This window comes from Rhizobium sp. FG96, assembly GCF_057808655.1.
The window spans coordinates 1-55,708 of record NZ_JBMDIL010000004.1 but is presented as its reverse complement, the minus strand read 5'-3'; the positions used below and the strand labels follow the sequence as shown (position 1 = coordinate 55,708).

Annotated in this window: 54 protein-coding genes and 1 tRNA gene (1 of these 55 cut by a window edge); 29 read left to right on the top strand and 26 right to left on the bottom strand. The window is 61.2% G+C overall.

Annotated features, from left to right (window positions below; genetic code table 11):
• The 3 genes in view from ACODR6_RS08740 to ACODR6_RS08730 are tightly spaced (at most 23 nt apart) and all read right to left on the bottom strand, a layout consistent with a single transcriptional unit that may run on beyond the window.
• Nucleotides 1-203: the beginning of a cob(I)yrinic acid a,c-diamide adenosyltransferase gene (locus tag ACODR6_RS08740; protein ID WP_489022308.1), read on the bottom strand. It extends 376 nt beyond the left edge of the window; the window shows 203 of its 579 coding nt (coding positions 1-203); the start codon lies at nt 201-203; the stop codon falls past the left edge of the window.
• A 23-nt stretch (nt 204-226) separates the two neighbouring features.
• Nucleotides 227-430 (bottom strand): twin transmembrane helix small protein, encoded by a 204-nt coding sequence (locus ACODR6_RS08735; protein WP_112386119.1) that lies wholly within the window; start codon nt 428-430, stop codon nt 227-229.
• Nucleotides 431-448: 18 nt separating this feature from the next.
• Nucleotides 449-1,282, bottom strand: a complete 834-nt coding sequence (locus tag ACODR6_RS08730) for an SDR family oxidoreductase (RefSeq protein WP_489022306.1) — start codon at nt 1,280-1,282, stop codon at nt 449-451.
• Between the two features lie 76 nt (nt 1,283-1,358).
• Here ACODR6_RS08730 and ACODR6_RS08725 point away from each other — a divergent pair, with 76 nt between their 5' ends.
• Nucleotides 1,359-2,324 (top strand): YihY/virulence factor BrkB family protein, encoded by a 966-nt coding sequence (locus tag ACODR6_RS08725; RefSeq protein WP_130284218.1) that lies wholly within the window; start codon nt 1,359-1,361, stop codon nt 2,322-2,324.
• On the opposite strand, the gene gluQRS is transcribed toward ACODR6_RS08725, so the two are convergent.
• Nucleotides 2,289-3,170: a tRNA glutamyl-Q(34) synthetase GluQRS gene (gluQRS, locus tag ACODR6_RS08720; RefSeq protein WP_489022304.1), complete on the bottom strand. Its 882-nt coding sequence runs from the start codon at nt 3,168-3,170 to the stop codon at nt 2,289-2,291. The genes ACODR6_RS08725 and gluQRS overlap by 36 nt on opposite strands.
• On the opposite strand from gluQRS, the gene ACODR6_RS08715 reads away from it, so the two are divergent.
• Together ACODR6_RS08715 and ACODR6_RS08710 are read left to right on the top strand one after the other, a co-directional pair.
• On the top strand, nt 3,169-3,855 hold the full coding sequence (locus ACODR6_RS08715; RefSeq protein ID WP_489022302.1) for a DNA-3-methyladenine glycosylase family protein: 687 nt from the start codon (nt 3,169-3,171) through the stop codon (nt 3,853-3,855). The two genes, gluQRS and ACODR6_RS08715, sit on opposite strands and share 2 nt — an antisense overlap.
• A gap of 111 nt (nt 3,856-3,966) precedes the next feature.
• Entirely contained in the window at nt 3,967-4,524 is a 558-nt protein-coding gene (locus ACODR6_RS08710; protein WP_112720222.1) for an HNH endonuclease, read from the top strand.
• 15 nt (nt 4,525-4,539) lie between these two features.
• On the opposite strand, the gene ACODR6_RS08705 is transcribed toward ACODR6_RS08710, so the two are convergent.
• From ACODR6_RS08705 to ACODR6_RS08695, 3 genes are all read right to left on the bottom strand, one after another.
• Nucleotides 4,540-5,055, bottom strand: coding sequence for a disulfide bond formation protein B (locus ACODR6_RS08705; RefSeq protein WP_130284212.1), 516 nt, complete (start codon nt 5,053-5,055; stop codon nt 4,540-4,542).
• Nucleotides 5,056-5,077: 22 nt separating this feature from the next.
• Nucleotides 5,078-5,674 carry a YqaA family protein gene (locus ACODR6_RS08700; RefSeq protein ID WP_489022299.1) on the bottom strand — a complete coding sequence of 199 codons (597 nt, stop codon included), beginning with the start codon at nt 5,672-5,674 and terminating at the stop codon, nt 5,078-5,080.
• 115 nt (nt 5,675-5,789) lie between these two features.
• The gene (locus ACODR6_RS08695; RefSeq protein ID WP_489022297.1) at nt 5,790-7,553 is read right to left on the bottom strand and encodes a cation:proton antiporter domain-containing protein; all 1,764 of its coding nucleotides are present in this window, start codon (nt 7,551-7,553) and stop codon (nt 5,790-5,792) included.
• A gap of 187 nt (nt 7,554-7,740) precedes the next feature.
• Between ACODR6_RS08695 and ACODR6_RS08690 the strand changes: the two genes are divergently transcribed.
• The 3 genes from ACODR6_RS08690 (at nt 7,741) to ACODR6_RS08680 (ending at nt 9,254) form a co-directional block, all read left to right on the top strand.
• A complete protein-coding gene (locus ACODR6_RS08690) occupies nt 7,741-7,950 on the top strand; it encodes a hypothetical protein (RefSeq protein ID WP_112720226.1) in 210 nt (69 codons plus the stop codon).
• Between the two features lie 141 nt (nt 7,951-8,091).
• On the top strand, nt 8,092-8,379 hold the full coding sequence (locus tag ACODR6_RS08685; protein ID WP_112720227.1) for a hypothetical protein: 288 nt from the start codon (nt 8,092-8,094) through the stop codon (nt 8,377-8,379).
• A gap of 206 nt (nt 8,380-8,585) precedes the next feature.
• Nucleotides 8,586-9,254 (top strand): PDDEXK family nuclease, encoded by a 669-nt coding sequence (locus tag ACODR6_RS08680; RefSeq protein WP_489022294.1) that lies wholly within the window; start codon nt 8,586-8,588, stop codon nt 9,252-9,254.
• Here ACODR6_RS08680 and ACODR6_RS08675 read toward each other — a convergent pair.
• Both ACODR6_RS08675 and ACODR6_RS08670 read right to left on the bottom strand, forming a co-directional pair.
• A complete protein-coding gene (locus tag ACODR6_RS08675; protein ID WP_489022292.1) occupies nt 9,235-10,437 on the bottom strand; it encodes a DNA cytosine methyltransferase in 1,203 nt (400 codons plus the stop codon). The two genes, ACODR6_RS08680 and ACODR6_RS08675, sit on opposite strands and share 20 nt — an antisense overlap.
• Nucleotides 10,437-10,856, bottom strand: coding sequence for a very short patch repair endonuclease (locus ACODR6_RS08670; RefSeq protein ID WP_489022290.1), 420 nt, complete (start codon nt 10,854-10,856; stop codon nt 10,437-10,439). Before ACODR6_RS08670 ends, ACODR6_RS08675 begins: the two co-directional genes overlap by 1 nt.
• Nucleotides 10,857-11,189: 333 nt before the next feature.
• Here ACODR6_RS08670 and ACODR6_RS08665 point away from each other — a divergent pair, with 333 nt between their 5' ends.
• Nucleotides 11,190-11,843, top strand: coding sequence for an ATP-binding protein (locus ACODR6_RS08665; RefSeq protein ID WP_489022288.1), 654 nt, complete (start codon nt 11,190-11,192; stop codon nt 11,841-11,843).
• A gap of 38 nt (nt 11,844-11,881) precedes the next feature.
• On the opposite strand, the gene istB is transcribed toward ACODR6_RS08665, so the two are convergent.
• From istB to ACODR6_RS08640, 5 genes are all read right to left on the bottom strand, one after another.
• Nucleotides 11,882-12,694, bottom strand: coding sequence for an IS21-like element helper ATPase IstB (istB, locus tag ACODR6_RS08660; protein WP_112720536.1), 813 nt, complete (start codon nt 12,692-12,694; stop codon nt 11,882-11,884).
• Entirely contained in the window at nt 12,684-14,210 is a 1,527-nt protein-coding gene (gene istA / locus ACODR6_RS08655) for an IS21 family transposase (RefSeq protein WP_112720535.1), read from the bottom strand. Before istA ends, istB begins: the two co-directional genes overlap by 11 nt.
• Nucleotides 14,211-14,314: 104 nt before the next feature.
• Nucleotides 14,315-15,172, bottom strand: a complete 858-nt coding sequence (locus tag ACODR6_RS08650) for a DUF6538 domain-containing protein (protein WP_489022285.1) — start codon at nt 15,170-15,172, stop codon at nt 14,315-14,317.
• Nucleotides 15,173-15,257: 85 nt separating this feature from the next.
• Nucleotides 15,258-15,342, bottom strand: a tRNA-Leu gene (locus tag ACODR6_RS08645).
• A 118-nt stretch (nt 15,343-15,460) separates the two neighbouring features.
• Complete coding sequence (locus ACODR6_RS08640) at nt 15,461-16,756, bottom strand: MFS transporter (protein WP_413710384.1); 1,296 nt, start codon at nt 16,754-16,756, stop codon at nt 15,461-15,463.
• 126 nt (nt 16,757-16,882) lie between these two features.
• Between ACODR6_RS08640 and ACODR6_RS08635 the strand changes: the two genes are divergently transcribed.
• Nucleotides 16,883-17,470 carry a TetR/AcrR family transcriptional regulator gene (locus ACODR6_RS08635; RefSeq protein ID WP_489022282.1) on the top strand — a complete coding sequence of 196 codons (588 nt, stop codon included), beginning with the start codon at nt 16,883-16,885 and terminating at the stop codon, nt 17,468-17,470.
• Nucleotides 17,471-17,487: 17 nt separating this feature from the next.
• Here ACODR6_RS08635 and ACODR6_RS08630 read toward each other — a convergent pair whose 3' ends face one another.
• A complete protein-coding gene (locus ACODR6_RS08630) occupies nt 17,488-18,468 on the bottom strand; it encodes an aldo/keto reductase (RefSeq protein ID WP_489022280.1) in 981 nt (326 codons plus the stop codon).
• Nucleotides 18,469-18,652: 184 nt separating this feature from the next.
• On the opposite strand from ACODR6_RS08630, the gene ACODR6_RS08625 reads away from it, so the two are divergent.
• Complete coding sequence (locus ACODR6_RS08625) at nt 18,653-20,281, top strand: AMP-binding protein (RefSeq protein WP_489022278.1); 1,629 nt, start codon at nt 18,653-18,655, stop codon at nt 20,279-20,281.
• A gap of 10 nt (nt 20,282-20,291) precedes the next feature.
• Here the strand turns inward: ACODR6_RS08625 and ACODR6_RS08620 are convergent, their stop codons facing one another.
• From ACODR6_RS08620 to secA, 3 genes are all read right to left on the bottom strand, one after another.
• The gene (locus ACODR6_RS08620; protein WP_112720240.1) at nt 20,292-21,569 is read right to left on the bottom strand and encodes a GNAT family N-acetyltransferase; all 1,278 of its coding nucleotides are present in this window, start codon (nt 21,567-21,569) and stop codon (nt 20,292-20,294) included.
• Entirely contained in the window at nt 21,569-22,984 is a 1,416-nt protein-coding gene (locus tag ACODR6_RS08615; RefSeq protein WP_489022276.1) for a lipopolysaccharide biosynthesis protein, read from the bottom strand. The genes ACODR6_RS08620 and ACODR6_RS08615 overlap by 1 nt, the downstream gene beginning before the upstream one ends.
• A gap of 165 nt (nt 22,985-23,149) precedes the next feature.
• Nucleotides 23,150-25,864, bottom strand: a complete 2,715-nt coding sequence (secA, locus tag ACODR6_RS08610; protein WP_112720241.1) for a preprotein translocase subunit SecA — start codon at nt 25,862-25,864, stop codon at nt 23,150-23,152.
• 249 nt (nt 25,865-26,113) lie between these two features.
• Here secA and ACODR6_RS08605 point away from each other — a divergent pair, with 249 nt between their 5' ends.
• From ACODR6_RS08605 to ACODR6_RS08580, 6 genes are all read left to right on the top strand, one after another.
• Nucleotides 26,114-27,001 carry a peptidylprolyl isomerase gene (locus tag ACODR6_RS08605; protein ID WP_112720242.1) on the top strand — a complete coding sequence of 296 codons (888 nt, stop codon included), beginning with the start codon at nt 26,114-26,116 and terminating at the stop codon, nt 26,999-27,001.
• A 55-nt stretch (nt 27,002-27,056) separates the two neighbouring features.
• Entirely contained in the window at nt 27,057-28,298 is a 1,242-nt protein-coding gene (argJ, locus tag ACODR6_RS08600) for a bifunctional glutamate N-acetyltransferase/amino-acid acetyltransferase ArgJ (protein WP_489022273.1), read from the top strand.
• The gene (locus tag ACODR6_RS08595; protein WP_112720244.1) at nt 28,267-29,082 is read left to right on the top strand and encodes a GNAT family N-acetyltransferase; all 816 of its coding nucleotides are present in this window, start codon (nt 28,267-28,269) and stop codon (nt 29,080-29,082) included. The genes argJ and ACODR6_RS08595 overlap by 32 nt, the downstream gene beginning before the upstream one ends.
• A gap of 2 nt (nt 29,083-29,084) precedes the next feature.
• Nucleotides 29,085-29,498, top strand: a complete 414-nt coding sequence (mutT, locus tag ACODR6_RS08590; RefSeq protein WP_112720245.1) for an 8-oxo-dGTP diphosphatase MutT — start codon at nt 29,085-29,087, stop codon at nt 29,496-29,498.
• A gap of 124 nt (nt 29,499-29,622) precedes the next feature.
• Nucleotides 29,623-29,943: a hypothetical protein gene (locus ACODR6_RS08585; RefSeq protein WP_112720246.1), complete on the top strand. Its 321-nt coding sequence runs from the start codon at nt 29,623-29,625 to the stop codon at nt 29,941-29,943.
• Between the two features lie 47 nt (nt 29,944-29,990).
• A complete protein-coding gene (locus tag ACODR6_RS08580) occupies nt 29,991-30,167 on the top strand; it encodes a Flp family type IVb pilin (RefSeq protein ID WP_489022270.1) in 177 nt (58 codons plus the stop codon).
• Between the two features lie 9 nt (nt 30,168-30,176).
• On the opposite strand, the gene ACODR6_RS08575 is transcribed toward ACODR6_RS08580, so the two are convergent.
• A complete protein-coding gene (locus ACODR6_RS08575; protein ID WP_489022268.1) occupies nt 30,177-31,061 on the bottom strand; it encodes a methyltransferase domain-containing protein in 885 nt (294 codons plus the stop codon).
• Nucleotides 31,062-31,138: 77 nt separating this feature from the next.
• Here ACODR6_RS08575 and ACODR6_RS08570 point away from each other — a divergent pair, with 77 nt between their 5' ends.
• Genes ACODR6_RS08570 through ACODR6_RS08550 form a run of 5 tightly spaced genes read left to right on the top strand, consistent with a single transcriptional unit; the run spans nt 31,139 to nt 34,080 of the window.
• Complete coding sequence (locus ACODR6_RS08570; protein ID WP_489022266.1) at nt 31,139-31,915, top strand: ComF family protein; 777 nt, start codon at nt 31,139-31,141, stop codon at nt 31,913-31,915.
• A 34-nt stretch (nt 31,916-31,949) separates the two neighbouring features.
• On the top strand, nt 31,950-32,207 hold the full coding sequence (gene grxC / locus ACODR6_RS08565; RefSeq protein WP_112720248.1) for a glutaredoxin 3: 258 nt from the start codon (nt 31,950-31,952) through the stop codon (nt 32,205-32,207).
• 10 nt (nt 32,208-32,217) lie between these two features.
• The gene (locus tag ACODR6_RS08560) at nt 32,218-33,075 is read left to right on the top strand and encodes a carbon-nitrogen hydrolase family protein (RefSeq protein ID WP_489022263.1); all 858 of its coding nucleotides are present in this window, start codon (nt 32,218-32,220) and stop codon (nt 33,073-33,075) included.
• Complete coding sequence (locus tag ACODR6_RS08555; protein ID WP_489022261.1) at nt 33,072-33,500, top strand: DUF1178 family protein; 429 nt, start codon at nt 33,072-33,074, stop codon at nt 33,498-33,500. The genes ACODR6_RS08560 and ACODR6_RS08555 overlap by 4 nt, the downstream gene beginning before the upstream one ends.
• Before the next feature lies 1 nt (nt 33,501).
• Nucleotides 33,502-34,080: a DUF3291 domain-containing protein gene (locus ACODR6_RS08550; protein ID WP_489022259.1), complete on the top strand. Its 579-nt coding sequence runs from the start codon at nt 33,502-33,504 to the stop codon at nt 34,078-34,080.
• A gap of 4 nt (nt 34,081-34,084) precedes the next feature.
• On the opposite strand, the gene ubiG is transcribed toward ACODR6_RS08550, so the two are convergent.
• The gene (ubiG, locus tag ACODR6_RS08545; protein WP_413710374.1) at nt 34,085-34,831 is read right to left on the bottom strand and encodes a bifunctional 2-polyprenyl-6-hydroxyphenol methylase/3-demethylubiquinol 3-O-methyltransferase UbiG; all 747 of its coding nucleotides are present in this window, start codon (nt 34,829-34,831) and stop codon (nt 34,085-34,087) included.
• A gap of 53 nt (nt 34,832-34,884) precedes the next feature.
• Complete coding sequence (locus ACODR6_RS08540; RefSeq protein ID WP_489022257.1) at nt 34,885-36,315, bottom strand: amidase; 1,431 nt, start codon at nt 36,313-36,315, stop codon at nt 34,885-34,887.
• Nucleotides 36,316-36,409: 94 nt separating this feature from the next.
• On the opposite strand from ACODR6_RS08540, the gene ACODR6_RS08535 reads away from it, so the two are divergent.
• Complete coding sequence (locus ACODR6_RS08535) at nt 36,410-37,192, top strand: LuxR C-terminal-related transcriptional regulator (protein ID WP_130284179.1); 783 nt, start codon at nt 36,410-36,412, stop codon at nt 37,190-37,192.
• A 35-nt stretch (nt 37,193-37,227) separates the two neighbouring features.
• Here the strand turns inward: ACODR6_RS08535 and ACODR6_RS08530 are convergent, their stop codons facing one another.
• Nucleotides 37,228-38,559, bottom strand: a complete 1,332-nt coding sequence (locus ACODR6_RS08530) for an APC family permease (RefSeq protein ID WP_199627797.1) — start codon at nt 38,557-38,559, stop codon at nt 37,228-37,230.
• A 111-nt stretch (nt 38,560-38,670) separates the two neighbouring features.
• Here ACODR6_RS08530 and ACODR6_RS08525 point away from each other — a divergent pair, with 111 nt between their 5' ends.
• From ACODR6_RS08525 to ACODR6_RS08500, 6 genes are all read left to right on the top strand, one after another.
• A complete protein-coding gene (locus tag ACODR6_RS08525; RefSeq protein ID WP_489022254.1) occupies nt 38,671-38,841 on the top strand; it encodes a hypothetical protein in 171 nt (56 codons plus the stop codon).
• Nucleotides 38,842-39,039: 198 nt separating this feature from the next.
• Complete coding sequence (locus ACODR6_RS08520) at nt 39,040-40,314, top strand: aspartate kinase (protein WP_112386085.1); 1,275 nt, start codon at nt 39,040-39,042, stop codon at nt 40,312-40,314.
• 91 nt (nt 40,315-40,405) lie between these two features.
• Complete coding sequence (gene ptsP, locus ACODR6_RS08515) at nt 40,406-42,673, top strand: phosphoenolpyruvate--protein phosphotransferase (RefSeq protein WP_203427921.1); 2,268 nt, start codon at nt 40,406-40,408, stop codon at nt 42,671-42,673.
• A 28-nt stretch (nt 42,674-42,701) separates the two neighbouring features.
• A complete protein-coding gene (gene prfA, locus ACODR6_RS08510; RefSeq protein ID WP_489022251.1) occupies nt 42,702-43,781 on the top strand; it encodes a peptide chain release factor 1 in 1,080 nt (359 codons plus the stop codon).
• Entirely contained in the window at nt 43,778-44,650 is an 873-nt protein-coding gene (gene prmC / locus ACODR6_RS08505; protein ID WP_489022249.1) for a peptide chain release factor N(5)-glutamine methyltransferase, read from the top strand. The genes prfA and prmC overlap by 4 nt, the downstream gene beginning before the upstream one ends.
• Nucleotides 44,651-44,992: 342 nt before the next feature.
• Nucleotides 44,993-45,712 (top strand): DUF4167 domain-containing protein, encoded by a 720-nt coding sequence (locus ACODR6_RS08500; RefSeq protein ID WP_489022246.1) that lies wholly within the window; start codon nt 44,993-44,995, stop codon nt 45,710-45,712.
• A gap of 72 nt (nt 45,713-45,784) precedes the next feature.
• Here ACODR6_RS08500 and ACODR6_RS08495 read toward each other — a convergent pair whose 3' ends face one another.
• Nucleotides 45,785-47,941 carry a TonB-dependent receptor family protein gene (locus ACODR6_RS08495; RefSeq protein WP_489022244.1) on the bottom strand — a complete coding sequence of 719 codons (2,157 nt, stop codon included), beginning with the start codon at nt 47,939-47,941 and terminating at the stop codon, nt 45,785-45,787.
• A 194-nt stretch (nt 47,942-48,135) separates the two neighbouring features.
• A complete protein-coding gene (locus ACODR6_RS08490; protein WP_489022242.1) occupies nt 48,136-49,014 on the bottom strand; it encodes a MurR/RpiR family transcriptional regulator in 879 nt (292 codons plus the stop codon).
• 225 nt (nt 49,015-49,239) lie between these two features.
• Between ACODR6_RS08490 and ACODR6_RS08485 the strand changes: the two genes are divergently transcribed.
• Nucleotides 49,240-50,145 carry a S1C family serine protease gene (locus ACODR6_RS08485; protein ID WP_130284166.1) on the top strand — a complete coding sequence of 302 codons (906 nt, stop codon included), beginning with the start codon at nt 49,240-49,242 and terminating at the stop codon, nt 50,143-50,145.
• Between the two features lie 217 nt (nt 50,146-50,362).
• Nucleotides 50,363-52,963 (top strand): ATP-dependent chaperone ClpB, encoded by a 2,601-nt coding sequence (gene clpB / locus ACODR6_RS08480; protein ID WP_112720263.1) that lies wholly within the window; start codon nt 50,363-50,365, stop codon nt 52,961-52,963.
• A gap of 94 nt (nt 52,964-53,057) precedes the next feature.
• On the opposite strand, the gene ACODR6_RS08475 is transcribed toward clpB, so the two are convergent.
• On the bottom strand, nt 53,058-53,189 hold the full coding sequence (locus tag ACODR6_RS08475) for a hypothetical protein (protein WP_354541045.1): 132 nt from the start codon (nt 53,187-53,189) through the stop codon (nt 53,058-53,060).
• 221 nt (nt 53,190-53,410) lie between these two features.
• On the bottom strand, nt 53,411-55,348 hold the full coding sequence (locus tag ACODR6_RS08470; protein WP_112720264.1) for a M23 family metallopeptidase: 1,938 nt from the start codon (nt 55,346-55,348) through the stop codon (nt 53,411-53,413).
• Nucleotides 55,349-55,708: the final 360 nt, after the last annotated feature.

Below are 55,708 nucleotides of genomic sequence, written 5' to 3'. Positions count from 1 at the left end.
TCGTTCTGGATCAGCATCAGCATCCGGTCGAGCTCGGGCAGGTCAGCGGTATGCAGCCTGACGACGCCGATCGTCGAATTGGTCTCGTCGATCGTGCCATAGGCCTCGACACGCAGATCGTGCTTCTGCCGCCGGGGACCGGAAACCAGTGCCGTCGTGCCGTCGTCGCCTGTCTTGGTGTAGATCTTGTTGAGCTTGACCAATCAATCCCCCGGTTGTCAGTGCGTCAGGTCGGGCGGCCGCCGCCGGTCAGCCATAGCGTCAGCATGATCAGGATGACGGCGATCGCCTGCAAGAGCACGCGCAGCTGCATAAGCTTGTTCGACAGGTTGGAATCGCCACCCTTCATCATGTTGAAGAGGCCGCGGATCAGCACAAGGGCGACGAGGCCCATGACGATGATGGCGAGAATGTAAGTGGCCGTGGACATGGCATTCGGCTTTCTTGGTCAGTCGGTCCAGCGCATCAGGCGGTAGAAGAGGTCTGCAGGCAGCAGCCTCTTCAGCATCATGCCCTGCTTTGCCGGAACCGTTACAGGATAATGTGGCTTCGGATTTTTCGAGTTCAATGCGTGTTTCAGCACCGCATAGACCGCATCCGGTTGTAGTTTATGTCGGCTGACCGGACCGCTGCCGTCAAGCCGGGTGAGCTGGCGGCGATAATCTGCCGCATGCACGGAGCCGCGCAGATCGATGTGTTCATTGATCTTGGCGAGCGCGTTGGCCGTGAAGCGGGAGGCGATCGGCCCCGGTTCGATAAGGCTCACATGGATGCCGCTGCCCTGCAGTTCCATCCGGAGGGTCACGCTCAGGCCTTCGAGCGCGAATTTCGACGCGGTATAGGCTCCCCGGTAACGATAGGGCACGACACCGAGGATGGAAGAGCACTGGACGATCCGGCCGCTTCCGTGCCTGCGCATCAGCGGCAGCACGCGGCGCGTCAGGTCGTGCCAGCCGAAGAAATTTGTCTCGAACTGTTCGCGCAGCACGTCGGTCGTCAGGTCTTCGACGGCGCCGGGCTGGCCGTAGGCGCCGTTGTTGAAGAGCGCGTCGATCCGCCCGCCCGAGAGAGCTTCCACCTCACGCATGAAATCGGCGATGGAATCGCTATTGGCATAATCCATGCGGAAGGCTTCGATGCCATCGGCCTCAAGCGATCCGAGATCTTCCTGTTTCCGTACAGTGGCGAAGACCCTCCAGCCATCGGCCTTGAGGGCGCGTGCGCAATGGGCACCGATACCGGACGAGCATCCGGTAACGATGATTGTGCGCGGTTCAGCCATTCAATGATTCCTGTACAAACTGGGACTCGTTTCCCATATTCGCACCGAGGTTACAATCGTCAGAGCCGGAGATGGAATGCCGAAGATCATGCGCACGCTCTATGAGGTGGTCTATGACGCGATCTGCCATCTCATCGAGGACGACGGCTTCGCCATGGCGAGCCACGTGGCGCTGTCGACGCTGCTTGCGGTCTTCCCCTTCCTGATCTTCGGAACGGCGCTTGCGAACTTCCTCGGCGCCGACCAGTTCTCGATGACGGCGATCCACATCATCTTCGATACCTGGCCGGAAGCGATCGCCAAACCGCTGGCTGATCAGGTCGTGCAGGTTCTGACCATCCCGCGCGGTGGACTGCTGACGATCTCGGTGCTGGCGGCGGCTTATTTCGCCTCCAACGGCGTCGAGGCTTTGCGCATTTCGCTCAACCGCGCCTACCGGGTTCAGGAGACGCGGCCCTGGTATTTCACCCGCCTCGCCAGCCTTGGATATGTGCTGGTTGCGGTGATCATTTTCGCCGCGATCAGCATTCTGCTGGTCGCCGTTCCGGTCGGGTTGAACTACGCCCGCGAATGGTTGCTGCACAACGATACGTTCGAATGGGTGCCCGATACGATCCGCCAGTGGCTGCCTGTCATCGTCGATACGCTGGAGATCGTCTTCAGCTGGCGTATCTACGGAACGCTCGTCATGCTGACGCTGGGGCTGCTTGTCGTCCATCTCTGGCTTCCAGCGGGCCGCCGGAAGGTCTTCGATGTCATTCCTGGCGTGCTGCTGACGCTCTTGCTCTGGTTGGCGGGGGCGCTGATCTTTGCCTATTACCTCGCCACCTTCGCCAATTACACCGCGACCTATGCAGGTCTGGCTTCCGTCATGGTGGTGCTGATCTTCCTCTATATGGTGGGCGTGATCTTCATCATCGGGGCGGAGCTGAATGCGGCGCTTTTGAAGTTCCGGGTGCGAGCGATCTTCAAGCGCAACTTCCTGAGCGGCAACGGCCACAAGCGCTCAGAGACCGACAAGCTGCCTGACGCCGGCCACTGAGAGCCCCTTGGCCCGCAGTTCCGCCAGCCCGGTATCGCCCTCGCTCTTGGACAGCTTGCGGCCTGAAGCATCGGTGATCAACCGGTGGTGATGGTAGATCGGTGCGGGAAGCCCGAGCAGGGACTGCAATAGCCGGTGGACCGAGGTCGCGTGGAAAAGGTCCATGCCGCGCACGACATGCGTGATGCCCTGCAGGGAGTCGTCGAGGACGACCGACAGGTGATAGCTCGAAGGCGCATCTGAGCGCGACAGGATCACGTCTCCCCATGCCGCCGGATCGGCCTTGATCGTGCCGGTCTCGCCATCGCCGGTTTCTGTCCAATCGATCTCTGTGCCAACCTCATCCAGCGCGCGCGTTGTATCGAGGCGCCAGGCATGTTTCGCACCCGACCCTAGCCGTTCCCCGCGCTCGTCCTGCGTCAGCCCCCGGTCCCGTGGGGGATAATGCGGCGAGCCGTCGGGATCGCGCGGCCAGCTGCCGCCATTGGCCTCGAATGCCGTAACCTCGGCCTTCACCTCGCCACGGGTCATGAAGGACGGATAGACGAGGCCGTGGTCGATCAGCTTTTGAAGCGCTGTTTGGTACTCGCCGAAATGTTCCGACTGGCGGCGGGCCGGTTTTTCCCAGTCGATTTCAAGCCAGTCCATATTCCGATAGATGCCGGTCTCGAAATCGGGTGTGCAGCGCGTCTGGTCGATGTCTTCCATGCGCAGCAGCAAACGGCCGCCTGAAGCTTTTGCCATGTCCTGATTGATGAAGGCGGACAGCGCGTGGCCGAGATGCAGCGGGCCGTTCGGGCTTGGGGCAAAACGGAAGACGGGCTTTTGACGCTGAGTCGTGGTCATGCTTTCTTCTGCCACGGATTCGAAACCACCGCGAGGCGACGTGCAGATCATTCGAAACGAAGGCGATGTCGAGCAGGGACTATCGGAATTGCTGCGCCTGGACCCACGCCTTTCCGCCGTCGCAGCAGATGCCGGGCCGTTGCCTCTGCGGCTGCGTGAGCCGGGATTTGCGGGGCTGGCGCATATCATTGTCTCGCAGATGGTGTCGCGGGCGAGCGCGGAAGCGATCTGGCGGCGGATGCTGCCTGCCGATGGCGAGCTGACGGCGGAAAGCTATGTAATGCTGCATGACGAGGCATGGCGGGAGTTCGGGCTCTCCCGGGCCAAGGCCACGACCCTTTCGGGGATCGCCACCGCCGTCGCCGCCGGGCACCTCGATCTCACAGCACTTTCGGTACTGCCGCCGGGCGAGGCGTTGCATGCGCTGACAACGCTGAAGGGTGTCGGCCCCTGGACGGCGGAGGTCTATCTCATGTTCTGCTGCGGCCATGCGGATATTTTTCCGTCCGGCGATGTGGCACTGCAGAATGCCGTGGCCGCGGCATTCGGTCTCGCTCAACGGCCACAGGCGAAAGCGCTGGCTGCGATGGCGGAAGCGTGGTCGCCCTGGAGGTCCGTCGCTGCAAGGCTTTTCTGGGCTTACTATGCCAAGAAACTCGGCCGCGGGCTCGTGCCGGTCGCCTGATCTGCAACACTCATCGAATTGCCGTTATTGACTGAATTTATTGGACTTCACAAGGCTGTCACAACCGGCCTAATATAAGGATGCAGATGCCGAATCGATCAGGAGAGTCCCTTGACGATTGCAGTCTCCCCCCAGGCCCTGCCGGCGCTCGTCCTGAACGCTGACTACAGGCCTTTGAGTTATTATCCCTTGTCGCTCTGGTCCTGGCAGGACGCGATCAAGGCGGTCTTCCTTGACCGTGTGAATATCATCGCAGAGTACGAACACTCGGTGTCTTCTCCGAGCTTTTCGATGCGGCTTCCCAGTGTCGTTTGCCTCAAGACCTACGTTCAGCCGTCCCGTAATCCCGCCTTCACGCGCTTCAACGTGTTCCTTCGCGACAAGTTCGAGTGCCAGTATTGCGGCGATCACAACGACCTGACCTTCGACCACGTCATCCCGCGCGCTCATGGCGGCGAGACGACCTGGGAGAATGTCGTGGCGGCCTGCTCCCCCTGCAATCTCAGGAAGGGCAGCAAGCTACCGAAGCAGGCAGGCATGTTCCCGCATCAAAAGCCGTATCAGCCGACAGTGCAGGACCTGCACAATAACGGCCGGCTCTTCCCGCCGAACTATCTGCACGACAGCTGGCTCGACTATCTCTACTGGGATAGCGAACTGCAGCCCTGACGGCTGCAGCCATCTTCAGGCCGACTTGCGGACGCCGATAAAGGCGAAGGCCGCGAGTACCAGGCTTGCAATCACGTTCCAGCCCGCAAAGGACAGGCCGAGCACGCGCAGCGCTGCGTCGGTGCAGGACGGACCCTTGATGGTGTTGAGCTCCGTCAGGAGGTCGCCGGCATTCTCGGTCATGCTGCCGGCCGTGGTCGAGCAGGCGGTCGGGCCAGCCCAGAAGTGCCATTCGACGCCGGAGTGATAGACGCCCATGCCGGCGCCGACGACCATCAGCATGCCGGCGGCGAGAAGCAGCGCGCGGCACATCCAGTTGGGCAGGCGGAAAAGCGAACCGACAGCACCGAGCAGGGCGATCGGAATGGCATAATAGTAGGGCTGGCGCTGCATCAGGCAGAGCTCGCAGGGAATGTAGCCGCCGATATACTGAAAACCGAGCGCGGTGCCGACGACGGCAGCCATGGCGACAGCCAGGACCAGCGAATAGACGAGGACCGGACGGGTGAGGGGCGAGGCAATGGCAGTCATGGCGGAACTCCGCGAGTTGGTCTCAATGGGCAATTAACTTGTAGGCGATGCCGAGCGCGATCAGCACGACTGCGGCAATCGCCGCCAGCTGGCCGAGGCGTTTCTCGATAAAGTCGCGGATCGGCTCGCCATAGCGGCGCAGCAGCCAGGCGAGGAAGAAGAAGCGCGCGCCGCGGGCAATGATCGCCGAGATAACGAAGAAGCCGAGGTTCATGTGGATGACGCCGGCGAGAATGGTGACCACCTTGATCGGCGGTAGATGCGCGAGACCCGAGGTCACCAGAAGCAGCAGCAGGATTTCCCACTCGTCGTGGATATAGACCCTCAGCTGCTCGAAGGCGTCGAGCTTGCCGTAGAATTCCAGAACGGGGCGGGCGATCGCATCATAGGCATAGTAGCCGAGCGCCCAGCCGGCGATGCCACCGAGAACGGAGGCGACGGTCGCGACCAGCGCGTAGCGATAGGCGCGCTCGGGCTTGGCAAGGGCCATCGGCAGATAGAGCACATCGGCCGGAACGAGAAAGACGGAGCTTTCGACGAAGGCGATAACGGCGAGCCAGACTTCGGCCGACTTGCGGGCGGCGAGAGACATGGTCCAGTCGTAAAGTCTGCGGAGCATTCCATTCCTTTCGTGCTGCGGTGCAAAAGCATTAGGGGGCCGGTCCGGCGCTGTAAATGCCGACTATGGCAATGATAGCGGCGCCGGCGTGGAAATTTTTCGTGATCTCGCGCCGTCAGCTTTCAGTCGAGGGCTCGTGTTGTTCGGCCTGTTTGGCGCGCTTGGCGCGCATCACGTTCATCTCAGTGCGCTCGCGCGCCATCTCGCTGACGGCGGCGCGGAGTGCCGGGTGGCGGGCCGAGAACATGTTGAAGTCGCGCCGCTCGAGAACCAGGAACTGGCAGAAATCGATGGCGATGACGTCGGCCGTGCGGCGCCCGCCCGAGAGCAGCGCCATTTCGCCGAAGAAGGCGCCCGCCTCAAGCGCCACCGGTCCGCCATTGACGCGGACCTCGACAGCGCCGGACGAGATGAAATACATACCGTCGCCGCGGTCACCCTTGCGTACCACGCGTTCGCCCGGCAGAGCCGATTTCGGGCGGAAGAGCAGCAACAGCTCCTCCTGCGAATGTTCATCGACCTCGGCAAAGAGCGGGAAAGTTTCGACCAGCTTCTGCATTTCCAGCTGGTGTTCGCGCTCGCGCTCTTCGCTGAGAAGCCGGTTCTTTTCGAGTTCACGGCCCAGCACGTCGAGACGCTTGCGGCCGTAGCCATCGTAGAGGTGCGGCCATTTCTTGTGCACCTTCTTATGCGCGACCTCCGCGGCAAAGCAGACCAGCGGATTGAGGGTGATCGACAGGATGGCGGCGGCAAGGATCAGATCCTGGCCCTCCTGCGGCATCAGCCCGAGCGAAACACCGAGACCGGCGAGGATGAAAGAGAATTCGCCGATCTGCGCCAGGCCGCCCGCGACCGTCAGGCCCATGCCGACGGGATAGCGCAAGAGAAGCACGACGCCGAAAGAGATGATCGCCTTGCCGACGATGATCAGCATCAGCGCGCAGAATACGGCCATCGGTTCCTTCACCAGAACCGCTGGATTGAAGAGCATGCCGACGGAGACGAAGAACAGCACCGAGAAGGCGTTCTGTAGCGGCAGGGAATCAGCGGCGGCGCGATGGCTGAGGTTGGATTCGCTCATGACGACGCCGGCGAAGAAGGCGCCGAGTGCGAAGGATACGCCGAAGATGGCGGCCGAGCCGAAGGCGATGCCGAGCGCGATCGCCAGAACCGCAAGGGTGAAGAGTTCGCGCGAACCGGTACGCGCCACCAGCGTCAAAAGCCAGGGAACCACCTTGGGGCCGAGCACGACGGCCATGACCGCGAAGGCGCCGACCTTGAGCAGCGTCAGGCCGATGGTCAAGGGCAGCGGGAGGCCGCCGCCATGGGCGAGCGCATCGCTCGCATGGCCGCCGAGCAGTTCGGCCAGCGCCGGCAGCAGGACGAGCGCCAGAACCATGGCCAGATCTTCGACGATCAGCCAGCCGATCGCCACGCGGCCGCTGGCGGAATTGACGAGATTTCGCTCCTCCAGCGCCTTCAACAGGACGACGGTACTGGCAACCGAGAGGCTGAGCCCGAAGACGATACCGGCGCCGAGCCCCCAGCCCCAAAAGGAGCAGAGCGCAACGCCAAGCAGTGTGGCGATGACGATCTGCAGCACGGCACCCGGAATGGCGATGCCCTTGACGGCCAGGAGGTCGCCGGCCGAGAAATGCAGGCCGACGCCGAACATCAGCAGGATGACGCCCATTTCCGCGAGCTGGCTCGCGAGCCCGGTATCGGCGATGAAGCCCGGCGTGAAGGGACCCATCAGGATGCCGGCCATCAGATAGCCGACCAGAGGCGGCAGCCGCAGCCTGTCCGCCACGTAGCCGAGCACCGCTGCAAAGACGAAGCTTACGGCCACCGTCGCGATAAGGGTTGCTTCCTGATGCACGTCTTTCCCTCGGTGTTGAATGCGGCGCCACTTTAGAACGAAGGATGAGCAGAATTAAACACTTGATTTGAGGCGCCGCAGCGCTTCCCGCAGATAATCCGCAAAAGTTGCAACAGCCTGAAGCCAGTTTCGGGACGCAATATGAGTGCGCACTAAAACAGTCGATGCCATCTCATTGGAGATTTCCATGCGAGAATTAGGAACTGTTGCTGCGTCAGCCACCTACTATTCCGAGGATACCGTCGAGTTCGGCTATGTCCGCGAGGTCCTGCTCGAAGACGAGGCGTGCTGGGGCGTGTTCGACGAGGACGGAGACGTGATCTTCGTCGGCGACGACTTGGCGGAATGCCGGTCGTTTGCGGCGAAGGAAGAGATCAGGCTGCAGCTGATCCACTAGCAGGCGGCCTCCAGCGGGCGCCGCTGTGATGGATCTGCCGCGCATTCACGCAGAAAATGCAAATCCGGCCGCTTTTTTGAGGTGCTGCCGCAAATGTGTGCTAAGGGCCCCTCAGAAACTTAGAACAGGCCTTTTACAATTATGACCGAACTTACACCCGCCCTCATCTCTGCGCTGAAGCTTGCAAAGGACGGCGACCTACATCCTCAGCCCACCAACAAGTGGACGCATGAGAATGCCACCGTGACCTACGCGAAGAACGACCGGTGGAAAGAGCGCCCGCAGAAGATCAAGTCCGTGACGCCCAAGTCCATCGAGGAACTGAGCAACTCCGGCCTCATCGAACGCCGCAACCTCGACACCGACGCCGCCAAGGACGTCTACGGCATCACCATGGCCGGCAAGATGTGGCTGCTGAAGAACAAGTAGGTCAGGAGAGCGCTGAGAGCTGCTTTGCTGAGGAGTGGTGCCCCATGCCGGGGTCGATGCCCCATAGAGGGCATAGCAATTTCAATGGCTTGAGGTCTCTTCTGCGGTATGGGTTGTAGCAGGTTGCTGTAGCGGGATCAACTATGTGTTGACTTCTCAGAGGCGACTCAGAAACAACCATTCCGACATGCTTCAGAGGGGACGCCATGGCAGCGCAAGATGACGCCCGGGAAAAAGAACTTGTGAGCCTCTTCAATTTGAAACGGCCACCTGATCGGTCGCGCCAAGGCGTAGACGCAATACTAGAATTCGAGGGCCAGGTTCTTGAGTTCGAACTGAAATCGGTGACCACCGTGCAGCCCGCAATGGGGACGGTTCGAGACCTTGGTAAAGATCATATTAGTAAGTGGAGCAACAAGCATTGGATTGTCGCGTTCTACTCGCGCGACGAGCTACAGCATTGTCACTACCTTTCGCCGGAGGACATGGCACCATGGATCAATGGTAGGTGGGAGTACATCAAAGCCGACTTCGCCATCTCCGAAACGGTCCCGAGCCTTACTGACAAGAAGGCCATGATCGCAGTAATGGGCGAAAAGGACGTCTATTCGCTTGAGGACGCGAGAGCATTGCACAAGAACCAGTACGTAATGTCGCGCTACCGGGAGCTGATGGACGTCCCAAACGGCTATAGTCCAGATCGAATGCTCGATATTTTCCGCGATCGTGTCGGCTACCTCTTGGAACGGGGATCAACCCTCAATAACCCCAAAGTGCCCGGAAGCTACTTCCAGCGCTTCGAACCGATTACGGAGAACCACGCAATTGAATTGCGGGCCCGCATTGGTCGGTGGTTCACGTCCCAACCGGCTTGACGCCGAGTGCTTTGGCCACCGCAGTTGCTACCGCGTACCCCATGGGAGGGGCGACCGAGTTCCCGATCAAGCCTAGGGCCTTGTAGACGGGACGCTGAATAGGCCAACTTTCGGGGAAACCCTGAAGCAGCATGCAGTCCTGTATTGCCAAACGGAAGTGGCCGTTTTTTGCGACGAACGCTGCTGCCGCGTCACGGTCTGCGGCAACGCCATTGGGCCATACCTCGATCTCGTTCCACTGCCTCAGTGACGTGGCGCTGTTCACAATGCTTGTTGTGTGGCGCGGTCCAGTCCAGCCGCTGCGGATCGTAGGCGCAAGTGCATCCACCCCAATGGATGGCAATCCAAGTGCTTCTCTCACGCCCATAGTCTTCGGTAGGTTCGTGTTGGGGCGGTCCCAGCTATGTGTAGGCATTGGCTGCTCAAACCGGAGGAAGTCGGTCTTGTTGCGGAAGCCCGCGAAGATCAACCGCTTGCGACGCTGAGGTACCCCGAAATCGGCCGCTTCAAGCAGGAATGAGTGAACATGGTACATACCATCCACGGCATCGAAGATGGTCTTCTTGACATAGTCCGCAAATTTCTTCGTGGCCAGACCAGAGACATTTTCAAGGACGAACGCCCGAGGTTTAATCTCCTTCACAGCCCTGATCAGTTGCGGAACCATGTCCCGCTCATCTTCAGAGCCATTCTGGTAGCCCGCGTGGCTGAACGGCTGGCACGGGGGGCCGCCGTGAAGGACATCGACTTTGCCTTTGTACTGCTTCCAATCAACCTGGGTCACATCGCCAGCATCACCAGCGAACACTTTCCAATGGGGGTGTGCGGCATTCAGCACTTCTTCCGCCTCAGGAAGAATGTCGTACGATGCCACGTGTTTATAGCCTGCTCGGTCGAAGCCAATATCAAGGCCACCACAGCCACTGAACAGGCTGAGCGCAGCCAAGCCGTTTGACGCCAGCGTGGGCATCAGCGCCAGCGGGTCGAACTTCGCTGATGGGATTGGATGTTTCGGCAGTTCACACTCGCCTCGAACAGCCTTTGCTTTCGCAGCCTGTGACGCAATGGTGGTAGCCCGAAACCGATCTCGCTGCTCATCGGTCAGCTCGCGGCCTTTGTACCAAGGCGCACTGGTCCCGCGCTTCACGTACATTTTAGCCTTAAGAGCTATCGACGGGGCCATTACACTTCTCCTTGATCGCGAAACAGGAAATCGGACAGTGACTTCTTCAAGCCGTCAAAGTCTCTGGTCTCGCACTCCCAGATGACGCTTACGCGCCACCCTGCCTCTTTTAAACTTGCCTCAGCCTGACGGTCGCGCTCGACTGTCTTGGCGAACTTGGCAGCCCACCAGTCGTGCCGCGTCTTGGGAACGAACGCACGCTTGCATCCGGCATGGCGATGCCAAAAGCACCCGTGAACAAACACCACGGCCCTCCGGCCCTTCATCACGATGTCAGGACTACCTATCAGTCCTTTTACGTGCAGCCGATAGCCAACACCCAGCCCTCGTAAGGCGTGCCTAACGCGCATCTCAGGAAGGGTGTTCTTCCCTCGAATTCGGCGCATGTTCTCCGCCCGTGCAGGCGAAACGTCAGTCATTTGGCGTTGGTTTACCGGTGGCATTGGGCGCAGCTTTCGACCGTTCTACATTGTCCGATCCAGCAACATGTTACTAGCCGCACCGCTCAACTGGCTGTGGATTATCGTCGAGATCGTGACGCGCTGTAGTTACCAAATGATTAAGAACAAAATAGGAACTATCAAGTGTTTTTTCCTATTCGAGCAGGATTTTTTTCTCGCGAGTAACGAGATCACCGGGGTTGTGATGGAAAGGGCAGACGCTACTGCCGCAGGGGATCAACCTTGCAGGGGACAAGTCGATCACCTTATAATTATTACGAAGGCGAGTCGCGATTGTCCATTGGAGGTGGCATGGACGATGAATTGTGGAACCTCAGGGCAGTCGTCACTCAGCCTGAAGAAGACTTCGGCAAAGCCCTGAACCACGTTCTGTCACCGTCGCAACCGCTTCAGTCCGAAGAGTTCCTGAGAGGTCGGGCAGAGCAACTCGAAGGCATCCGCAAAGCCCTTTACGCCCCGGGCCGTCACGTTTTTATCCACGGCTTCCGAGGGGTTGGAAAATCGTCTCTAGCACAGACAGCAGCCTACTCGCTTTCGTCAGCGAAATGTGACCCTGTTATCCTCGGATGTGACAATAGCAACAGCTTCACTAGCATCATCAAGAACTTGTTCGAAGAGGTCGTCAGCCGTAACCCTGCCGTCGAGAAGACAATTCGGGAAGGGGGCGCAGCACTCAATCTCGGGTGGCTTGTTGGCAGCGCGAAGGTCACGACGCAAGAGACAAAGGTACCCGAGCCTTCTTCCATCAACGAAGCTGTTCGGTTGGTGAGCTTCCTCTGCGAAAAGTATTCAGAACGGCTGGTCGTTGTCATTGACGAGTTCGATCAGATCAAGGACCGGGTCGAGCAGGAGCATTTTGCCAACTTCATCAAGCAGCTATCTGACAAGCGTATACAAGCGCGGTTCATTTTCTGTGGCATAGGCGAGACTGTTGATTTGCGCTGAGAGTTGACCCGGGATTTGCACTGAGAAGTGACCCGCCTTTAGATATCGTTTGTGTTGGCAGTGGTGGTCAAGTTCCGCCGTTTCTCCTTTGTAGGTTCGGGTTCATGAGCTGAACTGTTTTTGAAGCGGAAGCTGTCGTTTCCGGTCTCAAGTATGTGGCAATGATGGGTGAGCCGATCGAGCAGCGCGGTTGTCATCTTGGCATCGCCGAACACGCTGGCCCATTCGCTGAAGCTCAGGTTGGTCGTGATTATGACGCTGGTGCGCTCGTATAGTTTGCTCAACAGATGGAAGAGTAGCGCGCCACCTGAAGCGCTGAACGGCAGGTATCCCAGCTCGTCGAGGATGACGAGATCGGAGTGGACGAGGCGATTGGCGATCTGGCCGGAGCGACCTTGTGCTTTCTCCTGCTCAAGAACGTTGACCAGCTCGACGGTGGAGAAGAACCGGACCCGCTTGTGATGATGCTGGATGGCCTGGACGCCAATCGCGGTTGCGATATGCGTCTTGCCCGTGCCGGGACCGCCGACCAGAACGATATTATTGGCATCGTCGAGGAAGTCGCAGCGATGAAGCTGTTGCACGAGCGCCTCGTTGATCTCGCTGCTGGCGAAGTCGAAGCCGTTCAGATCGCGGTAGGCCGGGAAGCGTGCCGTCTTGAGCTGATATGCGGTCGATCTGACCTCTCGTTCGGCCGTTTCCGCCTTGAGAAGCTGGGACAGGATCGGAATGGCAGCCTCGAACGCCGGCGATCCTTGCTCGGTCAGGTCACCGACGGCGTGGGCCATCCCATGCATCTTCAATTGCCGTAGCATGATAACGATCGCGCCGCTTGCCGGGTTATGACGCATGGCGAACCTCCGTCTTTCTCAAGGTATCGTATCGCTCGACATTGGCCTTGGGCTCATTGGTGAGCGTCAGCGCCTGAGGTGCGTCGAGGGTCGGCGGTGTGGAAGATTTGCCGTCGACGAGGCGATGCAGCAGGTTAAGCACATGCGTTTTGGTTGGAACGCCGGACTTCAGCGCCATGTCGACGGCCGAGAGCACTGCTTGTTCGTCGTGCTGGAGAACAAGGGCCAGGATATCGACCATCTCGCGATCGCCGCCCGGCTTTTTGAGCAGATATTGCTGTAGGGTCAGGAATGCCTCCGGCATCTCGATGAAGGGAGCGCCGTTGCGTAGCGCGCCGGGCTTGCGCTGCACGACGGCCAGATAATGCCGCCAGTCGTAAATGGTCTGGCCCGGCCGGTCATGGGAACGATCAATGACGCGACGATGCTCGCAGACGATCTGACCTTCCGCGGCAACTACGACACGATCCGGATAGACGCGAAGGCTTATCGGCCGATTGGCAAAGGATGCCGGGACGCTGTAGCGATTGCGCTCCAGATGCACGAGGCAGGTTGGTGTGACCCGCTTCGTGTATTCGACAAATCCGTCGAACGGCCTCGAAACGCGCATGAGGGCCGGTGCTTCTTCTGCCCATATGTCGGCGATAGTGCCACGCATCTGACCATGCGGCGTCTTCGCCCAGAATTCCTTGCATCGAAGCTCAAGCCAATCATTCAAGGCTTCCAGCGACGGAAAGCGTGGAACCGGTTGAAAGAACCGATGACGGGCATCCTGCACGTTCTTCTCGACCTGCCCCTTCTCCCATCCGGACGCTGGATTGCAGAACTCGGGCTCGAACACGTAGTGGCTGGCCATCGCCATGAAGCGGACGTTGACGTCGCGCTCCTTGCCACGGCCGACCTTGTCGATCGCGGTGCGCATGTTGTCGTAGATGCCGCGGCCAGGAATGCCGCCGAAGACGCGGAACGCATGATTGTGGGCATCGAACAGCATCTCGTGCGTTTGCAAAAGATAAGCCCGCACGATGAAGGCACGGCTGTAGCTAAGCTTCGTATGGGCGACCTGCAGCTTGGTGCGTTCATTGCCGATGATCGCCCAGTCCTCCGACCAGTCAAACTGGAAGGCCTCACCCGGCTCGAACGCCAAGGGTACGAACGTGCCGCGTCCGGTCGTATGGAGTTCTCTTTGCCGGTCTGCCTTCCATTCCCGGGCAAAGGCTGCAACACGGCAATAGGAACCTTCGTAGCCAAGGCTCACCAGGTCGGCATGCAGTTGCTTCATCGTCCGCTTCTGCTTGCGGCTCTTTTTCGATTCCGTCTTCAGCCAGGCTGATAGCCGATCCGCAAATGGATCAAGCTTGCTCGGCCGCTCCGGGACATTGAACTTCGGCTCCACGCCGCCTGCGCGCAGGTATTTGCGGATGGTATTCCGGGATAGGCCCGTCCTGCGGCATATCTCCCGGATCGATAGATCATCCCGAAAATGCCAGCGCCGGATTACGCTCAGTAACGCCATGTCGATCACTCCAGAGCCCCCGCTGAAACCACAGGGGATGATTGAAACATGGGTCAATTCTCAGTGATATTTTCCCGCAATCCCGGGTCAGCTCTCAGTGCAAATCAACACCGGCGAACGGTGGATGCCTTGATGCCCTCCTTTCCGAGAAGGTGGTCTCGCACCTTGTAGGCGTGTTCGATGGTCCAGTCTGGTAAGGCAGGAATGTCACCACCAAGCGCTTCTGACACTTGGCGCATCATTGCGGCCAGTCTCGTCTTGCGCTTCTTCTGAGCAAACTCGCTGCCGGACACTCGCTCAATGATGTAGAAGTCCTTGGCGTCTTCGAGCGTTGGCTTGGTCGGCAGCCCGTTCTGCGCGAACGGAGCTACAGCCTTGGGGGTTTCAACCACGGCCCCAGAGTTTCGCAGGCGGCGGGCCTCGTCTGCCTTGATGCGTGCCTTGTATAGTTCCCTGACGACCTTGGTCCAGCTACGAGAGTGGGGAGCAAGCCTGAAATCGACGTTCTCCCAGCTCAGCACCTCTTCAGCCTCGCTCACCATGAACGGTGAAGCTAGCCCACGGGCGAACTCATAGCGGTTCTCACCGTCCAACGCCTCAAGCCATTCTTCATCCTCATCGAAGTCCCGGCCTTCAAAGCCGTTCTCACGAGTCTCCTCGTCCTCCTCCAGCAAGTGGACGAAGTAGGCGTCATGGATCGCCTTTAGCTGGGGCTCGGTAAGCTCCTCAAGGGGCGGTTCAAGCAGCTTGGCTTGCCGCTTCCGAGCTTGTTCAAAGGTATCAGCAACCGCTCCGCTCTCCTTCCGAAGCCTCTCAATCGCCGTTCGCCGGTCTTGAGTTCGCAGAGATTTCCAAATCTCAACTTTCCCTAGCGCCTTCTGCAAATCAGCAGGCACGGGAGCACGGAGATAAAAAGTGCGGTTTCGGAGGGTCAACCAAGGGTAAGCTGTCACGTCTTCCATGCCTCGCGCTGTAGCAGTTTGCTGTAGCAGATGGAAGCTTAAGCCTTTGAAATCCTAGCAAGTATCTGACTTACTTTGAGATTTTTGGTGCCCCATGCCGGGGTCGAACCAGCACTTCTTTCGAAACTCGATTTTGAGTCGAGCGCGTCTACCAATTCCGCCAATGGGGCACGGATAGTAACGGGCGGGTGTCTAACATGCGGGCGCCCGCGCATGCAAGACGGTGGGCGGTGTTATCCGGCTGATTTGATATGGCTTCCGGCGCAGGCGCGCCGGAAGCCATTTTCGTTAGTGGGCGACGGCCTCTCCGGCGCTGCCGACGCCGGGTTTCTTCAGGGTGATCGCCAGGATCGAGGCGAGCAGGCAGAAGGCGCCGGCGATGAAGAAGGCGGGGAGGTAGCTCTGCAGCTCGGTGCGCGACAGGCCGGCGCCATAGGCGGCGGTCGCGGCGCCCAACTGGTGACCGGCGAAGACCCAGCCGAAGACGAGGCCGACCTTTTCCTTGCCGAAGCGATCGGCGGCGATCTTTACCGTCGGTGGAACCGTGGCGATCCAGTCGAGGCCGTAGAAGACGGCGAAGATCGACAGGCCGTAGAAGGTGAAATCGCTGAAGGGCAGGAAGAGCAGCGAGAGACCGCGCAGGCCGTAATACCAGAAGAGCAGCCAGCGGTTATCGAAGCGGTCGGAGAGCCAGCCGGAGCCGATCGTGCCGAAGAAATCGAAGATGCCCATCACGGCGAGGACGCTTGCTGCAGCCACCGGCAGGATGCCGAAATCGCCGCAGAGAGTGACGAAATGCGTCTGGATCAGGCCGTTGGTGCTGAGGCCGCAGATGAAGAAGGTGGCAAACAGGATCCAGAAGGTCGAGGTCGTCGAGACTTCCCGGAGAATGACGAGAGGCATCTTCAAGGCGTCGATCAGCGTGCCGCGGGCCGGAGCGGCCGTCACATGCGCCTCGCCGACGGACGGCAGGTTCAGGTCCGACGGGCGGTCGCGCATGAAGAGCAGGACGACGAGGGCTGCGACCATGATCATGGCGCAGACAAAGAACACCGTCGAGCGCCAGCCGTAGCGCTCTGTCAACTCGGCCATCAGCGGCAGGAAGACCAGCTGGCCGGTTGCCGAGCTTGCCGAAAGCATGCCGACGACGAGGCCGCGGTGCTTGGTGAACCAGCGGGCGGAGACTGTTGCTGCCAGCACCATGGCCGTCAGGCCGGTGCCGAAGCCGACGACGATGCCCCAAAGCACCAGAAGCTGCCAGAGCGAGGTCATGAACAGCGAGCCGATGAAGCCGGCACCGATCAGGCCGAGGGCGAAGACGATGACCTTGCGCACGCCGAAATAATTCATGAAGGCGGCGGCGAACGGACCCATCAGGCCGAAGAGGATCAGGCGGATCGCCAATGCCGAGGAGATCTGCGAGGTTTCCCAGCCGAATTCATCCTGCAGCGGCTTGATGAGGACGCCGGGTGCGCCCATGGCGCCGGCCGTTACCAGCATGGTCAGGAAGGTGGCGGCGACGATGATCCATCCGTAATGAATGTTTCGCCGGGCGAGGGTGGAGGCAAGCGCTGTCGATACCATGAGGCGTCATCCATTCAGAGGGCTGATCAATACATCACCGATTTAGATGATGATCATCATATTTGTTGCGTATTGATGATTGGCATCATATAAATTGTCAAGCGACCAATTTCAGGAATTGCTGCAATGCGCGTGAGCCGCGAAAAATTTGCCGAAAACCGCCAGAAGATCATCGAGGCCGCCGGGGTGATGTTTCGCGAAAACGGCTTCGATGGCGTCGGTGTCGCCGACATCATGAAGTCCTGCGGGCTGACGCATGGCGGGTTCTACGGTCACTTCCAGTCCAAGGACGAGTTGCAGATCGAGGTCAGCCGCGCGCTGGTGGCCCGCGTCGAGGTGCGCTGGAAGGAATTGATCGCAGGCTCGCCGCACCGGCCGCTCGAAGCGCTGCTGGAGCACTATGTTTCGTGGTGTGCGGTCGACGATCCCGGCAACAGCTGCGTTTTCGTGTCGCTGATGGACGAGGTTGCCCGCAGCAAGGGTGCCGTGCGGGAAATCTTCAATGACGGGCTCTCGATGCTCGCCTCGATCCTCGCCGAAGTCGTGCCCGGCGATACGCCCGAAGAGCGGCGCAAGAACGGCTTTACGACGCTGTCATCGATGATGGGAGCGGTCAGCCTGGCAAGGGCTGTCGAGAGCCGCGAGCTTGCCGCGCAATTTCTTTCAACCACGCGCCAGAAGCTGTCGCCGGCGACGGCGCCTCTCGAAATCTGAGGCGCCGCGCGAGCGTCTTACTTGAAACCTTCGACGCGGTGCGGAACGTAGGGTTCCTCCAGCATCGCCACTTCCTCCGGCGTCAGCTTGACGGCAAGCGCGGCGACGGCGTCGCTGAGGTGGCCGGGGCGTGAGGCGCCGATGATCGGGGCGGTGATGGCGCTCTTCTGCAGGATCCAGGCGGTGGCGATCTGCGCGCGGGGAACGCCGTGCTCCTTGGCGAGACGGCCGACAGCATCGATGATCTTGCGGTCGGAATCTTCGGCCTGCCGGTAGAGCGTCTTGCCGAACTCGTCGCTTTCCGTGCGGGTTGTCTGCTCGTCCCAGTCGCGCGTCAGGCGTCCGCGGGCAAGCGGGCTCCAGGGGATGACGGCGATCTTCTGGTCCTCGCAGAAGGGCAGCATCTCGCGCTCTTCCTCGCGGTAGAGCAGGTTGACGTGGTCCTGCATGCTGACGAACTCCGTCCAGCCATTGAGGCGCGCGGTGTAAATCATCTTGGCGAATTGCCAGGCATGCATTGAGGAGGCGCCGATATAGCGGGCCTTACCGGCCTTCACGACGTCATGCAGCGCCTCCAGCGTTTCCTCGATCGGTGTCGAATAGTCGAAGCGATGGATCTGGTAGAGATCGACATAATCAGTGCCGAGGCGGCGCAGGCTGTTGTCGATCTCGTCGAAGATCGCCTTGCGCGACAGGCCAGCGCCGTTCGGGCCGGGGCGCATGCGGTTGAAGACCTTGGTGGCGAGCACGATGTCTTCGCGCTTGGAAAAGCTCTTGATGGCCCGGCCGACGATTTCTTCGGAGGAGCCGTCGGAATAGGTATTGGCCGTATCGAGGAAGTTGATGCCAAGATCGATTGCCTGCTTGAGGATCGTGCGGCTTTCCTCCTCGCCGAGCGTCCAGGCATGGTTGCCGCGGCCGGGATCGCCGAAGGTCATGCAACCCAGGCAGATTTTTGAAACTTCGAGGCCCGTCTTGCCGAGTTTTACATAATCCATTGAAATGACTCCGTGATTGAATTCCGCCCGCCGCCTGAAGATCAATTTAGGGCGGAGCGGCGGCAAAAGTCAGCAAGCATCGCGCATAAATTTCGATGACAGGGCGAAGGGCGCCTTGAATGCTCGCGCTTGCACTCGCGCGCCTGCGGGTGTTAGCTGGTGCAGCATTGACCGGAACTAGCCTATGAAATTGCCCCGCTTCGATCGCTATGACGATCTCTACCGCGATTTTGCGTGGGACATCCCCGATGATTTCAATATGGGCCGTGCCGTCAGCGACGACTGGGCGAAGATCGAGCCCGACCGGATCTGTCTCGAACATTTCGATCCCGGCGGCCAGCACCCCTCGATGACCTATGGCGAACTGTCGGCGTGGTCGGCATCGCTTGCCAATGGGCTTGTATCGCTCGGCATCCAGCGCGGGGACCGCGTGGCGTTGCTGCTGCCGCAATCCTTCGAGACCGTCATCTCGCATGTGGCGATCTACAAGATGGGCGCGATTGCGCTGCCGCTGGCGCTGCTCTTCGGTGTCGAGGCGCTGGAATACAGGCTGAAAACCGCGGGTGCGTCCGCCGTCATCACCAATGCGTTCGGCATGGCGCGAATATCAGAAATCCGCGATCGCCTGCCTGATCTGAATACGGTGATTTCGATCGATGGCGGAGAGGCACTGGCATTTGACGAGCTCGTCGCTTCGCATCCGCCGGTCTTCGAGGTGGTCGATACGGGGCCAGACGATCCGGCGCTGATGATCTTTACCTCGGGCACGACGGGAGCGCCGAAGGGTGCGCTGCATGGGCATCGCGTGCTCGCCGGGCATATCCCCGGCATGCAGTTTGCCCATGAAGGATTTCCGCAGGCGAGCGACAAGGTCTGGACGCCGTCGGACTGGGCCTGGGCGGGCGGCTTGCTCAATGCGCTGCTGCCGAGCCTGTTGCTGGGTGTCCCCGTCGTCTCGTCTCCGGCGCAGAAGTTCGATGCCGATACGGCCTATCGCATCATGGCCGAGATGCAGGTGCGCAATGCCTTTATCCCGCCGACGGCGCTGCGGCTGCTGAAGGCGGCCGGTGATCCGTATCTAACGCACAAGCTCAATCTGCGGACGATCGGCTCGGCTGGCGAATCCCTCGGGCGCGAAACCTATGTCTGGGCGCGCGATACGCTCGGCATCACGGTCAACGAATTCTACGGCCAGACGGAGTGCAACTTCGTGATCTCCTCAAGCCGGGCTGCGGGTGTTTCCAAAGCCGGGGCGATCGGCCGTCCGTCGCCGGGACATCGGGTTGCCGTCGTCGATGATCGCGGCAACGAATTGCCGGTGGGGCAGACAGGCCAGATCGGCGTCAAGGCGCCGGATCCGGTGATGTTCCTGGGATACTGGAACGATCCGGAGGCGACGGAGCGCAAGTTTGCCAATGGCTGGCTGCTGACGGGCGACCTCGCACATCAGGATGCGGAAGGGTTCATCACCTTCGAGGGGCGGGATGACGATGTCATTACTTCCTCGGGATACCGGATCGGACCTGCCGAGATCGAGGACTGCCTGTCCGGGCATCCGGCGGTTCAGCTGGCGGCTGCCGTCGGGAAGCCGGATCCGGTTCGCACCGAGATCGTCAAGGCCTATGTGGTCCTGGTACCGAGCGTTAGCGCCAGCGCCGAGCTTGCCGCCGAAATCCGCGACTGGGTGAAGATGCGGCTTTCGATGCATGAATATCCGCGCGAGGTGGAGTTCCTCGATTCACTGCCGCTGACGACGACGGGCAAGGTGATCCGCCGCCTGCTGCGCGAGCGGGCAGCGGCCGAAGCCGCGTAGGTTCCGCAGTTTAGCCGCGGCCTGCCAGCGACATGATCTTGGCGCGTAGCATCTTCGCCATGTTGCGGGTGTTGCGGTACATGTGAAGCTGGGTGGCCGCCTGGCGGACATCACGGTCGCCGTTCTGGTTAAGGCCGATGACCAGCGTACCCATGTCTTCGCGTTCCTTCCAGAAGCGGCTCATGATCGGGTGATCGGGGATGGCGCAGGAATCCGAGCGCACGATGTTGGCGTCGTCGAGATGCCATTCCGTCAGTTCACCCATCAGCAGCTTGCCGGGCGAAAAGCGGGCGAACTCCTCGTCATAGGCCGTCTTCCAGGTGTAGGCTTCGCCCCCCATCATCAGCACGACGATCGCGGCGATCGCCTTGCCGTTGAAGTCGATCGTATGGATACGCACGGCGTCGATGGCTGCGAGATTGGAGACGGCTTCGCGGGCGAAGGCGGTATGATAGCGGTCGGTGACGAGCGCGCTGCGCTTCTTGCCCTTCCAGCCGCCGGCTTCCATCGCCAGGAACTCTTCGAAGCGCATATGCACGTCGCGCGGCTGGCGGGCGACGCTGTAGGTCACGGTGCCCTTGTCCTCGAGCAGGCGCCACTGGCGGCGCATTTCGCGCATGTGCGAGGAGGAAACGGAGCTTGCGAGATAGGCGACGGCGTCTTCCTCGCTCTCCAGCATCGGGCGTTCGAAGGGATTGGTAATCGTCAGCGGCAGGTTGCGGCCGAGAGCGACGGCCTTCACCAGCCGGGCGAAGATGCCGTTCAGCCTCAGATCAGGCAGCACGAGGATCTGCGGCAGCCGCAGGTCGCGGGCCGTCAGGCCTTCGAATAGGTTATCGAGCGTCTCGGCGGCATCCTCGGCATCGACGAGCGGAGTGCCGAGCGGCGCAAAGCTGTTCGACCAACCGCGGATGATCGAGGGGCCGACGGCAAAGCCCGGCTTCTCGACGGAGAAGGGCATCAGGAAGCGCATGCGGCTGCGGTTGCTGCCGGTGTCGCGCATCAGGGCGAAGCTCACCTGCCGGTCGTCGAGGCGCGGCATGGCAGGCGCCAGGAAGCGGCCGGTGAAGAAGACGTTCGGCTCGATCGCGCGGTTCGAAAGGAAGTCGAGCTCGTCCTGCAGCTCATAGCCGAGCTTGCCGGGATAGACGCAGAGCTCGCGGCCGGCGCGGCCGACCTCGACGCGGGCTTCCGCCTGCGGTCCGTCGAAATTCAAGGAGGCGAGCTCATGGACCATGCGGTTCGTCGTGGCGTCCGTGGATTCCGTATTCGGAGGAGTGCGCACCATCAATGGGCCTTCCTGTCTGCCTGCGCCGTCGCCGGGCGGCTGAATGCAAAGAGAACGATGCCGAGCGTGCGCCGCACGGCGATGTGGAGAAGTGTCGCCTCGACGGCCATGGCCGATGCCGTGGCGATCGCGGTGCCGACGGTTCCGAGGTGAGGGATGAGGGTCAGGTTGAGCGTGATGTTTGCCGTCAGCGCACCGGCATAGAGCGCGGCGCAGAGGTTCTGCTTGCCCGCCATCATCAGCAGCGTCTCGGCCGGGCCGACCAGCGCCTTGGCGAGGATGCCGGCAAGCAGGATCGCCATCAGCACATAACCGGCAGTGAACGCGCCGCCGAAGAGCGACAGCAGCAGATGGCCCGCGGCCAGAACGCAGAGGCCGATGCCGAGCGCCGGCCAGAAGGTCCAGCGGGCCGCATCGGCAGCAGCAACGGCAAGCTCGGCCCGGGTGCCTCCGGCGATGATGCTGGAGAAGCGGGGGCCGGATGCCGCCTTCACCGAGAACATGATGAACTGCACCAGCGCCATGGTCTTGGCGGCGGCGAAATAGATCGCGACGTCATGCGGCTCGAGGAAGATGCCGACGATGACGACGTCGGAATTGGTGAGCAGGAAGCTCGCGCCCTCGATCAGGAAGATCGGGAAGGCGACGCTCAGCCAGGCAATGAAATCCACCTTGTGCTGGCCGGTATCGTAATGGCGGCGCAGGCGCAGCAGCGTCGCCACATACTGGCCGAGCGCCGTGACATAGGTTGCGAGCAGGGCCGACTGCATTGCCACAACCGCCGTGTGTTCAGCGCCCATGGCGTTGGCGATCAGCATGAAGAGGATGATCAGGATCGGCCGGACGATATAGACCGGGCTCAGCGCCATGACCGGCCAGTGATTGGCGCGCGAGGTGCCTTCCAGGATATCGCCGAGCGCGATCATCGGTAGCGCGAGCAGGCCGAGGAAGCCGGGGATCAGATAGTAGATCTCGATCTTGTCGCCGAAGAAATGCAGGCCAACCATGCCCGCGACCATCAGCAGCGAGCCGGAAAGGATTGCGAAGATGCGGGCGGTGCCCGTCAGGCCGCGGATTTCCTCGAAGGCGCCGGATGCCTTGTATTGCGGCAGGAAGCGGACGATCGCGGTGTGGAAGCCGAGGCAGGAGAGATCGCCGAAGAGGACGATCAGCACCCAGATGAAGACGAAGATGCCATATTCCCACTCGCCCATCAGGCGCGCCAGGATGATCTGGGAAACGAAGGCGAGTGCGGCGCTCAGAATGCGGATTGCGAAAGCGGTCAGCGCCATGCGCTGGGCGGCGGCCTTGCCGTCACGTTCGGTCAGGACGGCAGCGAGCATGCGCAGAAGACGGCTGCCGGCCGGACGCAAGCTGGCGGGCAGCATTCTTTCAGCGGTTTCAATGACTGCCATAATGAACACGCACAACTCAGAACTCAGGCAAATCGTGGCTTCAGTCTTGCCAGATCAGGGTTAAGAAACGGTTGTGCGGGCGGCGCGTGCCCAGCATTGAAGTTGCTTGATCCACAAAAGAAAATGCCGCCCGGAGGCGGCATCTTCATCATCTTTTTTAGTCAATCACGCTTCGGCAAAAGCGCCATGGCAGTGCTTGAACTTCTTGCCCGAACCGCAGGGGCAGGGCTCATTGCGGCCGACCTTGCCCCAGGTCGAGGGATCGTTCGGATCGCGGTTTTCAGGCGCGACGATCACTTCGGATGCCTGGTAAATCGGCGCGAAATCGTTCTCGCCGGTGTCGGGATCCAGGTGCTGGGCCTGCATGACCGGAAGCTCCGGCTCGGCCGGTGCCTGCTGGACCAGCTCGACCCGCATAAGCTGCGCGGTAACCGCCTGGCGGAGGTTGTTCAGCAGCGACTGGAACAGCTCGAAGGCTTCGGACTTGTATTCCTGCAGCGGGTCGCGCTGGGCGTAGCCGCGGAAGCCGATGACCGAACGCAGGTGATCGAGGTTGACGATGTGCTCGCGCCACAGGTGGTCCAGCGTCTGCATCAGGATCGAGCGCTCGACATAGCGCATGATGTCGTCGCCGAAACGCTCGGCCTTCTCGGTGAAGGCGGCGTTTGCAGCTTCGGTGATGCGCTCGCGGATATCGTCTTCGCCGATACCCTCTTCCTTGGCCCAATCTTCGATCGGCAGGTCGAGGTTGAGAAGGTTTGCGACCTGTTCCTTGAGACCGGCAGCATCCCACTGTTCGGCGTAGGCGCGTTCCGGAATGTGCTTGTCGACGAGGTCTTCGATGACTTCGCGGCGCATATCCGAAACGGTCTCGGCGATGTTGGCGGCTTCCATCAGCTCCAGGCGCTGGTCGAAGATGACCTTGCGCTGGTCGTTGAGAACGTCGTCATACTTCAGCAGGTTCTTGCGGATGTCGAAGTTACGGGCTTCGACCTTCTTCTGCGCGCGCTCGAGGGCCTTGTTGATCCAGGGATGGACGATTGCCTCGCCTTCCTTGAGGCCGAGCTTCGTCAGCATGCCGTCCATACGGTCGGAGCCGAAGATGCGCATCAGGTCGTCCTGGAGCGACAGGTAGAACTTCGAGCGGCCCGGGTCGCCCTGACGGCCGGAACGGCCGCGCAGCTGGTTGTCGATACGGCGGCTTTCGTGGCGTTCCGTCGCGATGACGTAGAGACCGCCGGCGGCAAGCGCCTTTTCCTTCAGCTGCTTGATCTCGGCACGGATCGCCTCGACCTTGGCATCATATTCGGGACCGTGCTCGACGCCTTCGAGTTCGCGTTCGACACGCATTTCGAGGTTGCCGCCGAGCTGGATGTCGGTACCGCGGCCGGCCATGTTGGTGGCGATCGTCACAGCGCCGGGAACACCGGCCTGAGCGACGATATAGGCTTCCTGCTCATGGTAGCGGGCGTTGAGGACCTGGAAGTCCTTGAAGCCTTGCTTACGCATCAGGTCGGCGAGCAGTTCGGACTTTTCGATCGAGGTGGTGCCGACGAGAACCGGCTGGCCGCGCTTCTGCGCGTCAGCGATCTCGGCGATGATCGCCTTGTACTTCTCTTCGAAGGTCCGGTAGACCTCGTCGTCTTCGTCGATACGCTGGATCGGCAGATTGGTCGGCACTTCGACGACTTCGAGGCCGTAGATGTTGCCGAATTCTTCCGCTTCCGTCTGCGCCGTACCGGTCATGCCGGCGAGCTTTCCGTACATGCGGAAGTAGTTCTGGAAGGTGATCTGCGCCAGCGTCTGGTTTTCAGGCTGGATCTTGACCTTTTCCTTGGCTTCGAGCGCCTGGTGCTGGCCTTCCGAATAACGGCGGCCCGGCATCATGCGGCCGGTGAACTCGTCGATGATGACGATCTCGTCGTTACGGACGATGTAGTCCTTGTCGCGCTGGAACAGCTTGTGGGCCTTCAGCGCGTTGTTGACGTGATGGACGATCGCGACGTTTTCGATGTCGTAGAGCGAAGCGCCCTTCAGCAGGCCGGCCTGCTTCAGGAGACCTTCGAGCTTTTCCGTGCCTTCTTCGGAGAAGTTGGCGGAACGCTGCTTCTCGTCGATTTCATAATCGCCGTCGGAGAGCAGTGGGATGAAGGCGTCGATCGTGTTGTAGAGATCGGAGCGGTCATCGAGCGGGCCGGAAATGATCAGCGGCGTGCGGGCTTCGTCGACCAGGATCGAGTCCACTTCGTCGACGATCGCGAAATTGTGGCCACGCTGGACCATCTGCGCCTTCTCATACTTCATGTTATCGCGAAGATAATCGAAGCCGAGCTCGTTGTTGGTGGCGTAGGTGATGTCGCAGTTATAGGCGGCCGCGCGTTCCTCGTCGGAAAGGCCGTGGACGATGACGCCCGTGGTGAGGCCGAGGAAGCCGTAGACCTTGCCCATGGTCGCCGCGTCGCGCTGCGCCAGGTAGTCGTTGACGGTGACGACGTGCACGCCCTTGCCGGAAAGCGCGTTCAGATAGACCGGCAGGGTTGCGACCAGCGTCTTACCTTCACCGGTCTTCATCTCGGCGATGTCGCCGGAGTGAAGGATCATGCCGCCGACGAGCTGTACGTCAAAAGGTCGCATGCCGAGAACACGGCGCGAGGCCTCGCGGACCACGGCAAAAGCCGGGATCAGGATGTCGTCGAGCGTCTTGCCATCTGCCAGCTGCTTGCGGAACTCGACCGTCTGTGCGGCGAGCTGCTCGTCGCTCAAGGCCTTCGTCTTTTCTTCGATGGCGCTGATTGCTGCGACTTTCGGCTGGAAAGACCGCACGCGGCGGTCATTGGCAGAGCCAAATATCTTGCGGGCGATGCCGCCAAAGCTGACCATATGACTGGCCCTTTCTCATATTCTTCCCCGGCTTTTCTTATGCGCGCACCCAGCCGAAATTCAGGCGCACGCCTCGAAACGCCAGGAAACTGTTCTGGACGCGAGGTTGCGTGACAGATAAGAGGGGGGTCGAATGATGTCAACGGATTTGGCTGATATAGAAAGGCCACATTCCAGTGTTGAACGCTGTTTTAGGCTGGATTCACACGTGATGCTGAAGCCGGTGGTGTAACTCTGAAAGGTTATTTGATGTTGAGCTACAACAAACTTGCCGTGATGGCGGTCGCGACCTTCGTTGCGTTCCACGCGCCGGTCTACGCTGAAGACAAGCCGGACGCCGTCATCGCCAAGGTTGGCAACCTGGAAATTCATCAGTCGGAACTCGATCTGGCGATCGCCAATCTGGATCCGCAGCTGGCCCAGCTGCCGGACGATCAGAAGAAGGTCGCTGCCCTTTCTGCTGCCATCGATGTGAAGCTGCTGGCCGGTGACGCCGCTGCCGAAAAGCTCGACCAGACCGAAGAATTCAAGAAGCGCATGCAGTATCTTTCCGATCGCGAGCTGCACAATGCCTACTTCAAGAAGCATGTCGTCGACACCGTTACCGACGACGAAGTGAAGGCACGTTACGACAAGGAAGTCGCTGCGCTGCCGAAGCAGGAAGAAGTTCACGCCCGCCATATCCTGGTCAAGACCGAGGATGAAGCCAAGGACGTCATCAAGCAGCTCGACGCCGGCAAGGATTTTGCCGAACTCGCGAAGGAAAAGTCCACCGATCCGAACAAGGCTGACGGCGGCGATCTCGGCTATTTCACCAAGGGCCGCATGGTCAAGGAATTCGAAGACGCAGCCTTCGCGCTCGAAAAGGGCACCTACTCCAAGACGCCGGTGAAGACCGATTTCGGTTACCACGTCATCAAGGTCGAAGATAAGCGCGACGCCCCTCCGCCGCCGTTCGACCAGGTCAAGGACCAGGTTCGTCAGCTCGTCATGCGCGACAAGTATCTTGCCCTTCTCGCTTCGGCGAAGGAAAAGTCCAAGGTCGACATCATGGACGAAACCCTTCGCAAGGGTTACGAGGATGCCAACAAGCAGCCGGCGCCGGGCGATGAGCCCGCCGTTCAGCCGCAGCAGTAATCATCATTCGGGCCCGGTTCTTCCGGGCCCTTCACTATCAGGCAGGTCCATCACAATGTCAGGTTCCGTTTCTCCGCTCGCCCCGAAGACCTTCGCATCCATGCCCGCCCTTCGCGGTGTGCGCATGGCGACCGCTTCGGCTGGTATCAAGTACAAGAACCGTACCGATGTGCTGATGATGGTATTCGACAAGTCGGCTTCGGTCGCGGGCGTCTTCACCCGCTCGAAGTGCCCGTCGGCGCCGGTCGATTTCTGCCGAACAAACCTGCCGCACGGCATTGCCCGCGCCGTCGTCGTCAATTCCGGCAATGCCAACGCTTTCACCGGCCTCAAGGGCCGCGCTGCCACCGAGCTGACGGCGAAGTCCGCCGCGGCTGCCGTCGGCTGCGGCGAGAACGAAGTCTACCTCGCCTCGACCGGCGTTATCGGCGAGCCGCTGGATGCGACCAAGTTTTCCGGTGTTCTCGATGCCATGCATCGCGATGCGACCGGTGATTTCTGGTTCGAGGCAGCCAAGGCGATCATGACCACGGACACCTATCCGAAGGTCGCGACGCGCAGCGCCGAAATCGGCGGCGTCAAGGTGACGATCAACGGGATCGCCAAGGGCGCCGGGATGATCGCGCCCGACATGGCGACGATGCTCTCCTTCGTCGTGACCGATGCCGATATCGCTCCGGCCGCGCTGCAGGCGATGCTGTCGGAAGGCGTCGGCCCGACCTTCAACTCGATGACCGTCGATAGCGACACCTCGACTTCCGATACGTTGATGCTGTTTGCAACCGGCGCCGCAGCGGCTGACGGTCAGGCGCGCGTCGAGCGCACCGACGATGCCCGTCTTGCGACCTTCCGCGTCGCGCTCAACGAAGTGCTCAAGGATCTGGCGCTGCAGGTCTGCCGCGACGGCGAAGGCGCGACCAAGATGCTCGAGATCACCGTGACCGGCGCAGAGAGCGATGCGGCGGCCAAGCGGATCGCCCTGTCGATCGCCAATTCGCCGCTGGTCAAGACGGCGGCTGCCGGCGAGGACGCCAATTGGGGCCGTATCGTCATGGCTGTCGGCAAGGCCGGCGAAATGGCGGATCGCGACCGTCTGGCGATCTGGTTCGGCGATGTACGCGTTGCCGTCAACGGCGAGCGCGACCCGGGCTACTCGGAAGAGGCTGCGTCGAACGTCATGAAACAGCAGGATATTCCGGTTAAAGTCGACATCGGTCTCGGTAAAGGTCAGGCAACGGTCTGGACCTGCGACCTCACTAAGGAGTATGTGGCGATCAACGGTGACTACCGGAGCTGATCGTTCATTGACTGAGACTTCTTCAAAGACGGCAAACCTGCCGCTCGTTCGCAGGCTGGAAGCAGTTGGCTTCCGGGCGTGGCCCGCTTCTTCCGTGCAGTATGACGGCAGCTGGCAGGTGCGGCTGACGGCGGGTCATCCGTCGAACCGTCTGAACTCCATCGTGCCGCTCGATCCATCCGATCATCGCGATATCGAGATCCGCCTGGAAAAGGCGAGCAGGAAGTTCGAAGCCTATGGCCGTCCGGCCGTGCTGCGGCAGACGCCGCTCTGCACGCCGCTGCTCGTCGACCTGGTCGCCGAGCAGAACTGGACGCATTTCGACGAGACGATCGTCATGACCTGCGATCTGACGCAGGCCGATCTTCCAGATACCCTCGACCATCTGCCGACGCATGATATCGGCCGCTTCGTCGATGCCAATCTCTCGACTGATCAGGTCTCGCCGCGGCTGAAGGCGGCGCTGGCCGAAGTCATCAACGCGATCAAGCCGCCGTCCGGCCTATTCATGATCGAGGATCCGGCATCGGGACCGCTGGCGACGGTTCTTTGCGTGCAGGACAACGATCTGGCCGGCATCATGTCGCTGTCGGTCGCCCGGGAGCGCCGGCGCGAAGGTCTCGGTCTCGAAATTCTGACATCGGCTCTTCGCTGGGCGCGTATGCGCAGTGCCCGCACCGGCTGGCTTCAGGTCAAGGCCGATAACGCGCCGGCTCTTGCACTCTACGACCGCCTCGGCTTCCGGGAAGCCTATCGCTACAGCTACTGGCGCAAGGCGCTTTGATGATGAGCGACGCCGGCAAGAAAATTCTCCTGGTTGCCGCCTGCGCGCTGATCGATTCCGACGGGCGCATTCTTCTGGCCCAGCGGCCGGAGGGTAAGTCGCTTGCCGGTCTCTGGGAATTTCCGGGCGGTAAGGTCGAGCCGGGCGAGACGCCGGAAGAGTGCCTGGTGCGCGAGCTCGAAGAGGAGCTTGGCATCAAGACCAAGGTCGCCTGCCTCGCACCGCTGACATTTGCCAGCCACAGCTACGACACATTTCATCTGCTGATGCCACTTTATGTCTGCCGCCGCTATGAAGGCATCCCGCAAAGCCGGGAAGGGCAGGCGCTGAAATGGGTCAAGCCTATGCAATTGCGTGATTATCCCATGCCGCCGGCCGATGAGCCGCTGATCCCGATGCTGCAGGATCTACTTTAGGGATTTCTCACTATTTGCTTTCACAGACGGTTTTTGTCTGTGGATATTAATCGATCGTTTAACACCTTCTGCCAAAGATCGGCCTCAATCAAGCAACTGGCGTGTGTGTATGAAGGCTTGACGCATGGTCGACGACGATTTCTGGAAAGCGGTTAGAGAAAAACAGCAGGGCTCGAATGCTTCACGCAGGACGGGCGCGCTCAATCTTGCCTTGCTCTTCGGCACCGCCGCCGTGGCGCTCACCCTCATTCTCACCCCGATGCTGGCCGACAAGTCGAAGTCGAGCGTTTTTGCAAGCGTTCCCTCCGACTTCGACAACATCACCACCGGCTCGATCCCCAAGACCGAGAACGGCAAGCGTTACACGATCCGCCGCAGCGTGCTCCAGGAAACTCCGGGCTCCGTCTGCGTCGTTCAGGGATACGGCTCGGGGGCCGGCTGCTGATGGAAGATCAAATGGCTGATGCGCCGCTTTCTGCGGGAAGGGTTGGGATGATGCGTTCTCTGAAAGCTTTGATCGCCGACATCCGCGGCGCAACCGCTGTTGAGTATGGTCTTCTGGCCGCGCTGATCTCGGTCGGCATCATCGCCGGCGTCGGCACCTTCGGCAACAATCTTCAGAACACGTTCACGAGCGTCAGCAATACGCTCGCCTCGCACAGCCAGTAAGCTTCGACTTTACTGCTTCAGCTTGTGTTCTTCGACCCGGAGCGCATCGGCGAGACGTGCCTTTGCCGATCCCGGCTGCAAAGGCTTCTGCTGGCTCTCGTGCGGAGCCCATCCCGAGACATAGATGATCGAGAATGTCGCGCGGATCCGGCCATCAGGATCGGAATAGCGTTCGGCATAGATTTCCGCGGCACGCAGGAAGAAGGCGCGTGAGAGCGGCTTGCGGCTACGGGCCGCGAGCGGGTTCGCCATGCCCATGGCGCGCAGGTCCTTCATCAGCGGAAAGATCGAGTCGTAACGGACAGTATAGCTCTCGGCATCGATGACCGGCAGCGAGAAGCCAGCGCGCTGCAGCAGGCTACCGACATCACGGACATCGGCAAAGGGAATGACGCGCGGGCTTGCGCCGCCGATCATTTCGGCTTCGGTGGCAAGCAGCACGTCACGGAGTTCCTGTAGCGTGCCCGCGCCGGGGATAGCCGCGAGGAAAAGGCCATCGGGCTTCAAAGCGCGGCGGATCTGGATGAAGACGCCGGGCGTGTCGTTGGTCAGGTGCAGGCTGAGCGGCGCAATGATGAGATTAGCCGATTGCGGCTCGAGCGGGACGTCTTCGAGGGGGGCGACGAAGGCGACCTCTCCCTCGGCGCCATAGGCTGCCTCTGCTTCGACGCGGTCTAATTGACCGATCTTGCCGAGCGCCAGCGCTGCCTTTGCTGCCGTGCCGGTCGCGCCATGCAGCTCGACGGCGCGATCGAACTGCCGCTCCACGACGGAGAGCCGTTCGGCAAGCTCGGTTGCGGCGATGTCGAGAAGGAAGGCTGCGTTGTGGTCGCCGTTCTTCAGCGCCCGGTGACGGTGGGCGGCGATCGCGGCTCTATCGAAAATGATATCCATGGCGAAGTGCATAGTCCCGTCACCGGCAGGCGGCAAGACGGATTTTCCTTTTGGCCGGAAGCGGCTACTCTCGCTCCATGGGGGCAATCGATTTCGGCAAAGCAGCGCGGTCAGGCTGGGCGCATCTTGCGCGGCCCTTCCATGCGCTTGCCGACCTCGTCTATCCGCCGGCCTGCGCTGCCTGCGGTACGATGACATCAGGGCATCGCGGGCTTTGCGCCGAATGCTGGTCGGGCGTGCGCTTCATCGAGAGGCCTTATTGCGAGGTGCTGGGGTCGCCATTCTCTCACGATCTCGGAGGCGATATCCTGAGTGCGCAGGCGATTGCCGACCCGCCACCCTTCGATCGTCTGCGCTCCGCCGCCGTTCACGACGAGGCGGTCCGCAATCTGGTGCATGGGTTGAAATATCGCGACTGCGTCGATCTTGCGCCAATGATGGCGGGCTGGATGCTGCGGGCGAGCGATGGTGCCGTCGAAGCCTGCGATGCGATCATTCCCGTCCCGCTACACCGGTCGCGGATGCTGTCGCGCAAGTTCAACCAGGCGGCGGAGCTTGCGCGGCATCTGGGCCGCGTCTCGGGCAAGCCGTTGCTTCCCGCCACCTTGCTACGCGTCAAGCGAACGGAACAGCAGGTGGGGCTCGGGGCGAGGGCGCGTCAGGAGAATGTTCGCGGGGCCTTCGCGATCGCACGTGGGCGGGAAAACGATGTTTTCGGCAAACGGATCGTGCTTGTCGATGATGTCTACACGACCGGCGCGACAGTGGCCGCGGCAACGCGCGTCTTGCGCAAGGCAGGCGCCTCCGACATCACTGTTTTGACCTTTGCAAGGGCTCTGCAAGAACCTATATGACAAGGAGAAAACAGGCCCGTCTGGAGACCGGAATATGGTACCCGTCACGATCTATACACGGCAGTTCTGCGGCTATTGCGCCCGCGCCAAATCCCTGCTCGAAGAGAAGGGTGTCGACTACGTCGAGCATGATGCGACGTTCTCGCCCGATCTGCGCCAGGAGATGATCGGCAAATCGAACGGCCGCACGACCTTCCCGCAGATTTTCATCGGCAGTGAGCATGTTGGCGGTTGCGACGATCTCTTCGCGCTCGACCGAGCCGGCAAGCTCGATCCGATGCTGGCGGCCTGAGGGTAGCACCATGGTCTTCAAGGCTGCAGCGGTTCAGATGTGCTCGGGCGTCGATCCGGCGCGCAATGCCGTGTCGATGGCGCGGCTTGTCCGTGAGGCTGCGGCTCAGGGCGCGACCTATGTTCAGACGCCCGAGATGACAGGAATGCTGCAGCGAGACCGCGCGGCAGCCAAAGCGGTGTTGCGCGGTGAAGCCGACGATATCATCGTGCGGACCGCTTCGGAGCTTGCGGCCGAGCTCGGCATCCATATGCATGTCGGCTCGACGGCGATCGCGCTCGACGATGGCAAGATGGCCAATCGCGGCTTTCTGTTCGGCCCCGATGGCAAGGTGCTCAACCGCTACGACAAGATCCACATGTTCGATGTCGACCTCGACAATGGCGAGAGCTGGCGTGAAAGCGCGGCCTACCGGCCGGGCTCGGAAGCCCGTGTCGTGTCGCTGCCATTTGCGGAGATGGGTTTCACCATCTGCTACGACGTCCGGTTTCCCGCGCTCTTCCGGGCGCAGGCGGTTGCCGGTGCCGAAGTAATGACGGTTCCTGCCGCTTTCACGAAGCAGACCGGCGAAGCGCATTGGGAAATCCTGCTGAGGGCCCGCGCCATCGAGAACGGCGTCTTCGTCATCGCTGCCGCGCAGGCCGGCGTGCATGAGGACGGGCGGGAGACGTTCGGCCATTCGATGATCATCGATCCCTGGGGCCGGGTTCTGACATCTGTCGGGGGCACCGGCGAGGCCGTTATCCTGGCGGAGATCGATCCGGCTGCCGTGAAGGCTGCGCATGACAAGATCCCGAACCTGAAGAACGGCCGGGAATTCTCGATCGAGAAGATACCGGGGGCGGTGAAGGGAGGCGTTGCCGCTTGATCCGCTATTCCCTCAGTTGCGAGAATGCCCACGAGTTTGAAGGCTGGTTTTCCGAGAGCGCCGATTTCGACAGGCAGGTAGCGTCCGGTTTCCTGACCTGCCCCGTCTGCCATTCGGGCTCGATCTCGAAGGTGCTCATGGCGCCGTCCGTCTCCACCGCACGCAAGAAGGACGAGATCAAGACCGTCGCCATGGACGCGATGCGCCGTGAAGCGTTTCAGAAGCTCAAGGATGCCGTTGCTCAGGTGAAGGCGAATTCCGAGGATGTCGGGACGCGCTTTCCGGAAGAGGCGCGCAAGATCCATTATGGTGAAGCCGATGCGCGCGGCATTATCGGCCAGGCAACGGCCAACGAGGCCCAGGAGCTGATCGAGGAGGGCATCGAGATCGCTGGCCTGCCCGTCCTACCTGACGATGTGAACTGACATGCAGTCCGCGCGCCTCGCCTTTTACAATTTCGGGCTTCATGTGGCGCCGGCTGATAGTGAGGCGGTTCGCGGCTTCATGCTGCGCGAACCCGCAAATTTCGAAGCAGCGGCGCGAGCGCAGGGCTTCCTGGGGCGTTCGGGCTATCCGGGCGTACCCGGTACGCGAAGCTGGGGCGTTCAGGTTTTTCCGAGATATATCGAAGGCAGCGGCTTCACCACCGCGCCGTCCTCATTGTCGCTCTGGGCCGATATCGAGTCGTTGATGGCCTTCAGCTATAACGGCGTGCATGCCGACGCGTTGAAGAATGCCCGGGCCTGGAATGCCCGGCAGAGCTGGCCGCCGCTGGTTTTGTGGTGGGTTTCGGCCACGCATCGGCCAGACTGGCAGGAGGGCGCCTCGCGGCTTGAATATCTCGACGATCACGGACCGAGCGCGCATGCGTTCAACTTCAAGCAGCCTTATGGTCCTGACGGCGAGGAAATCACCATCGACCGCGAACGGGTGAAGGAGGTTGCTGCCCAAAACGCCACGCGCCAGCAGGATCTCTTGGAACTCGTGAGTAAATTGAAGGTCTGATTGCTCAGGCCGGGCGCTTTGCTAGCAGCATGTAATTCACGTCCATGTCCTTCGACAGATTCCACTGGTTGGCCAGAGGATTGAAGAAGACGCCGGTGCGGTCGATGATTTCGAGGCCAGAGGCGGTCATCGGCGCTTCCAGTTCTTCGGGACGAACCAGCTTTTCATATTGATGCGTGCCGCGCGGCAGCCAGCGCAGGATGTTTTCGGCCGCGAAGATCGCGAGCGCCGCCGCCTTCATCGTGCGGTTGATGGTGGCGACGAACATCATGCCGCCGGGGCGGACCATCCTAGAGCAGGTCGACATGAAGAATTCGACGTCGGCAACGTGCTCGACGACTTCCATGTTCAGGACGATATCGAAGGTCTCGCCGGCTTCGGCGAGTTGTTCGGCCGTGACAGGACGGTAATCGACGGAAACGCCCGACGCCTTCGCATGGGTGGAGGCGATGCCGATATTCTTTTCGGAGGGGTCGGCGCCGACGACGGTGGCGCCCATCCGCGCGACCGGTTCGGACAGCAGGCCGCCGCCGCAGCCGATGTCGAGAACGCGCAGGCCTTCCAGCGGCTTCGGGCTTTTCGGATCGAGCCCGAAATTCTCCGCCGCCTTGTCGCGGATGTAGGTCAGCCGCACCGGGTTGAACTTGTGCAGCGGCTTGAACTTGCCGGTCGGGCTCCACCACTCAGCCGCCATCGCCGAGAAGCGGTCCACTTCGCTCTGGTCGATCGTGCTCTTTGCGGCTTCGCTCATGGGTCTGCTCCTTGCGTCAGTCATGAGTGAAGTCGGACGATCGGCGGCATAAGTCAAGGGGCGGGAAGCCGCGGGACAGAGAGCCGCGCCTCCAGCGCCGCAGCCATCGACAGCACGCTTTCATCCGCAAAGCGTCGGCCGATGATCTGCAGGCCGACGGGCAGGCCGTTCGATGCAAGGCCGACGGGAAGCGACAGGGCGGGAAGCTGAGGCAGCATGTTGAAGGGACAGGTCATGTCGAGACCGACGAAGCGGCCATCCGGACCGGTCGCGACATAATCGTCATCGCATTCGGTGACCAACGGGGCAGTGACGGCGCAGGTCGGGCAGAGCAGTGCATCGTAATTTTCAAAGAGGGCCGCCATGTCGCGCCACATGCGGGTGCGCAGCAGTTCGACGCGCTTGTAGGCGGTGGCGTTCATCGCCAGCCCGCGCTCGATCATCGAAACGACGGCCGGATCCATCTTGTCGCGATAGGTCTCGATCGTCTCGCCGAAGAAGCCGGACATGAAGACGCACCAGAGGTCGAACCATTCGTCGTTGACGGCGCGTGTCCATTGCATCGGCACTTCATCGACCGTTGCCCCGGCGCGGCGCAGCTCGTCGGCCGCCTGGCGGACGAGCCGTTCGACCTCGGGTTCCACCTGATAATAGCCGAGATCGACCGAGAGGGCGAAGCGCTTGCCTGCGAGGCTGCCGTTGCGGGCAACGTGCGAGACGAAGCCAACCGGCAGCGACGAGATGTCCTCGTCGCTCGGTCCGCAGGTCGCTTCCATGAAGGAGACGGCATCGCCGACGGTGCGGGCGAGCGGGCCGAAATGCGAGATATTGTCGAAGACGCTCGGCAGGATGGTCATCGGGATGCGGCCGATGCTGGCCTTGAGGCCGACCGTGCCGCTCAAGGCCGCGGGTATGCGGACCGAGCCGCCCATATCCGTACCCTCGGCGAAGGGCACGACGCCGGTTGCGACCGCCACGGCTGAGCCGCCGGAGGAACCACCGGAGGTGCGTTCCGGGTTCCAGGGATTGCGGGTGATCCCCCATCGGGGGCTATGGGTGAAGCTGGCATAGGCGAATTCCGGGGTCGTCGTCTTACCCATCAGGATGCCGCCGGCATCTTGGAGACGGCGGACGACGAGTGCGGTCTCGTCGGGGATCCGGTTCCCCTGGGTCCAGGAGCCGAGCGTCGTCAGGTCTCCCTTGGTGGGCGTCATGTCCTTGGCAGCGAAGGGGACGCCGTGAAGGGGGGCGGTCGCTTCGCCGCGCGCTGCGGCACGGTCCGCGGCCCGGGCGGTTTCCAGCGCCTGTTCCTCGCGGATCACCGTGAAGGGGTTGAGGGTCGCATTGACGGCCCTGGCGCGGCGGATGGATTCGGCAACGACTGATTCCGACGAGAAACTCCCTTCGCGAATGCCGCGTGCGATCTCCGTCGCCGGGAGGTCGAGCGGGTGGGAGGCGGATTGTTCGGCCGCGTTCTTGGTCATGTCTGCGTGTTCCATCGGGGTCATTGCATTTCGCTTTGAAAGAGTGCTTGCTGTGCCGGAAGCCGTCTACGGCTTTTCATTGCCGGGACAATTCATGAATTCCGTTTCGAGACCAACTTCCCAGATGCCGTCCTTCGACGTCTGGAATGCTGCTCTCGCGCAGGCTGCGAACGCCATCGGTTCGCGGGCCTTTCCGGATGCGCTTGCCGCAGCGCTCAGGCTGCTGGCGCCGTTCCAGATGATGAACGGCTTCATTTATTCGCCCGATGGCCATGCCTTCGATCTCTATAACGAGAAGATCGTTGCCGAGCGGTCGCTGATCGTCGACCGGTATCTGGCGGGCGCCTTCGTGCTCGATCCCTTCTATGACGCGATCCGTGCCGATGGCGGCGCGCGGATGATCGTGATGCGCGAGATCGCGCCCGACGATTTTGCGCAGACCGAATATTTCCGCCTGCACTACGCGACGACCGAGATTATCGACGAGATCGGTTTCGTTCTGGCGCTCGAGAGCGGCTATATCGCCGTGCTGTCTTTGTCGCGCACCGGTAATGCCGCGCTGTTTTCCGAAGAGGACCTGCAGCGGCTGCGTTCGGCCGCATTGCTCGTCTGCGCGCTTGGAAGCCGTCATTGGTTCCATGTGTCCGGGCTGTCGCTGGAGATCAAGAATGCCGCTCCAGCCGCACGGATCGAACATCCGCTGCTGACCAAGCGTGAACTCGAGATCGTGACGCTGATCCTCAAGGGACATTCCAACCTCTCGCTTGCCGCCGTTCTTGAGCTTTCGCCCAACACGGTGAAGGTGCATCGCCGGCAGATCTACTCGAAACTCAACATTTCCAGCCAGGCCGAGCTCTTCCGCCTGTTCCTGGCGTAGCCCGGCCGCCTCCGGCCGGGCTACTGCTCGAAGCTTTACTCTGCGAAGTCCATTTCGGGAGGTGCGGACTGGAAGAAGCGGGTCAGATAGGCGAGATAGCCGATACCGATGACCAGCCAGATCAGGCCGAGAACCTTGGCATGCTCGTCGAGATTCCAGAGCAGGAAGAGATCGCAGACCGCGGCGAGCGCCGGGATGACGAGACCGATCAGCGCGCCGAGCGGCTTCACCTGCTGGTCGCCTTTCACATAGAGCGCGATGACCGAGATGTTGACCGCGGTGAAGGCGAGGAATGCGCCGAAGTTGATGAAGGAGGTCGAGGTCGTCACGTCCATGGTCAGCGCCAGCAGGCCGACGATGCCGACGAGCACGAGGTTGATCACCGGCGTGTGCCACTTCGGATGCAGGCTGCCGAAGATAGACGACGGCAGAACGCTGTCGCGGCCCATGGCGAAGAGCAGGCGGCCGACGCTGGCCTGGGCGGCGAGGCCCGAGGTGAACTGTGCAACGACGAGCGTTGCAAGGAAGATGGTGACGAAAAGGTCGCCGCCGATCGTCTTGGCGATTTCGCTGGCAGCGGCATCGACAGAGACGAAGTCCATGCCCGGATGGGCAAGCTGGGTGACATAGGCCGCGACGACGAAGATCAGGCCGCCGGCAAGGGCGGTGATCAGGATGGCGCGGGGCATGGTGCGCTTGGCATCCTTGGTTTCCTCGGTCAGCGTCGAGACGGCGTCGAAGCCGAGGAAGGAATAGGCGGCGATTGCGGCACCGGCGATCGATGCCGAGAAGGGTACGTCAGCCTTGAAGAACGGCGTTGCCGAGACGAGGCCGCCCGGGCCGCTGGCAGCCATGACATAGCGGGCTGCGAGGAAGACGAAGGCGATCAGGACGGCGAGCTGCACCAGCATCAGGATGAAATTGACGCGGTTTGCGAAGGCGATGCCGACGACGTTGACCAGCGTGGTCAGCAGGATGAAGCCGATGATCCAGACATAGGCCGGGATGGCCGGGAAGGCGGAGGTCAGGTAGGCCGCGCCGATCAGCCAGATGACCATCGGCAGGAAGAAATAGTCGAGCAGGACTGCCCAGCCGACGAGGAAGCCGATGCTCGGGCTCAGCGAGCGGCGGGCATAGGTGTAGGCGGAACCGGCAACCGGATAGACGCGGGCCATGACGCCGTAGCTGATGGCGGTGAGCAGGATCGCGGCAGCCGCCACGAGATAGGCCATGGCCGTCGTGCCCTGGCTTGCGGCGGCAAGTGCGCCGAAAGTGCCGAAGACGATCATCGGCGTCATATAGGCGAGACCAAAAAGCACAACGGACCAGAGGCCCAATGTGCGGTCGAGTTTTACTGTGTCATTCATGTTCCGCCTCCGCGAAGAGTTGTTGATTGATCTTCCCGGGAGCTGCGCAGGGCAATTCGTTTAGCTGTTCCGCGCAGGTCACCGCCCGCATTTTTTATTTATGAAGAAAAGATGAACGAGCGGGCGGAGATCGAACATAACCCCAAGGTGTTATGGGGAGCGGCTGCCGGAGACGTCAACAGGCGCCCGGAAAAGCCTCTGCTGCCGATCGCGGAAAACTTTGCTAAACCGTACCGCCAAACGCCAATTGGCGACCTTGCCACCCCCATGCAAAGCCGCTAAGAGACGCCGCAACTTGAGCCCTTGGGCGCCAAGGCTTTAGAAGCGTTCCAGAACTCCCAATTCGAGCGCTCCGGCCTATGGTCCGACCGGCTCCTGATGCCGGGTCTGGCAATCGTCTCTCCCGGTGGTTTGTCAATGGCGCATGATCGGCCGGAGAAATCCGCTCGCGGCCCCCGGCGCTGGCTGTGGTAGAGGCTTATGGCACGCATCGTTATGAAATTCGGCGGAACTTCCGTCGCCGATCTGGACCGCATCAAGAACGTTGCCCGCCATGTGAAACGTGAAGTGGACGCGGGCCACGAAGTCGCGGTCGTGGTTTCGGCGATGTCGGGCAAGACCAACGAGCTCGTCGGCTGGGTGCAGAACATGCCGAAGGTCGTGGGCGCCAACTCCCCGTTTTACGATGCGCGTGAATATGATGCCGTCGTCGCTTCGGGCGAGCAGGTCACGGCCGGTCTGCTGGCGATCGCGCTGCAGGCGATGGATATCAATGCGCGCTCCTGGCAGGGCTGGCAGATCGCCATCCGCACGGACAACGCCCATGGCGCCGCCCGCATCCAGGAAATCGACGGTGCCGATATCGTCAAGCGCATGGGCGAAGGCCAGGTTGCCGTCATCGCCGGCTTCCAGGGCATCGGCCCGGACAATCGCATCGCGACGCTCGGCCGCGGCGGTTCCGACACGTCGGCCGTTGCTGTTGCTGCGGCGCTGAAGGCTGATCGCTGCGACATCTACACCGATGTCGACGGCGTCTACACGACCGACCCGCGCATCGTGCCGCAGGCGCGCCGCCTGAAAAAGATCGCCTTCGAAGAAATGCTCGAAATGGCATCGCTCGGCGCCAAGGTTCTGCAGGTCCGCTCGGTGGAACTTGCGATGGTGCACAAGGTTCGTACCTTCGTGCGCTCCTCTTTCGAAGATCCCGATGCTCCGGGCATGGGTGACTTCTTGAATCCGCCCGGAACGCTGATTTGTGACGAGGATGAAATCGTGGAACAGGAAGTAGTCACCGGCATCGCCTATGCCAAGGATGAGGCTCAGATCTCGCTTCGCCGTCTTGCCGACCGGCCGGGCGTTTCCGCCGCGATCTTCGGACCGCTGGCCGAGAACCACATCAATGTCGACATGATCGTCCAGAACATTTCTGAAGACGGCTCGAAGACCGACATGACGTTTACGGTTCCGTCGGGCGATGTCGACAAGGCGATCAAGGTCCTGTCCGACAACAAGCCGGCGATCGGCTACGATGTCGTGCAGCACGAATCGGGACTGGTGAAAGTATCGGTCATCGGCATCGGCATGCGTTCGCACGCTGGCGTTGCAGCTACGGCCTTCCGCGCGCTCGCGGAAAAGGGTATCAACATCAAGGCGATCACCACATCGGAAATCAAGATTTCGATCCTGATCGACGGCCCGTATGCGGAACTCGCTGTCAGAACTTTGCATTCCTGCTACGGTCTCGATAAGAATTGATTCCCAGCGGGCGGGCCGCCCCTTCGACATGAAGAGATGCGGCCGGTTTGCTGGCCGCATTAGGCATTTGTTTCGGGGAGCTTGAGACGCAATGAGAGACCTGTCCGGCGGTCCGCGCGTACTGCTCAAGCGGTTGCGCGAGTTGATGGCGGAGCCGCTGGAGCCGCAGGAGCGGCTCGACCGGATCGTACGCCAGATTGCCAGCAACATGGTGGCGGAGGTCTGCTCGGTCTACGTGCTGCGTGCCGACGGCGTTCTTGAGCTTTACGCAACCGAAGGTCTGAACAAGGAAGCCGTCCACCTTTCGCAATTGAAGATGGGACAGGGTCTCGTCGGTACGATTGCCGCTTCCGCGCAGCCGCTCAATCTTTCCGATGCGCAATCGCATCCGGCCTTCCGTTACCTGCCGGAAACCGGCGAAGAGATCTATCACTCCTTCCTCGGCGTGCCGATCCTGCGCACGGGCCGTTCGCTCGGCGTTCTCGTCGTCCAGAACAAGGCGAGCCGCAACTATCGCGACGAAGAGCTCGAAGCGCTCGAGACGACGGCGATGGTGCTCGCCGAGATGATCGCCACCGGCGAGCTCAAGAAGATCACCAAGCCCGGCCTCGAACTCGATCTGACGCGTTCCGTCACCATCGACGGCGACACCTATAATGAAGGTATCGGTCTCGGTTACGTCGTGCTGCACGAGCCGCGCATCGTCGTCACCAACCTGCTGAACGAGGACTCGGAAAAGGAAATCCGTCGCCTCGCCGAAGCCATGGGTTCGCTGCGGCTGTCGATCGACGACATGCTGTCGCGCCGTGACGTGTCGATGGAAGGCGAGCATCGCGAGGTTCTCGAGACCTACCGCATGTTCGCCCACGACCAGGGCTGGGTGCGCAAGCTCGAAGAGGCGATCCGCAATGGCCTGACGGCGGAAGCCGCGGTCGAGAAGGTTCAGTCGGACACCAAGGCGCGGATGATGCGCCTCACCGACCCGTATCTGCGCGAGCGGATGCATGATTTCGAAGACCTGGCAAACCGCCTGCTGCGGCAGCTGACCGGCTATACCGGCCGCACCACGGCCGATGGCTTCCCGAACGATGCGATCATCTTTGCGCGCGCCATGGGCGCTGCCGAGTTGCTTGACTACCCGCGCGCCAATGTTCGCGGTCTCGTGCTCGAGGAAGGCGCGGTCACCAGCCACGTCGTCATCGTCGCGCGTGCCATGGGCATTCCCGTTATCGGTCAGGTCGCCGGTGTCGTGGCGCTTGCCGAAAATGGCGATGCGGCGATCGTCGATGGCGACGAGGCACACGTCCATCTGCGGCCGATGCAGGACCTTCAACGTTCCTACGAAGAGAAGGTCCGCTTCCGAGCTCGCCGTCAGGAGCAGTTCCGCGCGCTTCGCGCCGTCGAGCCGCTGACCAAGGATGGCAAGCGCATCGCGCTGCAGATGAATGCCGGCCTGCTGGTCGATCTGCCGCAGCTTGCCGAATCCGGCGCTGAAGGCATTGGTCTGTTCCGCACAGAGCTGCAGTTCATGATCGCCTCGACCATGCCGAAGGCGGAGGAGCAGGAAGCCTTTTATCGCAACGTGCTGAAACAGGCGGCAGGACGCCCCGTGACCTTCCGCACGCTCGATATCGGCGGCGACAAGGTCGTTCCTTACTTCCGCGGGCACGAGGAAGAAAATCCGGCGCTCGGATGGCGCGCGATCCGCCTGTCGCTCGACCGGCCGGGTCTCTTGCGCACGCAACTGCGCGCCATGCTGAAGGCTGCTGCCGGCACCGAGCTGAAGATCATGGTGCCGATGGTGACCGAGGTTTCGGAGCTGAAGGCGGTCCGCGAGCTCCTGCAGAAGGAAGTGCAGCACCTCTCGCGCTTTGGGCATGGCCTGCCACGCAAGCTGCAGTTCGGGGCGATGCTCGAGGTTCCGGCGCTGCTCTGGCAGCTGGACGAGCTGATGGAAGCTGCCGACTTCGTTTCGGTCGGTTCCAACGACCTGTTCCAGTTCGCGATGGCTGTCGACCGCGGCAATGCGCGGGTGTCCGACCGTTTCGACACGCTTGGCCGTCCGTTCCTGCGGATTCTGCGCGATATCACGCGCGCCGGTGAGCGTAACAATACGACCGTGACGCTCTGCGGCGAGCTCGCCGGCAAGCCGATCTCGGCAATGGCTTTGATGGGGATCGGGTTCCGCTCGGTATCGATGTCGCCGGCCTCTATCGGCCCGGTGAAGGCGATGCTGCTCGGGCTCGACGTGACGGCGCTCGCCAAGGTCATGGACGAGGCGCTCGACGATACGCATGGCACGGAAACGATGCGCGACATTCTTGTCCGCTTCGCCAGCAGCCACAATATTCCCCTTTAGACAACGATAAGAAGAATTGGAGTGAAGGGTGGCGAAGCTTCCCCTTGAAAAGATGCGCGAGCTGGAACGCCGCTTCGGCGAGATCGAAGCGCGCATGTCCGCCGGTCCTGCGGCCGACGTCTATGTGAAGCTCGCCTCCGAATATTCCGAACTGCAGCCCGTGGTCGGCAAGATCCGCGCCTATCAGAAGGCCGTGGCCGAGTTTGCCGACCTGGAAGCGATGCTCGAAGACAAGTCCGTCGATCGCGAGATGCGCGATCTTGCCGAGCTTGAATATCCTGATGTCAAAGAGCGCATCGAGGGGCTGGAGCAGGAAATCCAGATCCTGCTCTTGCCGAAGGATGCGGCGGACGAGAAGAGCGCCATCCTGGAAATCCGCGCCGGAACCGGTGGGTCGGAAGCAGCGCTTTTTGCCGGCGATCTGTTCCGGATGTACGAGCGCTTTGCGGCTGCCAACGGCTGGAAGGTCGAGGTGCTGTCGTCGAGCGAGGGGGAAGCTGGCGGCTTCAAGGAAATCATCGCGACGATCACCGGCCGTGGCGTGTTCGCCAAGCTGAAGTTCGAATCCGGTGTTCATCGCGTGCAGCGCGTGCCGGAAACAGAAGCGGGCGGGCGCATTCATACGTCTGCGGCCACGGTTGCCGTTCTGCCTGAGGCCGAAGAAATCGATATCGAAATCCGGGCGGAAGATATTCGCATCGATACGATGCGCTCGTCGGGTGCCGGCGGTCAGCACGTCAACACGACGGACTCTGCGGTGCGCATCACGCATCTCCCAACCGGCATCGTCGTCACCAGTTCCGAGAAGTCGCAGCACCAGAACAGAGCGAAGGCGATGCAGGTTCTGCGGTCGCGTCTCTATGACGCCGAGCGCCAGAGGGCCGACAGCGAGCGTTCTGCCGACCGCAAGAGCCAGGTTGGCTCGGGCGATCGCTCCGAACGCATCCGAACCTATAATTTCCCGCAGGGCCGCATCACCGATCACCGCATCAACCTGACGCTCTACAAGCTCGATCGGATGATGGTCGGTGAGATCGACGAAGTGGTGGATGCGCTGCTGGCCGACTATCAGGCAAGCCAGCTCGCCAGCCTCGGCGAACAGCAATGACGGCAAGCGGGCGAACCGTCTCGGCGATCCTTTCCAGCGCCCGCAGCCGGTTTTCGGAAGCGGGCATTGCGGATCCGGCAACCGACGCCCGCGTGCTGATTTCGGGATTGCTTGGCCTGTCATCGACGGAGATGCTGACGCGGGCAAACGATATTCCTGATGCCGAAAAGATCGCCGTGATCGAGGCCGCGATCGAACGGCGCCTGAAGCACGAGCCGGTTCATCGCATCCTTGGCGAACGCGAATTCTACGGTTTGCCGCTTTCGCTTTCGGCTGAGACGCTGGAGCCGCGGCCGGATACGGAGATTCTGGTCGATACGATGCTTCCGTATCTGAGACGTCTTGCAAGTGAGGGCGGCGATCTCCATATCCTGGACATCGGAACCGGAACGGGCGCCATATGCCTGGCGCTGCTGAGCGAGATTCCGCAAGCCAAAGGAACCGGTAGCGACATTTCGGCCGGCGCTCTCGCAACGGCTGAAGCCAATGCCAGTCGAAACGGACTTGAGGCGCGGTTCCGGGCAATACAATCCAGCTGGTTTGCCAACATCGATGGACGCTTTCACGCGATCGTCTCAAATCCGCCCTATATTGCTTCCAAGGTCGTTGACGATCTCGCTCCCGAAGTGAAGAAATTTGATCCTGCGGCAGCTTTGGATGGCGGCCCGGATGGACTTGACGCCTACAGGGCGATCGCCAAGGATGCGGCAAGGTTCTTGCGGCAGAATGGCATTATCGGATTGGAGATCGGCTTCGATCAATGTGATGACGTCACAGATGTCTTCGAGAAAGAAGGCTTCAAACGTCTGGAGTCCGCAAAGGATTATGGTCAGAATGACCGGGTGCTCGTGTTCGCACTCAATGTTTGAGCGATAAATTCCAGCATTGGACAGGACGATATTGCTATTGCGAAGAAAAGGCTTGGATTTCCCAGGGAAGCAAGATAGGTTGCGCTCACGCGTTGGGCACCCAAGAAGGAACGAAGATTCGTTCGGTACTTGGTCAGCCTCGGGGGTCCACTCTTTTAAACGAGAGTTTCAAAAGGTTGAACACGACCCAATGCGTGAATCAGTCAATATGACTTGAGAACAAGCGGCAGGTCGGCGCGAAGGCGCATCATGCTTGCGGCACGAAGGCCCTGAGTCGGTTTTTCCCGGCCTTGGCGATCGGTGCCTTAACTCCACACGAACGAGAATTCAGGTGAACGATCTATGAGGCCAGGACAGCAGAACAAGCGCGGTCGCGGGCGTGGCAATAACAATAATGGCGGCGGCGGCGGAAATAACAATAACAACAATTTCAACCGCAAGGGCGGCAATCCGCTGACACGGACCTACGACAGCTCTGGTCCTGACGTGAAGATTCGCGGCACGGCACAGCATATTGCCGAAAAATACGCCCAGCTTGCCCGTGATGCCCAGAGCTCCGGCGATCGCGTCATTGCCGAGAATTATCTGCAGCACGCGGAGCACTACAACCGCATCATCGCAAGCGCGCAGGCGCAGATGCAGGAACGCTTCCAGCGTGATGATCGCGGCGACTATCAGGATCAGGGCGCTGAGCGTGATGGCGATGATATGGACAATGGCGACAATGATGATGTCGTCGTCGTTCAGCCGCCGCGCGAACAGCACCAGCAGCGTCAGCCTCGTGAACCGCGCGAAAACCGCGAGAACCGCGAACAGCAGCAGATCGAAGCCGCCGCTCCCGCCGTTTCCGAGGATGTGATCGACGGTACCGGCCCACAACCGGATATCGAGGGCATTCCGGCCGAGGTTTCGATGGAAGAGGAAGGCGGCCAGTCGCGTGAGCGCCAGCCGCGCCGCCGCAGCACCGGCAGCCGCCCGCGCCGTCCGCGCCGCGCAGCCGGTGAGGGCGAAGGCGAAGCCGCTTCCGAGGCTCCCGTCCTCGCAGAAGCTGATTCCGAGTAAGCTTGGTCAAGCACAGATATGCGAAAGGCCGCCTTCGGGGCGGCCTTTTTGTTTTCGTGGGGATCGCAAGTTTCAGAAGGCGATCGATGCATTGACGAAGAAGGTCCGCGGCTGACCGACGAACTTGCCGCCGTTGTTGTCGGTCGAGCGGGTGAAGTATTCCTTGTCGAGCAGGTTCTTCACGCCGAAGGCGAATTTCGGGGCGTTCTTCCTGTCCTGCGGTTCGTAGGCGACGCGCAGGTTGACCGTTGCATAGCCCGGGATGTCGCCGAGGCGGCCGGTCGGATCCTCGTCGGTCACGTAGGTTGCGCCATCGGCGGCGTTGCCCGGCGAATGCTGCTTCGATTGCGCAAAGACATCGGCATTGATCGCCCAGTCGTTATACTGATAGCGGGCGCCGACCGAGCCGAAATGCCGGGAATAGAAAGGCAGATCGCGGCCTTCGAAGGCACCGGCCTCATAGGTGGCCTCGGTATAGGTATAGGTTGCCGAAAGCGACAGGCCGTCGAGCGCGGGGGACAGATCGCTCAGGTCATAGCGGCCGGCGGCTTCCACACCGCGATGGCGGGTGGCGCCGAGATCGGTCCAGATGCCTTCGCCGACGATGGTGCGGCCGAGATAGAGTTCCTTGTCGAAATCGATGTTGAAGAGCGTGAGTTCGCCGCTCCAATTGTCGCCCTCGTAATGCGTGCCGATTTCGTAAGTGGTTGCCTTCTCCGGGTGCAGGCCATCGGTCGTCGAGGCCAGCTGGCTGTATTGCTGGGGGCCGAATGAGACGCCGACATTGGCGAAGACGCTCCAGGAATCGTTGATCTGGTAGGCCGCGGACAGGGTCGGCAGGGCCTCATGGGCATCGATCGACGGCGAGGAGGTGCTCGTGACAACGCCGCCGGTCAGGTTGGCGATATCGTTATGGGTGCTGATGATCTCGTAGCGCACGCCCGGCGTGATCGTCCAATCGCCGATCTCGATCTTGTCGTCGATGTAGAAGGCATGCGCCGTCGTGCCGCCGTCGCTGGTCTGATAGGTGTTCATCGCCAGCGAATTGGGATCGATGCCGGCCGCGCGATTGTAGAAAGCGGTTCTCGCAGCGACTTCGGAGCTCTCCTCCCAGAGATAGCGATAGCCGATCGTCACTTCCTGGGTGATGCCGCCGAGCTCGATAAGGCGGGAATAGCGGGGCTCGATGCCGAAATAGCTGTATTCGCGCGGCGCCGAAGTCAGGCGATAGAGGTCGGCGCTGGCGCCGGTGCCCTGCTGCTCGACATGGCTGCCGCGGAACGAGTCGACATAGTAGGTCAGCAGTTCGAAATTGTTTTCGCCGTCGTCATGCTGGTAGCGCAGCGAGATGTCGTCGCGGCGGCCGCTGAAATCGTCGTAGCGGCGGGTCGATTGGAACGGATCCTCGGCATATTCGGCCGCCGTCAGGCCGCCCGGCATTTTGCCTTCGCCTTCGTAGTGGTGGTACTGGGCGCTGATCTTGTCGGTATCGGTCAGCTCGTAGCTGCCCTTCAGGATGATGTCGTCGATATCGGTACGGTCGTTGCTCTCGCGGTAGCCTTCACCATGAATGCCGGAATAGAGGAGTGCCGCGCCGAAGCCGTCGTCATTGGTGCCGCCGATCAGGAAGTTGGGCGTTGCTTTGACGTTGCCGGTGCCGCTCGCGATGTCGGCCCCCGAAGAAAAGCGCGCGGTGAATTCGTCCGGGATGGGATGGGTCACGAAATTGATGATGCCGCCGACATTCTGCGGGCCGTAGCGTACTGAGCCCGCGCCGCGCACGACATCGATCGTCTCGACATTGCCGAGCGTCAGCGGGAAGAGCGACAGCTGCGGCTGGCCATAAGGCGCATAGGAGAGCGGGATGCCGTCCATCAATACGGTCGAGCGCGGGGAGAGGCGGGAGGTGAGGCCGCGAACGCCGAGATTGAGCGACACATCGCTGCCGCCTGTGCCATTGCTCTCCTGAACCTGGACGCCGGGGACGAGGTTCAGGGCATCGCGCACGTCAGTGGCGCCGCGCTCTTCCATCTGCTTGCGATCGACGATGGTTCTGGCGCCGGGGTGTTTCAGAACCTTCTCCTCGTTCGGCTCGTCCAGCCAGTTTCCGGTGATCTTGATGGCTTCGAGCGTGGTGGTATCGCCGGAATTTGCGGCATCCTGAGCAAGCGTCGAGGTCGCGGAAGCGAGCAGCGCGAAGGTGGCTGCGAGATATCGTCTGTTGAGCATGGGGGTCCTGCGGGTAGGTAAGATCAGGCAATGAGCCATCATCCGGAAAAGAAGCGCGGCTTCTTCCGTTGTCTGGCGGCATCAGGTTTTGGTGATGGAAGCGCCGGCTGCGGCGCGGGGATCAACTCGAGTTGGGAGGTCGCGGCATGACGGCAAAAGCCGTCATGTTTATTTTGATGGCCATCTGAGGCCGATCATTTCGGGCTGAGGACCTTACTCCTCAGGCCGGCAAGGCGTCGTTTCGTGGCGACTGCGCGGGGCTGGTTCTTCACCGCCACGCCATAGGCGAGCAGGTCGCCGATGACGATCGCGCCAAGGCTCCAGCTTGCCAGTTTCGATGGCGAGCCGACGCAGGTGAGCAGCGCATCCACCTTGTTGCGATAGAGTTCGCCGAGCTGCACGCCGCAGACGAGGACGAGCTTGCAACCGAGTTCGGCCATCTGGCTCGTGACCAGCGAGAATTCCGCGGTTTCGTGGACGGCGTTGAAGAGAATGACGGCGTCGGCCTTGCGGAGATCGAGAAGCTCGTTGGCGAGCGTGAAACCGGAAGCGCCGGAACAGCGGGTTCTCAGACCCGTCCGGCTGAGCGCGATCGAGCAGTGCCTGGCCTCGACCTCGGCCGTTCCCATGCCGAGGCACCAGACGGTGTCGGCACTTTCCAGCAGCGAAACTGCGGCGGCGAAGGCTTCCTCGTCGAGCTGCTCCTCGGTCGAGCTCAACACCTCGCGGGCGGTGGCAAACATCTGATGCGCGACCTTCGGCAGGTCGCTGCCAGTGCCGCGGAAGCGCTGCTCCAGCCGGTCACTGGTCGGGATGGTGCGCGCCATCGTGCGGCTGCAGATACGCTTCAGCTCCGGCAGGCCGCTGAAGCCGAGGCGACGGGCGGTACGGATGACGGTTGCGTCGCTGGTTCCCGCGTCGGCGGCGATCTCTTCGGCACTCTTGAAGATCAGGACATCGATCGGCAGGCCGACGAGATACTCGGCGACCGCAAGCTCCGAGCGGCTGAGCTCGGTCCTGTGCTGGTCGAAATGCTGCTTGAGTACCGACGAGGCTCGGTCGCTTGTTTCCATCTTCTCCAACCCGCATGTGATCACAAATGCGCGAATAGCCGAATTTGCCGTTGATAGATACGGAAATTCACCAACTTACGCATGCATGCTCTGGTGAGGTTAGCCGTACTGATAGTGCCGAGCTTGCACTCGCAGACGGCAGTTCATACCTTATATCAAGCATGATGCGCCGCTCCCCAAGACGCGTATCGTGCGCCTCTTTTCCAGAACCGTCAGGGTCAAGAGATGAATACCGATCAGATTTTACGGTCGATCGTGGCCGTCCGTTCCTCCATTCCGGAGGATGCTTTTACCGCTTCGACACTCGGCACCGTCCGGGAAGGAAGCGGCGTGGTCATTCGCGAAAACGGCCTTGTGCTGACCATCGGCTACCTGATTACCGAGGCCGAAGAGGTCTGGCTCACCCGGCAGGATGGCCATGTGGTTGCCGGTCATGCGCTCGCCTATGACCAGGAGACTGGTTTCGGCCTCGTCCAGGCGCTCGGCGCGCTCGATGTTCCAGCCCTTCCGCTCGGCAATTCGGCTGATGCGCAGGTCGGCGATCCCGTTATCGTCGCCGATGGCATTGGCCAGTTCGTCCGCGCCAATATCGTCGCCAAGCAGGAATTCGCCGGTTATTGGGAATATCTGCTCGACGAGGCGATCTTCACGGTGCCCGCCCACCCCTCTTGGGGCGGAGCGGCGATGGTCGATGCCGAAGGCAAGCTGCTTGGCATCGGGTCGCTGCGGCTGCAAATGGCCAAGGATGGCGAGGTCGCCGATATCAACATGATCGTCCCGATCGACCTGTTGCGGCCGATCCTCGACGATCTGCTCAATCGCGGCCAGATCAACAAGCCCGCCCGCCCATGGCTCGGTGCCTTCTCGGCAGAGAGCAACGGCGAGGTGATCGTCATGAGCGTCGCGCCTGATGGTCCGGCCGCGAAAGCCGGCCTGCGCCAGGGCGACGTGATCTCCGAGATCCGCGACGGCGAGGTCGAAGGGCTTGCGGACTTCTACCGCAAGGTCTGGGAGAGTGGCTCTGCCGGCGCCGAAATCCCGATGCGGGTGCTGCGGGACGGGCGCGAGGCATGGCTTCGCATCAAGTCTGCAGACCGCAACAGCTTCCTCAAGAAGCCGCAGCTTCAATAGGCAAAACGGGCGCTGCAAACGCGGCACCCGTGCCCGCGCCAAACTGCCGCTTTTCGCAGCAATCCCCCTTTAAACTCTTCCGATATCCCACCATATTCGGTTCGATTGCTTCGCCGGAATCCCAAAGCGGTGAAGCCGGGCTTGCCTTTACAGGGAGCTCAATCTCAATCATCGGTCTGCGCCTCTTGCAGGGCAGGGCGATCCATGGAGGTACAGTATGAATATCGAGAAATATTCCGAGCGCGTACGCGGTTTCGTCCAGTCCGCTCAGACTTACGCCCTGGCCCAGGGCCATCAGCAATTCACGCCCGAGCATGTGCTGAAAGTGCTGCTTGACGACGATCAGGGCATGGCTGCCTCGCTGATCGAGCGTGCCGGCGGCGACGCCAAGGCCGCCAGGCTGGCCAATGACGCTGCGCTTGCGAAGCTTCCCAAGATTTCCGGCGGCAACGGCAACATCTATCTCGCTGCACCGCTTGCGAAGGTCTTTTCGACCGCCGAGGAAGCCGCCAAGAAGGCCGGTGACAGCTTCGTGACCGTCGAGCGCCTGCTGCAGGCACTGGCGATCGAATCTTCGGCATCGACGGCGATCACGCTGAAAAATGCCGGCGTTTCGGCCCAGAGCCTCAACCAGGTCATCAACGAGATCCGCAAGGGCCGCACTGCCGATTCCGCCAACGCGGAGCAGGGCTTCGACTCCCTAAAGAAATACGCGCGCGATCTCACGGCTGAGGCGCGTGAGGGCAAGCTCGATCCGGTGATCGGCCGCGACGACGAAATCCGCCGCACGATCCAGGTCCTGTCGCGCCGCACCAAGAACAACCCGGTCCTGATCGGTGAACCCGGCGTCGGCAAGACGGCGATCGTCGAAGGCTTGGCGCTGCGCATCGTCAATGGCGACGTGCCCGAAAGCCTGAAGGACAAGAAGCTGATGGCGCTCGACATGGGCGCGCTGATTGCCGGTGCGAAGTTCCGTGGTGAATTCGAGGAACGCCTGAAGGCGGTGCTGAACGAAGTTCAGTCCGAGAACGGCGAGATCATCCTGTTCATCGACGAAATGCATACGCTCGTCGGTGCCGGCAAGGCCGATGGCGCCATGGATGCGTCGAACCTCCTGAAGCCGGCGCTTGCCCGCGGCGAGCTTCACTGCGTTGGTGCCACCACGCTCGACGAGTATCGTAAGCATGTCGAGAAGGATCCGGCCCTTGCCCGCCGCTTCCAGCCCGTCGTCGTCGACGAGCCGACGGTCGAGGATACGATCTCGATCCTGCGTGGTCTGAAGGAAAAATACGAGCAGCATCACAAGGTCCGCATCTCGGATTCGTCCCTGGTTGCGGCTGCGACCCTGTCGAACCGCTACATCACCGACCGTTTCCTGCCTGACAAGGCCATCGACCTGATGGACGAGGCGGCAGCGCGCCTGCGCATGCAGGTCGATTCCAAGCCGGAAGAGCTCGATGAGCTCGATCGCCGCATCATGCAGCTGAAGATCGAGCGCGAGGCGCTGAAGAAGGAAACCGATGTTGCATCGGCCGACCGTCTGAAGCGGCTGGAGACCGAGGTAACCGATCTGGAGGAACAGGCCGATGCGCTGACCGCGCGCTGGCAGGCGGAAAAGCAGAAGCTCGGCCTCGCCGCCGACCTGAAGAAGCAGCTCGATGATGCCCGCAACGAACTGGCGATTGCCCAGCGCAAGGGGGAATTCCAGCGTGCCGGCGAATTGACCTATGGGGTCATTCCCGAGCTCGAAAAGCAGCTCGCCGATGCTGAAAAGCAGGATGGCGATCGCGGTGCGATGGTGCAGGAGGTCGTGACCCCCGACAATATCGCCCATGTCGTCTCGCGCTGGACCGGCATTCCCGTCGACAAGATGCTTGAAGGCGAACGCGACAAGCTGCTCAGGATGGAAGATGAGCTGGCGAAATCGGTCATCGGTCAGGGTGATGCGGTTCAGGCCGTATCGCGCGCTGTCCGCCGCGCCCGTGCCGGCCTGCAGGATCCGAACCGGCCGATCGGCTCGTTTATCTTCCTCGGCCCGACCGGCGTCGGCAAGACGGAGCTGACGAAGGCGCTCGCCCGCTTCCTCTTCGACGACGAGACGGCGATGGTGCGCATGGACATGTCGGAGTACATGGAGAAGCACTCCGTGGCCCGGCTGATCGGCGCGCCTCCCGGCTATGTCGGCTATGATGAAGGTGGTGCGCTGACGGAAGCCGTCCGCCGCCGGCCTTATCAGGTCGTGCTGTTCGACGAGATCGAGAAGGCGCATCCCGATGTCTTCAACATCTTGCTGCAGGTTCTCGACGACGGACGCCTGACCGATGGTCAGGGCCGCACGGTCGATTTCCGCAACACGATGATCATCATGACGTCGAATCTCGGTGCTGACTATCTGACCCAGCTCTCCGAGGGTGAAGACAGCGAAAACGTTCGCGAACAGGTGATGGATGTCGTCAAGGCGCATTTCCGTCCGGAGTTCCTGAACCGTGTCGACGAAATCATCCTGTTCCACCGCCTGAAGCGGGAGGAAATGGGCGCGATCGTCGATATCCAGCTGAAGCGGCTGGTAGCATTGCTGTCCGAGCGCAAGATCGTCATCGATCTCGACGAGGATGCCCGCAACTGGCTGGCCAACAAGGGCTATGATCCTGTCTATGGCGCACGTCCGCTGAAGCGGGTGATCCAGAAATACGTTCAGGACCCGCTGGCTGAACAGATCTTGTCGGGCGAAGTGCCGGATGGTTCGCTGGTCAAGGTGACGAACGGCTCCGACCGGCTGCTGTTCCGCACCCGGCAGAATGTCAGCGAAGCGGCATAACCGCCGGATCAGGACAGAATGGAGTGATGCCGTCCCGCTGCAGAGCCGGGGCGGCATTTTTCATTGCCCGCGGGCAATGACGATTCCGGACGGTTCAAGCGGTTTCGCCGGCTGCCGGAAGGCTGCGAAGGCTCGCCGCTTCCATCAGGGAGCGGGCAATGGCGTTGCGCAGCAGAAATGCGTTGGATTTGGTTCTCTTCTTGTCGAGGGCCTGTGCCGCGTCCATCAGAAGAAATCCTTCTTTCGAAAGGATTTCATGCGCCTTGCACAAAGCCCACTTTTCGAATGCATCGCTCGATTCCATGTCGCCCGCCAAATCATTTAGCTAAACCGATGCCGAATCACTTTCGAATATTCTACTTCAAATAGATTCTACTTGAATCGAAATTTTCAGGGATGAATTCTACTGGCCTTCGGGAGCATTGCCGCCGCCTGGAGTAGTAAAGGCTACTTGCTGGCAACCTGATCGACGGGCTGGTTGTTCAGCAGCGTGTCGATGCGCTTGCGTTCGTCCTGGAATTTGGCGAGCGCATCGCCATCCAGCGATTTTCCGCCCGGCAGGCGGATGCGCAGCGGATCGACCTTGGTGCCGTTGACGATCATTTCGTAATGTAGGTGCGGACCGGTCGATTCACCTGTCGTGCCGACCCAGCCGATCACCTGGCCCTGGCGAACCTTGGCGCCGGGAACGACACCCTTGGCGATGGCGCTCTGGTGATTGTAGGAGGATTCATAGCCATTGGCATGGCGCACGATCGTCTGGTTGCCGTAACCGCCGGAATCCCAGCCTGCCTTCTCGACGACGCCGTTGCCGGTCGCGATGATCGGCGTGCCGCGCGGGGCAGCCCAGTCGACGCCGGTATGCATGCGGGCAAAGCCGAGGATCGGGTGACGGCGCATGCCGAAGCCAGATTTGAAGATGCCGTTCGGAACCGGGTTGCGCAGCAGGAACTGGCGGATGCTCTTGCCGTCCTGGTCGAAGTAATCGACGCTGCCGTCATCGGCCTGGAAGCGGTAGAAGCGGATCGCCGTGTCGCCGAAGCGGGCGTTGACATAGAGCAGTTCGGAATCGTCGGTGGCCTTGCCGGTCGAGTCGGCGACAGAGAAGAAGGCTTCGAGGAAGTCCGTGGATTTCAGCTGCGCCTGGAAGTCCACATTGGCGGCCAGCAGCTTGATGATCAGCGCCGTCATGTCCTTGGTCATGCCGTAGGACAGCGCCGCGCGATAGATGCCGTCATAGACGCGCGGCAGGTTCTGTCCTGATGGGACAGAGAGGGAGTCGTCGCTGAAGGCGGTGGCGACGGCATCCAGCATCGGCGGTTCGCTGGCAACGACGAAGCGGCCCTTGTCATCGAGCGCGATCGTCACAAGATGCCGCGTGCCGCGATAGACGCTGGCGCGGATCAGCTTTGCCTGTTCGCCCTTCTGGATGATGCCGATGCGCAGCACGTCGCCCTTCGACAGATCCTCGCTGCCGAGCGGCTGCGACAGATAACCGGAAAGCATCTTCGCTTGCGGGTCGGGATAGCCGGCATCGGTCAGCGCCTTGGCGATCGGCACGTTCTGGCGGGCCGGAATGATGTCGTCGGCAAATTCTTCGGTCTGCGGTGTGATCGATTCCGGCGCCGAGACCGTCATGTTCTGTTCGAGGACACGGGCCGAAAGACCAGCGGTCAGATCGACGTCGTTGTCTTCGTTGGAGAAGCGCTGCGGATCGACATAATAGAGGGCGGCCACCTGCGAGGCGCCGTCGGTTAGCACCGAACCGTTGGAGCGGACGTTTTCCTCGATCTCGTCGAGCGACATGCCGGGCGCGACCTTCAGGTCGCTCTTGCCGGTCGGGAAGGGGACGGATTTCAGCGCTACTTCGGATTCGACATCAGAGCCATAGATCGCGCCGGTGCGCTGGGCGGGGGCCGGCTGCGGCTCGTCGGCGGAGAAGATCGAGAGCGCGTCGAAGTCGGGATAGTCCTCGGTCGCCACATGATTGGCGGCAAGCCGCATCTTCACATGCGAGAAGGGCTGGCGGCGGACCACTTCCTTGTCGCCGTCGTGAACGACGGTCGACACTTCCATAATCGCCTTGTCCGATGGTTTGGCGGCGATTGCCGGAGCAATGAGACGCCCGCCGCGGGTGACCGCCGTGTCCTCATGTGCGTCGCCATTGATATTCGCATAGGCTTCCGCCGGGATTGCCAGCTGCTGGCGACCGTCGAGGGCGGCAAAGAGCGCAACGCCCATGAGTATGCTGGAAGTGATGCCTGTGAGGAACGTGCCCGAAAGCCAGCGCAGCGAAACCTCGCGCTTGTCGGGCGCACGTCTGCCATCGGCGAGAAGCGGCGGCTCGTTGCCCAACGAGCGGATCATCATCTTCTCCGTCATCATGGCAGCTTTATCCGCGTCCTTTCATGGGCTTCTTCGGGGCCTGACCGGCTTGGGCGAAGATGTGCATATTTTGAGCATGCGAGTCAAATCATGAGGGCCGCCCTTATATAGAGGCCGAAACTCGCTCGAATCCTGCGCGCCCTTCAGACCACCGGATTGTGATCCTGTCAGGGCAGAATGATGGCGCCCCACAATTTTGAAGGGGTGGCGGGGTGCGGGGATGCTGGGAGATAGCCGGATTCGATGTCCGAATGGCGTCCGAAACATTCTTGTTCCGAATTATCCTTTTAAAACAGCCTGCTACAAGAAACTTCGGAATTTTCTCCATTGCGCTGTTGACTGTTTGGGAGGGATGGCCGT

Coding starts and splice junctions, on each gene's coding strand:
- ACODR6_RS08735 (WP_112386119.1), bottom strand. CDS start 430: ATGTCCACGGCCACTTACATTCTCGCCATCATCGTCATGGGCCTCGTC.
- ACODR6_RS08580 (WP_489022270.1), top strand. CDS start 29,991: ATGATGCGTTCTCTGAAAGCTTTGATCGCCGACATCCGCGGCGCAACC.
- ACODR6_RS08685 (WP_112720227.1), top strand. CDS start 8,092: ATGACCGAACTTACACCCGCCCTCATCTCTGCGCTGAAGCTTGCAAAG.
- ACODR6_RS08665 (WP_489022288.1), top strand. CDS start 11,190: ATGGACGATGAATTGTGGAACCTCAGGGCAGTCGTCACTCAGCCTGAA.
- ACODR6_RS08535 (WP_130284179.1), top strand. CDS start 36,410: ATGAATTCCGTTTCGAGACCAACTTCCCAGATGCCGTCCTTCGACGTC.
- ACODR6_RS08670 (WP_489022290.1), bottom strand. CDS start 10,856: ATGACTGACGTTTCGCCTGCACGGGCGGAGAACATGCGCCGAATTCGA.
- ACODR6_RS08630 (WP_489022280.1), bottom strand. CDS start 18,468: ATGGATTATGTAAAACTCGGCAAGACGGGCCTCGAAGTTTCAAAAATC.
- ACODR6_RS08570 (WP_489022266.1), top strand. CDS start 31,139: ATGGGGGCAATCGATTTCGGCAAAGCAGCGCGGTCAGGCTGGGCGCAT.
- argJ (WP_489022273.1), top strand. CDS start 27,057: ATGTCAGGTTCCGTTTCTCCGCTCGCCCCGAAGACCTTCGCATCCATG.
- ACODR6_RS08500 (WP_489022246.1), top strand. CDS start 44,993: ATGAGGCCAGGACAGCAGAACAAGCGCGGTCGCGGGCGTGGCAATAAC.
- ACODR6_RS08690 (WP_112720226.1), top strand. CDS start 7,741: ATGCGAGAATTAGGAACTGTTGCTGCGTCAGCCACCTACTATTCCGAG.
- ACODR6_RS08550 (WP_489022259.1), top strand. CDS start 33,502: ATGCAGTCCGCGCGCCTCGCCTTTTACAATTTCGGGCTTCATGTGGCG.
- ACODR6_RS08725 (WP_130284218.1), top strand. CDS start 1,359: ATGCCGAAGATCATGCGCACGCTCTATGAGGTGGTCTATGACGCGATC.
- ACODR6_RS08650 (WP_489022285.1), bottom strand. CDS start 15,172: ATGGAAGACGTGACAGCTTACCCTTGGTTGACCCTCCGAAACCGCACT.
- ACODR6_RS08495 (WP_489022244.1), bottom strand. CDS start 47,941: ATGCTCAACAGACGATATCTCGCAGCCACCTTCGCGCTGCTCGCTTCC.
- ACODR6_RS08705 (WP_130284212.1), bottom strand. CDS start 5,055: ATGACTGCCATTGCCTCGCCCCTCACCCGTCCGGTCCTCGTCTATTCG.
- ACODR6_RS08620 (WP_112720240.1), bottom strand. CDS start 21,569: ATGGTGCGCACTCCTCCGAATACGGAATCCACGGACGCCACGACGAAC.
- ACODR6_RS08520 (WP_112386085.1), top strand. CDS start 39,040: ATGGCACGCATCGTTATGAAATTCGGCGGAACTTCCGTCGCCGATCTG.
- prmC (WP_489022249.1), top strand. CDS start 43,778: ATGACGGCAAGCGGGCGAACCGTCTCGGCGATCCTTTCCAGCGCCCGC.
- istA (WP_112720535.1), bottom strand. CDS start 14,210: ATGGCGTTACTGAGCGTAATCCGGCGCTGGCATTTTCGGGATGATCTA.
- ACODR6_RS08605 (WP_112720242.1), top strand. CDS start 26,114: ATGTTGAGCTACAACAAACTTGCCGTGATGGCGGTCGCGACCTTCGTT.
- ACODR6_RS08675 (WP_489022292.1), bottom strand. CDS start 10,437: ATGGCCCCGTCGATAGCTCTTAAGGCTAAAATGTACGTGAAGCGCGGG.
- mutT (WP_112720245.1), top strand. CDS start 29,085: ATGAGCGACGCCGGCAAGAAAATTCTCCTGGTTGCCGCCTGCGCGCTG.
- ACODR6_RS08485 (WP_130284166.1), top strand. CDS start 49,240: ATGAATACCGATCAGATTTTACGGTCGATCGTGGCCGTCCGTTCCTCC.
- gluQRS (WP_489022304.1), bottom strand. CDS start 3,170: ATGACCACGACTCAGCGTCAAAAGCCCGTCTTCCGTTTTGCCCCAAGC.
- ACODR6_RS08475 (WP_354541045.1), bottom strand. CDS start 53,189: ATGGACGCGGCACAGGCCCTCGACAAGAAGAGAACCAAATCCAACGCA.
- ACODR6_RS08540 (WP_489022257.1), bottom strand. CDS start 36,315: ATGACCAAGAACGCGGCCGAACAATCCGCCTCCCACCCGCTCGACCTC.
- ACODR6_RS08680 (WP_489022294.1), top strand. CDS start 8,586: ATGGCAGCGCAAGATGACGCCCGGGAAAAAGAACTTGTGAGCCTCTTC.
- ACODR6_RS08595 (WP_112720244.1), top strand. CDS start 28,267: ATGTGGCGATCAACGGTGACTACCGGAGCTGATCGTTCATTGACTGAG.
- ACODR6_RS08560 (WP_489022263.1), top strand. CDS start 32,218: ATGGTCTTCAAGGCTGCAGCGGTTCAGATGTGCTCGGGCGTCGATCCG.
- ACODR6_RS08525 (WP_489022254.1), top strand. CDS start 38,671: ATGAACGAGCGGGCGGAGATCGAACATAACCCCAAGGTGTTATGGGGA.
- ACODR6_RS08585 (WP_112720246.1), top strand. CDS start 29,623: ATGGTCGACGACGATTTCTGGAAAGCGGTTAGAGAAAAACAGCAGGGC.
- ACODR6_RS08635 (WP_489022282.1), top strand. CDS start 16,883: ATGCGCGTGAGCCGCGAAAAATTTGCCGAAAACCGCCAGAAGATCATC.
- ACODR6_RS08700 (WP_489022299.1), bottom strand. CDS start 5,674: ATGCTCCGCAGACTTTACGACTGGACCATGTCTCTCGCCGCCCGCAAG.
- ubiG (WP_413710374.1), bottom strand. CDS start 34,831: ATGAGCGAAGCCGCAAAGAGCACGATCGACCAGAGCGAAGTGGACCGC.
- ACODR6_RS08615 (WP_489022276.1), bottom strand. CDS start 22,984: ATGGCAGTCATTGAAACCGCTGAAAGAATGCTGCCCGCCAGCTTGCGT.
- ACODR6_RS08530 (WP_199627797.1), bottom strand. CDS start 38,559: ATGAATGACACAGTAAAACTCGACCGCACATTGGGCCTCTGGTCCGTT.
- ptsP (WP_203427921.1), top strand. CDS start 40,406: ATGAGAGACCTGTCCGGCGGTCCGCGCGTACTGCTCAAGCGGTTGCGC.
- ACODR6_RS08730 (WP_489022306.1), bottom strand. CDS start 1,282: ATGGCTGAACCGCGCACAATCATCGTTACCGGATGCTCGTCCGGTATC.
- ACODR6_RS08715 (WP_489022302.1), top strand. CDS start 3,169: ATGCTTTCTTCTGCCACGGATTCGAAACCACCGCGAGGCGACGTGCAG.
- ACODR6_RS08625 (WP_489022278.1), top strand. CDS start 18,653: ATGAAATTGCCCCGCTTCGATCGCTATGACGATCTCTACCGCGATTTT.
- ACODR6_RS08490 (WP_489022242.1), bottom strand. CDS start 49,014: ATGGAAACAAGCGACCGAGCCTCGTCGGTACTCAAGCAGCATTTCGAC.
- secA (WP_112720241.1), bottom strand. CDS start 25,864: ATGGTCAGCTTTGGCGGCATCGCCCGCAAGATATTTGGCTCTGCCAAT.
- istB (WP_112720536.1), bottom strand. CDS start 12,694: ATGCGTCATAACCCGGCAAGCGGCGCGATCGTTATCATGCTACGGCAA.
- clpB (WP_112720263.1), top strand. CDS start 50,363: ATGAATATCGAGAAATATTCCGAGCGCGTACGCGGTTTCGTCCAGTCC.
- ACODR6_RS08640 (WP_413710384.1), bottom strand. CDS start 16,756: ATGGTATCGACAGCGCTTGCCTCCACCCTCGCCCGGCGAAACATTCAT.
- ACODR6_RS08575 (WP_489022268.1), bottom strand. CDS start 31,061: ATGGATATCATTTTCGATAGAGCCGCGATCGCCGCCCACCGTCACCGG.
- ACODR6_RS08470 (WP_112720264.1), bottom strand. CDS start 55,348: ATGATGACGGAGAAGATGATGATCCGCTCGTTGGGCAACGAGCCGCCG.
- grxC (WP_112720248.1), top strand. CDS start 31,950: ATGGTACCCGTCACGATCTATACACGGCAGTTCTGCGGCTATTGCGCC.